Source organism: Pseudomonas sp. NPDC087029 (genome assembly GCF_044745345.1).
GTDB lineage: Bacteria > Pseudomonadota > Gammaproteobacteria > Pseudomonadales > Pseudomonadaceae > Aquipseudomonas > Aquipseudomonas faucium.
Genome location: NZ_JBIVAB010000016.1, coordinates 55537 through 111259, shown reverse-complemented (window position 1 = coordinate 111259; position 55723 = coordinate 55537). Strand labels below are relative to the sequence as shown.

Annotated in this window: 50 protein-coding genes, 4 pseudogenes and 2 riboswitches (1 of these 56 cut by a window edge); of the genes and pseudogenes, 33 read left to right on the top strand and 21 right to left on the bottom strand. The window is 64.9% G+C overall.

What is annotated here, in order from left to right; translation table 11 throughout:
- Positions 1-97 precede the first annotated feature (97 nt).
- The gene (locus ACIPG5_RS21735; protein WP_236235942.1) at positions 98-466 is read right to left on the bottom strand and encodes a hypothetical protein; all 369 of its coding nucleotides are present in this window, start codon (positions 464-466) and stop codon (positions 98-100) included.
- Positions 467-758: 292 nt separating this feature from the next.
- On the opposite strand from ACIPG5_RS21735, the gene ACIPG5_RS21730 reads away from it, so the two are divergent.
- The 3 genes from ACIPG5_RS21730 to ACIPG5_RS21720 are packed head-to-tail and all read left to right on the top strand — an operon-like array spanning position 759 to position 5709.
- A complete protein-coding gene (locus ACIPG5_RS21730; protein WP_401378061.1) occupies positions 759-1841 on the top strand; it encodes an HlyD family secretion protein in 1083 nt (360 codons plus the stop codon).
- Positions 1842-1844: 3 nt separating this feature from the next.
- Complete coding sequence (rbbA, locus tag ACIPG5_RS21725) at positions 1845-4583, top strand: ribosome-associated ATPase/putative transporter RbbA (RefSeq protein ID WP_401378058.1); 2739 nt, start codon at positions 1845-1847, stop codon at positions 4581-4583.
- 1 nt (position 4584) lies between these two features.
- Positions 4585-5709, top strand: coding sequence for an ABC transporter permease (locus tag ACIPG5_RS21720; protein ID WP_236193340.1), 1125 nt, complete (start codon positions 4585-4587; stop codon positions 5707-5709).
- A 228-nt stretch (positions 5710-5937) separates the two neighbouring features.
- Here the strand turns inward: ACIPG5_RS21720 and ACIPG5_RS21715 are convergent, their stop codons facing one another.
- Entirely contained in the window at positions 5938-6270 is a 333-nt protein-coding gene (locus ACIPG5_RS21715) for a DUF2834 domain-containing protein (RefSeq protein ID WP_401378055.1), read from the bottom strand.
- A gap of 108 nt (positions 6271-6378) precedes the next feature.
- Here ACIPG5_RS21715 and ACIPG5_RS21710 point away from each other — a divergent pair, with 108 nt between their 5' ends.
- Positions 6379-7212, top strand: a complete 834-nt coding sequence (locus tag ACIPG5_RS21710; protein ID WP_401378052.1) for a helix-turn-helix domain-containing protein — start codon at positions 6379-6381, stop codon at positions 7210-7212.
- 20 nt (positions 7213-7232) lie between these two features.
- Here the strand turns inward: ACIPG5_RS21710 and ACIPG5_RS21705 are convergent, their stop codons facing one another.
- Positions 7233-7937 (bottom strand): lipopolysaccharide kinase InaA family protein, encoded by a 705-nt coding sequence (locus ACIPG5_RS21705; protein ID WP_373876235.1) that lies wholly within the window; start codon positions 7935-7937, stop codon positions 7233-7235.
- Positions 7938-8074: 137 nt separating this feature from the next.
- On the bottom strand, positions 8075-8437 hold the full coding sequence (locus ACIPG5_RS21700; RefSeq protein WP_314614008.1) for a VOC family protein: 363 nt from the start codon (positions 8435-8437) through the stop codon (positions 8075-8077).
- A 394-nt stretch (positions 8438-8831) separates the two neighbouring features.
- Between ACIPG5_RS21700 and ACIPG5_RS21695 the strand changes: the two are divergent.
- The 3 genes and pseudogenes from ACIPG5_RS21695 to ACIPG5_RS21685 all read left to right on the top strand — a co-directional run.
- A pseudogene (locus ACIPG5_RS21695) lies at positions 8832-9026 on the top strand (site-specific integrase); the annotation flags it as partial.
- 50 nt (positions 9027-9076) lie between these two features.
- Positions 9077-10663 (top strand): ABC-F family ATPase, encoded by a 1587-nt coding sequence (locus ACIPG5_RS21690; RefSeq protein WP_236193337.1) that lies wholly within the window; start codon positions 9077-9079, stop codon positions 10661-10663.
- A gap of 203 nt (positions 10664-10866) precedes the next feature.
- A complete protein-coding gene (locus ACIPG5_RS21685; protein WP_401378048.1) occupies positions 10867-12060 on the top strand; it encodes an MFS transporter in 1194 nt (397 codons plus the stop codon).
- Here the strand turns inward: ACIPG5_RS21685 and ACIPG5_RS21680 are convergent.
- On the bottom strand, positions 12031-13080 hold the full coding sequence (locus ACIPG5_RS21680; protein WP_401378045.1) for an alpha/beta hydrolase family protein: 1050 nt from the start codon (positions 13078-13080) through the stop codon (positions 12031-12033). The two genes, ACIPG5_RS21685 and ACIPG5_RS21680, sit on opposite strands and share 30 nt — an antisense overlap.
- Positions 13081-13217: 137 nt before the next feature.
- On the bottom strand, positions 13218-13829 hold the full coding sequence (locus tag ACIPG5_RS21675; protein ID WP_401378042.1) for an FMN-dependent NADH-azoreductase: 612 nt from the start codon (positions 13827-13829) through the stop codon (positions 13218-13220).
- 131 nt (positions 13830-13960) lie between these two features.
- Here ACIPG5_RS21675 and ACIPG5_RS21670 point away from each other — a divergent pair, with 131 nt between their 5' ends.
- Together ACIPG5_RS21670 and ACIPG5_RS21665 are read left to right on the top strand one after the other, a co-directional pair.
- Positions 13961-14863, top strand: coding sequence for a LysR substrate-binding domain-containing protein (locus tag ACIPG5_RS21670; protein ID WP_286913471.1), 903 nt, complete (start codon positions 13961-13963; stop codon positions 14861-14863).
- Complete coding sequence (locus tag ACIPG5_RS21665; RefSeq protein WP_176518295.1) at positions 14856-15215, top strand: MmcQ/YjbR family DNA-binding protein; 360 nt, start codon at positions 14856-14858, stop codon at positions 15213-15215. The genes ACIPG5_RS21670 and ACIPG5_RS21665 overlap by 8 nt, the downstream gene beginning before the upstream one ends.
- A gap of 8 nt (positions 15216-15223) precedes the next feature.
- Here the strand turns inward: ACIPG5_RS21665 and ACIPG5_RS21660 are convergent, their stop codons facing one another.
- Positions 15224-15586: a DUF1294 domain-containing protein gene (locus ACIPG5_RS21660; RefSeq protein WP_371872009.1), complete on the bottom strand. Its 363-nt coding sequence runs from the start codon at positions 15584-15586 to the stop codon at positions 15224-15226.
- Positions 15586-16416 (bottom strand): undecaprenyl-diphosphate phosphatase, encoded by an 831-nt coding sequence (locus ACIPG5_RS21655; RefSeq protein ID WP_236193326.1) that lies wholly within the window; start codon positions 16414-16416, stop codon positions 15586-15588. Before ACIPG5_RS21655 ends, ACIPG5_RS21660 begins: the two co-directional genes overlap by 1 nt.
- A gap of 298 nt (positions 16417-16714) precedes the next feature.
- On the opposite strand from ACIPG5_RS21655, the pseudogene ACIPG5_RS21650 reads away from it, so the two are divergent.
- From ACIPG5_RS21650 to ACIPG5_RS21600, 11 genes and pseudogenes are all read left to right on the top strand, one after another.
- Positions 16715-17476 (top strand): annotated as a pseudogene (locus ACIPG5_RS21650) (cache domain-containing protein); the annotation flags it as partial.
- A 138-nt stretch (positions 17477-17614) separates the two neighbouring features.
- Positions 17615-18349, top strand: a complete 735-nt coding sequence (locus tag ACIPG5_RS21645; RefSeq protein ID WP_373876238.1) for a methyl-accepting chemotaxis protein — start codon at positions 17615-17617, stop codon at positions 18347-18349.
- Between the two features lie 99 nt (positions 18350-18448).
- Entirely contained in the window at positions 18449-19012 is a 564-nt protein-coding gene (gene pnuC / locus ACIPG5_RS21640) for a nicotinamide riboside transporter PnuC (RefSeq protein WP_401378038.1), read from the top strand.
- Positions 19009-19560, top strand: coding sequence for an AAA family ATPase (locus tag ACIPG5_RS21635; protein WP_236193321.1), 552 nt, complete (start codon positions 19009-19011; stop codon positions 19558-19560). Before pnuC ends, ACIPG5_RS21635 begins: the two co-directional genes overlap by 4 nt.
- Positions 19561-19855: 295 nt before the next feature.
- Positions 19856-20293 (top strand): hypothetical protein, encoded by a 438-nt coding sequence (locus ACIPG5_RS21630; protein ID WP_176518241.1) that lies wholly within the window; start codon positions 19856-19858, stop codon positions 20291-20293.
- Position 20294: 1 nt separating this feature from the next.
- Positions 20295-20873: an adhesin gene (locus ACIPG5_RS21625; protein ID WP_176518242.1), complete on the top strand. Its 579-nt coding sequence runs from the start codon at positions 20295-20297 to the stop codon at positions 20871-20873.
- Positions 20874-20926: 53 nt separating this feature from the next.
- Entirely contained in the window at positions 20927-22414 is a 1488-nt protein-coding gene (locus ACIPG5_RS21620) for a heme utilization protein (protein WP_236193319.1), read from the top strand.
- A 66-nt stretch (positions 22415-22480) separates the two neighbouring features.
- Positions 22481-23161 (top strand): C39 family peptidase, encoded by a 681-nt coding sequence (locus ACIPG5_RS21615; protein ID WP_176510826.1) that lies wholly within the window; start codon positions 22481-22483, stop codon positions 23159-23161.
- Between the two features lie 32 nt (positions 23162-23193).
- The gene (locus ACIPG5_RS21610) at positions 23194-23940 is read left to right on the top strand and encodes a hypothetical protein (RefSeq protein ID WP_176510825.1); all 747 of its coding nucleotides are present in this window, start codon (positions 23194-23196) and stop codon (positions 23938-23940) included.
- Positions 23941-23988: 48 nt separating this feature from the next.
- Entirely contained in the window at positions 23989-25269 is a 1281-nt protein-coding gene (locus ACIPG5_RS21605; protein WP_401378032.1) for a hypothetical protein, read from the top strand.
- A 137-nt stretch (positions 25270-25406) separates the two neighbouring features.
- Complete coding sequence (locus ACIPG5_RS21600; protein ID WP_401378029.1) at positions 25407-27608, top strand: LTA synthase family protein; 2202 nt, start codon at positions 25407-25409, stop codon at positions 27606-27608.
- Between the two features lie 24 nt (positions 27609-27632).
- On the opposite strand, the gene ACIPG5_RS21595 is transcribed toward ACIPG5_RS21600, so the two are convergent.
- Positions 27633-28958, bottom strand: a complete 1326-nt coding sequence (locus tag ACIPG5_RS21595; RefSeq protein ID WP_176510822.1) for a sigma-54 dependent transcriptional regulator — start codon at positions 28956-28958, stop codon at positions 27633-27635.
- A 341-nt stretch (positions 28959-29299) separates the two neighbouring features.
- On the opposite strand from ACIPG5_RS21595, the gene ACIPG5_RS21590 reads away from it, so the two are divergent.
- Positions 29300-29566: a hypothetical protein gene (locus ACIPG5_RS21590; protein ID WP_176510821.1), complete on the top strand. Its 267-nt coding sequence runs from the start codon at positions 29300-29302 to the stop codon at positions 29564-29566.
- A 116-nt stretch (positions 29567-29682) separates the two neighbouring features.
- Here the strand turns inward: ACIPG5_RS21590 and ACIPG5_RS21585 are convergent, their stop codons facing one another.
- From ACIPG5_RS21585 to cobW, 4 genes are read right to left on the bottom strand one after another with little or no spacing between them, the layout of a single operon-like run.
- A complete protein-coding gene (locus tag ACIPG5_RS21585; RefSeq protein WP_401378024.1) occupies positions 29683-30315 on the bottom strand; it encodes a VWA domain-containing protein in 633 nt (210 codons plus the stop codon).
- A gap of 35 nt (positions 30316-30350) precedes the next feature.
- Positions 30351-31352: an ATP-binding protein gene (locus ACIPG5_RS21580; RefSeq protein ID WP_176510819.1), complete on the bottom strand. Its 1002-nt coding sequence runs from the start codon at positions 31350-31352 to the stop codon at positions 30351-30353.
- Between the two features lies 1 nt (position 31353).
- Positions 31354-35115, bottom strand: a complete 3762-nt coding sequence (gene cobN, locus ACIPG5_RS21575; protein WP_401378021.1) for a cobaltochelatase subunit CobN — start codon at positions 35113-35115, stop codon at positions 31354-31356.
- 3 nt (positions 35116-35118) lie between these two features.
- Positions 35119-36186, bottom strand: a complete 1068-nt coding sequence (gene cobW / locus ACIPG5_RS21570) for a cobalamin biosynthesis protein CobW (protein WP_236235718.1) — start codon at positions 36184-36186, stop codon at positions 35119-35121.
- A 98-nt stretch (positions 36187-36284) separates the two neighbouring features.
- Positions 36285-36497: riboswitch (cobalamin riboswitch) on the bottom strand.
- A gap of 100 nt (positions 36498-36597) precedes the next feature.
- Positions 36598-36821: riboswitch (cobalamin riboswitch) on the top strand.
- 95 nt (positions 36822-36916) lie between these two features.
- On the opposite strand from cobW, the gene ACIPG5_RS21565 reads away from it, so the two are divergent.
- The 7 genes from ACIPG5_RS21565 to ACIPG5_RS21535 all read left to right on the top strand — a co-directional run bounded on the left by ACIPG5_RS21565 (position 36917) and on the right by ACIPG5_RS21535 (position 43431).
- Positions 36917-37102, top strand: coding sequence for a CbtB domain-containing protein (locus ACIPG5_RS21565; RefSeq protein ID WP_110638052.1), 186 nt, complete (start codon positions 36917-36919; stop codon positions 37100-37102).
- Between the two features lie 10 nt (positions 37103-37112).
- Positions 37113-37805, top strand: a complete 693-nt coding sequence (locus ACIPG5_RS21560) for a CbtA family protein (RefSeq protein WP_176510816.1) — start codon at positions 37113-37115, stop codon at positions 37803-37805.
- 17 nt (positions 37806-37822) lie between these two features.
- Complete coding sequence (locus tag ACIPG5_RS21555; RefSeq protein ID WP_176510827.1) at positions 37823-38215, top strand: cobalamin biosynthesis protein; 393 nt, start codon at positions 37823-37825, stop codon at positions 38213-38215.
- Between the two features lie 32 nt (positions 38216-38247).
- Positions 38248-39000, top strand: a complete 753-nt coding sequence (gene cobM, locus ACIPG5_RS21550; protein WP_401378017.1) for a precorrin-4 C(11)-methyltransferase — start codon at positions 38248-38250, stop codon at positions 38998-39000.
- 66 nt (positions 39001-39066) lie between these two features.
- Positions 39067-39309, top strand: coding sequence for a DUF1272 domain-containing protein (locus tag ACIPG5_RS21545; RefSeq protein WP_176510814.1), 243 nt, complete (start codon positions 39067-39069; stop codon positions 39307-39309).
- Between the two features lie 217 nt (positions 39310-39526).
- Positions 39527-40141: a response regulator transcription factor gene (locus ACIPG5_RS21540; protein WP_176510813.1), complete on the top strand. Its 615-nt coding sequence runs from the start codon at positions 39527-39529 to the stop codon at positions 40139-40141.
- 14 nt (positions 40142-40155) lie between these two features.
- The gene (locus ACIPG5_RS21535) at positions 40156-43431 is read left to right on the top strand and encodes a transporter substrate-binding domain-containing protein (RefSeq protein ID WP_401378013.1); all 3276 of its coding nucleotides are present in this window, start codon (positions 40156-40158) and stop codon (positions 43429-43431) included.
- Here ACIPG5_RS21535 and ACIPG5_RS21530 read toward each other — a convergent pair.
- The 3 genes and pseudogenes from ACIPG5_RS21530 to ACIPG5_RS21520 form a co-directional block, all read right to left on the bottom strand.
- A pseudogene (locus ACIPG5_RS21530) lies at positions 43406-43837 on the bottom strand (methyl-accepting chemotaxis protein); the annotation flags it as partial. The gene ACIPG5_RS21535 and the pseudogene ACIPG5_RS21530 sit on opposite strands and share 26 nt — an antisense overlap.
- A gap of 105 nt (positions 43838-43942) precedes the next feature.
- Positions 43943-44725: pseudogene (locus tag ACIPG5_RS21525) on the bottom strand (PAS domain-containing protein); the annotation flags it as partial.
- Positions 44726-44852: 127 nt separating this feature from the next.
- Entirely contained in the window at positions 44853-45872 is a 1020-nt protein-coding gene (locus ACIPG5_RS21520; protein ID WP_176510810.1) for a LacI family DNA-binding transcriptional regulator, read from the bottom strand.
- Positions 45873-46080: 208 nt separating this feature from the next.
- Here ACIPG5_RS21520 and ACIPG5_RS21515 point away from each other — a divergent pair, with 208 nt between their 5' ends.
- The 3 genes from ACIPG5_RS21515 (at position 46081) to ACIPG5_RS21505 (ending at position 48469) form a co-directional block, all read left to right on the top strand.
- Positions 46081-46620 (top strand): gluconokinase, encoded by a 540-nt coding sequence (locus ACIPG5_RS21515; RefSeq protein ID WP_176510809.1) that lies wholly within the window; start codon positions 46081-46083, stop codon positions 46618-46620.
- 112 nt (positions 46621-46732) lie between these two features.
- Complete coding sequence (locus ACIPG5_RS21510; protein WP_176510808.1) at positions 46733-48085, top strand: GntP family permease; 1353 nt, start codon at positions 46733-46735, stop codon at positions 48083-48085.
- Between the two features lie 84 nt (positions 48086-48169).
- Positions 48170-48469: a hypothetical protein gene (locus ACIPG5_RS21505; protein ID WP_176510807.1), complete on the top strand. Its 300-nt coding sequence runs from the start codon at positions 48170-48172 to the stop codon at positions 48467-48469.
- A gap of 113 nt (positions 48470-48582) precedes the next feature.
- Here ACIPG5_RS21505 and ACIPG5_RS21500 read toward each other — a convergent pair whose 3' ends face one another.
- The 4 genes from ACIPG5_RS21500 to ACIPG5_RS21485 form a co-directional block, all read right to left on the bottom strand.
- Positions 48583-50007: a sigma-54 dependent transcriptional regulator gene (locus ACIPG5_RS21500; RefSeq protein ID WP_176510806.1), complete on the bottom strand. Its 1425-nt coding sequence runs from the start codon at positions 50005-50007 to the stop codon at positions 48583-48585.
- The gene (locus tag ACIPG5_RS21495; RefSeq protein WP_401378007.1) at positions 49976-51475 is read right to left on the bottom strand and encodes a sensor histidine kinase; all 1500 of its coding nucleotides are present in this window, start codon (positions 51473-51475) and stop codon (positions 49976-49978) included. Before ACIPG5_RS21495 ends, ACIPG5_RS21500 begins: the two co-directional genes overlap by 32 nt.
- Before the next feature lie 269 nt (positions 51476-51744).
- Entirely contained in the window at positions 51745-53202 is a 1458-nt protein-coding gene (locus tag ACIPG5_RS21490; RefSeq protein ID WP_401378004.1) for a sensor histidine kinase, read from the bottom strand.
- Between the two features lie 79 nt (positions 53203-53281).
- On the bottom strand, positions 53282-53875 hold the full coding sequence (locus tag ACIPG5_RS21485) for a transglycosylase SLT domain-containing protein (RefSeq protein WP_401378001.1): 594 nt from the start codon (positions 53873-53875) through the stop codon (positions 53282-53284).
- Positions 53876-54065: 190 nt separating this feature from the next.
- Here ACIPG5_RS21485 and gspG point away from each other — a divergent pair, with 190 nt between their 5' ends.
- Positions 54066-54491 carry a type II secretion system major pseudopilin GspG gene (gene gspG, locus ACIPG5_RS21480; protein ID WP_176510802.1) on the top strand — a complete coding sequence of 142 codons (426 nt, stop codon included), beginning with the start codon at positions 54066-54068 and terminating at the stop codon, positions 54489-54491.
- An 11-nt stretch (positions 54492-54502) separates the two neighbouring features.
- Positions 54503-55693 carry a type II secretion system F family protein gene (locus tag ACIPG5_RS21475; protein ID WP_401377997.1) on the top strand — a complete coding sequence of 397 codons (1191 nt, stop codon included), beginning with the start codon at positions 54503-54505 and terminating at the stop codon, positions 55691-55693.
- Between the two features lies 1 nt (position 55694).
- Here ACIPG5_RS21475 and xerC read toward each other — a convergent pair whose 3' ends face one another.
- Positions 55695-55723: the 3' portion of a tyrosine recombinase XerC gene (gene xerC, locus ACIPG5_RS21470; RefSeq protein ID WP_176510800.1), read on the bottom strand. It continues 886 nt past the right edge of the window; 29 of the gene's 915 nt are visible here — the last part of the coding sequence; the start codon falls outside the window, past its right edge; its stop codon occupies positions 55695-55697.

Sequence of the window (55723 nt, the reverse complement as noted above, 5' to 3'; positions counted from 1 at the left end):
GGCAACTTGCGTAGAATTCGCGGCGCTGATGGATCAGCACCCATCGCAAAAAGCCCGCGCTCCAGGGTGCGGGCTTTTTGTTCTGTCTTACTTGCAATCAGGCTTTGGAACACATCAACGCGGCATCGAGCAACCTGCCATGGTCATACCAGGCATCGCGCTGATAAGCCGTGAAGTGACGCTGGGCGCCACTGCCCTGCACTTCCACCAGGCCATTGGCCTTGTTGGGGTCGGTGCTGTCCACATAGAGCTTGACCGAATCGCCGGTGCCCTCTTCGAAGGTGGCGGTATTGCTTTGCAGTTCTCCTTTTACACATCCCAAGTAGTCGGGTGCACTTCGTTGGGTGGTACCGGAGGTGTAATCGTGGCCGTCACGTACATCAGGGTTCTGTGCGCACCCCGCCATGAATACGGTGGCCAACGCCGATACCAGTATTGCGCCTGCGAATGAACTTGAACGCTTCACGCGACACACTCCTGCTGCCCCGTCGATCACGCAGTACAAACCCGCAACTGCATAAAGCCCCTGTTTTAATTCTCTATGCCGAACATGGTACGCCTGCTAACTATCGGGGCAATATGCTGGTTCGCTATATGGCTTTATCGCGGAACTGACTGAGTACTGCTCCCCACTCAAGCCTTGCCTCAAGTCAACATGCGCTTTGCGCAAACTGGCACGCTGTGCAGCATCGGGCGAAGTCGATACCGCCCCTCTCGCCCGTCACCGAACCCAACCTCGTAAACGCGTCGAGCTGCCCATGACCCTGCTATCCGCTTTGCCCAAGAATAAACTCCTCGTCGCCGCCATTGCCGCCGGCGCCCTGGCGCTGGGCTGGTGGGCCTGGCAGAACCTGGCGCACACAGGGCCCGGCGACGGCTTCGTCAGTGGCAACGGGCGTATCGAGGCCACCGAGATCGACGTGGCCACCAAGCTGCCCGGGCGTATCCAGGACATCCTGGTCAACGAAGGTGACTTCGTCAAAGCCGGCCAGGTGCTGGCCACCATGCAACTCGACACCCTCCAGGCGCAACGCGACGAAGCCGAAGCCACTCTGCACCAGGCCGAGCACGCGGTGGCCGCCGCCGAAGCCCAGGTTGCCCTGCGCGAAAGCGATGCTGCCGCAGCCGAGGCTCTGGTCGGCCAGCGCGATGCCGAACTGGACGCCGCCCAGCGCCGCCACGGCCGCACGCAAACCCTGGCCAAAGAAGGCGCTACCTCGCAGCAACAACTGGACGATGACCGCGCCAACCTGCGCGGTGCCCAGGCTGCCCTGGCTGCCGCCAAGGCCCAGGTCAGGGCCGCCAAGGCGGCAATCAAGGCCGCCGAAGCCCAGCGCATCGGTGCCCAGTCTGCCGTCGGCGCCGCCAGGGCCTCGTTGCACCGGGTCGAGGCCGATATCCGCGACAGCGAACTCAAGACCCCACGCAGCGGCCGCGTGCAGTTCCGCGTGGCCCAGCCCGGCGAGGTGCTTGCCGCCGGTGGCCGGGTATTGAACGTGATCGATCTGGCGGACGTGTACATGACCTTCTTCCTGCCCAACGAAGTCGCCGGCCAGGTGGCCCTGGGCAGTGAGGTGCGCATCGTCCTCGACGCGGCGCCGGACACGCCGCTGCCTGCCACCGTGTCGTTCGTCGCCAGCGCCGCGCAGTTCACGCCCAAGACCGTGGAAACCGCCTCCGAGCGGCAGAAGCTGATGTTCCGGGTCAAGGCCCAGCTCCCGCCACACCTGCTGCAACGCTACCTGGAATACGTCAAGACCGGCCTGCCCGGCGTGGCCTGGGTCAAGCTCGACACCCAGGCCCAGTGGCCGGCCTCGCTGAACTCGAAGCTCACGGAGTAAGCCATGCGCGTTTCGCCCCCTGGCCTGGTGGCTCAGGTCGAGCACGTCACCCTGCGCTATGGCGCTACCGTCGCGCTCGATGACCTGAGCCTGGACGTCCCAAGTGGGCGCATGATCGGCCTGATCGGCCCCGACGGCGTCGGCAAGTCGAGCCTGCTGTCGCTGCTGGCGGGCGCCCGGGTGATCCAGCAGGGCCACATCCAGGTGCTGCAAGGCGACATGGCCAGCAAACGCCACCGCGATGCCGTGTGCCCGCGCATCGCCTACATGCCCCAGGGCCTGGGCAAGAACCTCTACCCCACGCTTTCGGTGGAAGAGAACCTGCAGTTCTTCGCCCGCCTGTTCGGCCACGCTGCCGACGAACGCCGCCGGCGCATCGACGAGTTGACCCGCAGCACCGGCCTCTTGCCGTTTCTCGCCCGCCCCGCCGGCAAGCTGTCGGGCGGCATGAAGCAGAAGCTGGGCCTGTGTTGCGCCTTGATCCACGACCCCGATTTCCTGCTGCTCGACGAACCCACCACAGGCGTCGACCCGTTGGCCCGTGCGCAGTTCTGGGAGCTGATCGCGCGCATCCGCCTGGAGCGCCCGGGCATGAGCGTGATCGTCGCCACCGCCTACATGGACGAAGCCCAGCGTTTCGATTGGCTGGTAGCCATGGACGACGGCCGCATCCTCGCCACCGGCACGCCCGAGGCGCTGCTGGCGCGCACCCGTTGCCCATCGCTTGAAGAAGCCTTCATCGCGCTTTTGCCCGACGACAAGAAACGCGGCCATCAACCCGTGCTGATCCCACCGCTGCAGGCCGACGAAAACGATATCGCCATCGAGGCCCAGGGCCTGACCATGCGCTTTGGCGACTTCACGGCCGTCGACCAGGTGTCGTTTCGCATCCGCCGTGGCGAGATCTTCGGCTTCCTCGGCTCCAACGGCTGCGGCAAGTCCACCACCATGAAGATGCTCACCGGCCTGCTGCCGGCCAGCGAAGGCCGGGCCTGGCTGTTCGGCAAGGAGATCGACCCCAGGGACATCGACACCCGCAGCCGGGTGGGCTACATGTCCCAGGCGTTTTCCCTGTATGGCGAGCTGACCGTGCGCCAGAACCTGGTGCTGCATGCCCAGCTGTTCCACGTGCCGGACGCCGAGGTGCCGGGGCGCGTGGAGGAAATGGTCGAGCGCTTTGGCCTGGGCCAGGTGCTGGACCGCCTGCCGGCTGCCATCCCGCTGGGCATGCGCCAGCGCCTGTCGCTGGCCGTGGCCATGGTGCACAAGCCCGAACTGTTGATCCTCGACGAGCCCACCTCCGGCGTCGACCCGGTGGCCCGCGACAATTTCTGGAATTTGCTGGTGGCGCTGTCGCGGCGCGACAAGGTCACCATCTTCATCTCGACCCACTTCATGAACGAAGCCCAGCGCTGCGACCGCATGTCGATGATGCATGCTGGCAAGGTGCTGGACAGCGACACGCCCGCCAAGCTGGTGGAAAAGCGCGGCGCCAGCAGCCTTGAACAAGCCTTCATCGGCTACCTCATCGAAGCGAGCGGTGAAACTGCCGCCGAGCCACCCGGGCCTGCTGCCGACACCCCGGCCGCGCCTGCGCCGCAGCTCGCCAGGCAGCGCCGGTTCAGCCTGCAACGCCTGCTCAGCTACAGCTGGCGGGAAGCCCTGGAACTCAGGCGCGACCCCATCCGTGCCACCCTGGCCCTGGCCGGTTCGCTGCTGCTGATGTTCGTGATCGGCTTCGGCATCAACATGGAAGTGGAGAACCTCACTTACGCCGTGCTCGACCGCGACCAGACCACCTTCAGCCACAGCTACACCCTGAGCCTGGAAGGCTCGCGCTACTTCATCGAGCGCCCGCCCCTGACCAGCTACGAGGACCTGGACCAGCGCATGCGCCGCGGCGAGATCGCCCTGGCCATCGAGATCCCTTCAGGCTTCGGGCGCGACCTGGTGGCGGGGCGCAACGTGCAGATCGGCGCCTGGATCGATGGCTCGATGCCGCAACGCGCCGAAACCGTGCAGGGCTATGTGCAAGGCATCCACCAGCACTGGCTGCAGGAGCAGACGCGCCACCTGCGCGGGGCTGGCGCTGCGCGACTGGTCGATATCCAGAGCCGCTACCGCTACAACCCCGACATCGCCAGCCTGCCGGCCATGGTGCCGGCGGTCATCCCGCTGTTGCTGCTGATGCTGCCGGCCATGCTCACGGCGCTGTCGGTGGTGCGCGAGAAGGAGCTGGGCTCGATCCTCAACCTGTACGTCACGCCCATCACCCGTACCGAGTTTCTGCTGGGCAAGCAGTTGCCCTACGTGCTGCTGGCGATGGTCAACTTCTTGTGCATGAGCCTCCTGGCGGTCACCGCGTTCGGTGTGCCGGTCACCGGCAGCTACCTGACGCTGGTGGTGGCGATGTTCATCTTCTGCATCATCTCCACCGGCATGGGCCTGCTGGCGTCCACGGTCACCAGCAGCCAGATTGCAGCGATGTTCTTCGCCATGATCGGCACCATGCTGCCGGCCACCCAACTGGCCGGCCTGCTCAATCCGGTGTCGTCGATGGAGGGCATGGGCCGCCTTGTCGGCGAGGCGTACCCGGCCACGCACATGTTCAATATCAGCCGCGGCGTGTTCAGCAAGGGCTTGGGCTTCGAGGACCTGCGCGGCGCCATCGGCAACCTGCTGCTGGCGGTGCCGGTGATCCTCGGCGCCGCGGTGGCCTTGCTCAAGAAGCAGGAGCGATGACATGCGCAAACTGAAGAACATCCTGCGCCTGGGCCGCAAGGAGCTGTGGAGCCTGCTGCGCGACCCGGTGATGCTGATATTGGTGGTGTACGTGTTCAGCGTGTCGATCTACACCTCCGCCACCGCCGTGCCGGAAACCTTGCACAACGCCCCCATCGCCATCGTCGACGAAGACCACTCGCCGCTGTCCGCGCGCATTGCCACGGCGTTCTACCCGCCGGAGTTCAACATCCCGCGCATGATCGCCCTGGACGAAGTGGACCCCGGCATGAACAACGGCGACTTCACCTTCGTCCTCAACATCCCGCCCAACTTCCAGCGCGACCTGCTGGCCGGCCGTGACCCGCAGATACAGCTGAACATCGACGCCACGCGCATGAGCCAGGCGTTTACCGGCAACGGCTACATCCAGCAGGTGGTGATGGGCGAAGTCAGCGAGTTCGCCAGCCGCCACCGGGTCAGCAGCGCGCTGCCGGTGGAGCTGGTGCTGCGGGCGCGCTTCAACCCCACGCTGGAGAAGGCCTGGTTCGGCAGCATCGCCGAGATCATCAACTCGGTGGCCATGCTGTCGATCATCCTCACGGGCGCGGCGCTGATTCGCGAGCGTGAACACGGCACCATCGAGCACATCCTGGTGATGCCGGTGACGCCCGGGGAAATCATGGCTTCGAAAGTGCTGGCGATGGGGCTGGTGGTGCTGGTGGCCACCGCGCTGTCGCTCAATATCGTGGTGCGCGGGTTGCTCCACGTGCCCATCCAGGGCTCGATCGGGCTGTTCTTGTGCGGGGTGGCGCTGTGCCTGTTCGCCATGACCTCGATGGGTATCTACATGGCCACGCTGGCGCGCAGCATGCCGCAGTTCGGCTTGCTGCTAATGCTGACGCTGATGCCGATGAACATGCTCTCGGGCGGGCAAACGCCCAGAGAAAGCATGCCGGAGCTGGTGCAGCATGTGATGCTGGCGGCCCCCACCACCCATTTCGTCAGCCTCGGCCAGGCCATCCTGTTCCGTGGCGCGGGGCTGGAAACGGTGTGGAAGCCATTTCTGGCATTGCTGGTGATCGGCACGCTGCTGTTCGTGGCCTCGCTACGCCGCTTCCGGCGCACCCTCAGCCAGATGGCCTGAGCCGCGATCAGTAGCGCCGGTACTCGTGGCCACCGCGGTCATCGTAGTAGTGCCGGTGATGATCGCCATCATGCCAATACGGCCAGCAACCGCTGAGTAACACAACGGCCGACAAAATGGCGGCCCACGCTGCTTTACGTTTCATCTGAGTGTCTCCAGCCAGGCGAAACCTGGCCCTGCATAGATTTGACCCTGTGCAATCTCAAGGTTCATGCAGCCGTGCTCCACTCATCTGCAAGGCACCGGTCGTGCTTGGCGCTCCCGTCCAAACCCTCTGACCACGAGGTACAGCAGCGGCCCCACGGAAACGAACACCGCCGTCAGCAGCAGATAGGGAAGCAACGTCACCAGCGACTTGCCACGCGCACGGTTATCGTCGGCCATCCAGATACAGGCCAGCGCAGCCATCAGGTACAAGTCGATGACCAGTTGCGCGGTGTCTGGTTGGGAAATCAGCTCGAGCCCGAATGCCACCAGCGACTGCTCGGCGATCAGCATCGTCCAGGCGGTGTACAGCGAGAAGAGCACCAGCGCGCTCAATGCAATCAAACGAAGTGCCATGACCAGGTCCTAGGTAGGGTTCGCTGGCACGATAGTGATAGGGTTGCGCAGGCTCAATGACCTGTGAGGTCATGAAAGCCAAACCCCAAGGACGGCCAGAGGCGAAACATGCGTCATCACCTGCTCCACCATCAATGCCCGCCGCAAGCCCCACCGGCAGGCCAGCACCTGCGCTTGCTGCGCCGCCAGGCAGGGCTCAGCCAGCTCGACCTGGCGCTGATGGCCGGGGTTTCACAGCGCCACCTCAGCTGCATCGAGACCGGCCGCGCCAAGGCCAGCCCCAGTACCTTGCACGCCCTGCTCTCGGCCCTGGGCGCACCGCTGGATCACTGCAACGAAGTCTTCCTTGCCGCAGGCTTCGCACCTCGCTACAGCGCAACGCCGTTCGATGCTCCTGCCATGGAAATGGTGCACACCGCAATCGACCACATCCTGAAGGCAAACAATCCGGCGCCAGCCATCGTGATCGACAGCAACTGGGATGTCACGGCGGCCAATGTGAGCACGGGGCTGCTGCTGGCAATGGCAGGCGTGGCACAGCACGCGGCTTCAGGTTTCAATCTGCTGGAGACGCTGCTGCGCCCGGGCGGGCTTGGCGATCGCTTGGCCAACCCGCAGGATGTCCGCGCTGCGGCGTGGCAACGCGCTTCCCGGGAGGCGGTCGGCAACCCGCTGCTGGCGAAGCGCTTGCGCGGCCTGCCAGCGCCTGCCCTTGCCTTGCAGGCTCAGCCTGCCAACCCTGTGCTGCTGACCCGCGTTTACACGCCCGAGGGAGAGCTGAGCTTCATGTCAACGTTCACGACCTTTGGAATGCCCTTGGACATCACCGTGGAGTCGCTGCGCATCGAACATCTGATACCGGCCGATGAGTTGACCAGGCGCAGGATGATGCGGGCTTTCGAGCAATGCATGAGCGAAAAGCACCCTTGGCAGCAGGAATAGACGTCAAGGGTGCCGGGGCCTCAGCACGCGACCAGGAGCCGCTCTGCGTTCGGTCCAAACGCGTATCGATAGCCTCGGCAAAACGCTTCCCACTCTTGCCCTGACCATCCCGACCTGCGTTTGACTTGCCGCAAGTCATGGCGGGCGGCCCGTTTCGCGGTGAGTCGTTGCCTGGCCTTTTCAAGATCAAGCAATGCCACTTTTACGCTCGGCTCGCTGAAATCAACGAAGACATGTTTCAGATACAAGCAGCCATGTTGCCAACGGCCAACGTTCAACCTGGCGAGTGCTTGGCCATACGCTTCTAAAATCTCATGGTGGCGCCTGGACCCCAGTGTTTGGTCCAGCTTGTTGCGATAGAAGTCTTCCAGCGACAAATAGCCATCCAGCGCTGCCGTCACCATCACCGCATGCCACTCACCGCGCTGTTTACCGACATGGGCGTGCACAAGTGCTGGCGTCGATACGCCCAACAACGCAGCCGCACGAAGGGCCTTCGCTTCGCGGGCAACGGTTGGATAGCCCAACGGGTGCAGAAAACTTCGATAGACATGCCCAACTTGCTGCTTCTTGTAGAACGTCAGGCCCTCCAGCTCGACCCGGAGCACACCACTCTCCCCGCCTCGTCGAATGTTTGGGGGCTCCACCCACGCGCCAGGCGCATTCAGAATCGCCTCTACAGGCGGATGGCAGGAACTCAGACTTGTAGAATTATTATTAGTCATTGGCTACTCACTCATTTGCCAGCCTTGGCGTGGCGAGAGTTGGAATATAGCAGCCAGTTCGCAAGAAAATCGCCATCTTTGACGACTATTTCTGGATTCCACCACCTATCACTTTGCCACTATGGTGCGTGCCAGCGCTAACGTTCAGGAGCCTCGGCACTCCAAACGGCCAACTCGTATCCATCCGGGTCGATGAAGTGGAACCTTTGTCCTCCAGGGAAGGAAAATGTCTCTCGGCTGATACTGGCACCCGCTGAAATAAGTTTACGCTGCGACGCTTCCAGATCATCCGAGTACAGAATCACCAACGGGCCTCCAGGGCGAACGGGCTCCCCGGTCGTAAAACCACCAGTAAGCCGCCCATCGCTGAATTCGGTGTAGCTGGGGCCATAATCCACAAAGTTCCAGCCGAACGCCTTGCCATAGAAAGCCTTGCTGCGCTCGATGCTCGCTACGTTGAACTCGATGTTATCGATCTTGTTGTCTTTGCTCTGGCTCATCAGAACCTCCTTGTTGATGACTGCTATCTAATACAACTGGCATGACGCCATTCGACAAAACGCGAGACACCGCTCGCTTCAGCGTACCTTCGATGAACTTTCCGACAGTGCCCGAAAGCGCCTTAACGCTTTGCGCTCGACACAGGCATGAAACTGCTCACGAAAAAAACACAGGCTGGCCCCACCAGCCAACTGACGCTGGTTCCTGGGCTGATAGCCGGAACAACAAGCGTGACTGCGAACAGACCTATGCCTGCCCAAAGGCGCCTGCGTGGTGTGAGCCATTCGCGCATTGCATCCAGCCTTTTTTTCATCGCCACTGTCCTTGCCGGGTAGGCGGCGAAGCATATCACCCCCCATCACCGCTCAGCGCGGTCTGCCGGTGCGGAGGGAATTGAGGATCAGGCGTCGGCCCCCATACAACTGCCGTCACACCTATGCGACAATAGGCGCAATGTCCGGCCTCAACCCCGCATTCATCACCCAACAGCTGGGTCACAGCGTTCAGATGCTGCTGTCGACGTATGCCTGTTGGCTCAACTCAAGCTCCCACTGGAGCGAGCTGGAAAGCCCGCAGACTGGTATCTAATCGCTATCAGCTGAAAATCCAGCGTCGTAAGTTACTGATAGGTAAGCCCTTTGATCTCCACCGCCAACATCACCATGCAGTTCGGCTCCAAGCCGCTGTTCGAAAACGTTTCGGTCAAATTCAACAACGGCAACCGCTACGGCCTGATCGGCGCCAACGGTTGTGGCAAGTCGACCTTCATGAAGATCCTCGGCGGCGACCTGGAGCCGTCCGGTGGCCAGGTCATGCTCGAGCCCAACACCCGCCTGGGCAAGCTGCGCCAGGACCAGTTCGCCTATGAGGAATTCACCGTGATCGACACGGTGATCATGGGCCACGGCCAGCTGTGGAAGGTCAAGGCCGAGCGCGACCGCATCTACTCGCTGCCGGAAATGACCGAAGAAGACGGCATGGCCGTCGCCGAGCTGGAAACCGAATTCGCCGAAATGGACGGCTACACCGCCGAATCGCGCGCCGGCGAGCTGCTGCTGGGCCTGGGTATTCCGCTGGAACAGCACTTCGGCCCGATGAGCGAAGTGGCGCCAGGCTGGAAACTGCGCGTGCTGCTGGCCCAGGCATTGTTCTCGGACCCCGACGTGCTGCTGCTCGACGAACCGACCAACCACCTGGATATCAACACCATCCGCTGGCTGGAAACGATCCTCACGGCGCGCAACAGCACCATGATCATCATTTCCCACGACCGCCACTTCCTCAACAGCGTCTGCACCCACATGGCCGACCTGGACTACGGCGAGCTGCGCCTGTTCCCGGGCAACTACGACGAGTACATGACCGCCGCGACCCAGTCGCGCGAGCAGCTGCTGTCGGACAACGCCAAGAAAAAAGCCCAGATCGCCGAGCTGCAGACCTTCGTCAGCCGCTTCTCGGCCAACGCCTCCAAGGCCAAGCAGGCCACCTCGCGCGCCAAGCAGATCGACAAGATCCAGCTGGCCGAGGTCAAGCCGTCGAGCCGCGTCAGCCCGTTCATCCGCTTCGAGCAGACCAAGAAGCTGCACCGCCAGGCCGTGGTGGTCGAGAAGATGGCCAAGGCCTTCGACGACAAGGTCCTGTTCAAGAACTTCGACATCACCGTCGAAGCCGGCGAGCGCGTGGCGATCATCGGCCCCAACGGTATCGGCAAGACCACCCTGCTGCGCACCCTGGTGGGCGAGATGACGCCGGATGCAGGCTCGGTGAAATGGACCGACAGCGCCGAGGTGGGCTACTACGCCCAGGACCACGCCCACGACTTCGAAGACGACATGAGCCTGTTCGACTGGATGGGCCAGTGGACCAGCGGTGAACAGGTGATCCGCGGCACCCTCGGGCGCATGCTGTTCTCCAACGACGAGATCCTCAAGTCGGTGAAGGTGATTTCCGGTGGTGAGCAAGGCCGCATGCTGTTCGGCAAGCTGATCCTGCAAAAGCCCAACGTGCTGGTGATGGACGAACCGACCAACCACCTGGACATGGAATCGATCGAAGCGCTGAACCTGGCGCTGGAGAACTACCCGGGCACCCTGCTGTTCGTCAGCCACGACCGTGAGTTCGTGTCGTCGCTGGCCACGCGCATCATCGAGCTGTCGCCCGATGGCGTGGTGGACTTCAGCGGTACCTATGACGATTACCTGCGCAGCCAGGGCGTCGTGGTCTGACACAGCTGAGGCTGTGATGGCCTCATCGCCGGCAAGCCGGCTCCCACAGGAACAGCAGTGTGCTGCACCATCCCTGTGGGAGCCGGCTTGCCGGCGATGGCTGCAGCACAAATGCCGATGAATAATTAGTTAGCCTGCTTTCATTTCCTTCGCGCAGCGGCCATGATGAGGCCACGCCCAACCGCCCGCCCGCGAACGAGCCCATGACCGCGCAACAACCCGCCCCCGCCGCCAGTACCGCCAGCATCACCCTGCAGATCCTGTCGATCGTCTTCTACACCTTCATTGCCTTCCTCTGCATCGGCCTGCCGATTGCCGTGCTGCCCGGCTACGTGCATGACCAGCTTGGCTTCGGCGCTGTGGTCGCCGGCATCACCATCGGCCTGCAATACCTCGCCACCCTGCTCAGCCGGCCCTTCGCCGGGCGTGTGGCGGACACCCTGGGCGGCAAGAAGGCGATTCGCTTCGGCCTGCTGGGCATCGCCGGCTGTGGCGTGTTGACGTTGTTTTCCGCCTGGACCTTGAGTACGCCGCTGCTGAGCCTGGCCCTGCTTTTAGGCGGGCGCCTGCTGCTGGGGCTGGCCCAGGGCCTGATCGGCGTCGCCACCTTGAGCTGGGGCATCAGCCAGGTGGGGCCGGAACACACCGCCCGGGTGATCTCCTGGAACGGCATCGCCTCCTACGGGGCCATCGCCATCGGTGCGCCGGTGGGCGTGCTGGCCGTCGATGGCCTGGACTTCAGCGTGCTCGGCCCGGCGTTGCTGGTGCTGGCCGTGCTGGCGCTGGCGTTGCTGCGCAAGCGCCCGGATGTCGTGGTGATGCGCGGTGAGCGCTTGGCGTTCTGGTCGGCGTTCGGGCGCGTGGCCCCTTGCGGCCTGGGGCTGACCCTGGCGTCGATCGGCTACGGCACCCTGACCACCTTCGTCACCCTGTATTACCTGGAACGCGGCTGGGTTGGCGCGGCCTGGTGCCTGAGTGCCTTCGGCCTGTGCTTCATCATTTCGCGGCTGCTGTTCGTCAACGCCGTCAACCGTTTCGGCGGCTACAACGTGGCGGTCGTGTGCATGGCCACCGAAGTGCTGGGCCTGAGCCTGTTGTGGCTGGCGCCCGCACCGGCCTGGGCGTTGCTTGGCGCCGGGCTTACCGGTTTCGGGCTGTCGCTGGTGTACCCGGCGCTGGGCGTCGAGGCGATCAAGCAAGTGCCCAGCAGCAGCCGTGGCGCCGGGCTGGGCGCCTATGCGGTGTTCTTCGACATGGCACTCGCGGTGGCCGGGCCGGTGATGGGCGCGGTGGCCCTGCACCTGGGCTACGCCTCGATCTTCTGCGTCGCGGCCTTGCTGGCCCTGGCCGGGGTTGGCCTGACGCTGCTACTGGCGCGGCGGGCTGGTGGCAGCTGAGCGCTCGGCATGCTCCGGGGCGCCCAGCGCCTGGCTGAAGAATGAGGCGGTTTCCAGCTTCAGGGAATGATGGATATGGCGCCGATCGACCCCTTCGGCGTCCTTGCACAAGACCGGCATGCGCGCATGCTGCTCTTCATCGCAGCGGGCCATGAACACGAAGTGCCCGGCCCCGGCGAGCAGGCGGTAGTCGGGGGTGACCGGCAACTTGCGCGCCAGCGCCTCGGCATTGCGGTCCACTGCCAGCAACTGGTCGCTATCGCCGGTGTAGATCAGCGCCGGCACCTTGACGTTGGCCAGGGCATGGCGGCCGAACATCAGGCTCAACGGCGCCATCAGCATCACTGCGCCCACCCGCGGGTCGGCCTGGGGCTCCAGTTCGCTGCGGTCGGCAATCAGCACGCCGTGGGTCTTGCAGGCGTCGGCATCGTTGGGGCGCTCCAGGCAATACTGGCGCAGGCGGTCCAGGTCGGGCCGAGCACCAGACAGGATCAGCGCCGTTTCACCCCCTGCCGAGTAGCCGATCACCCCCACCTTGCCGTCGTTCAAATAGGGCGCCAACAGCGCGTCCTCACGGGCAGCCGTGATCGCGGCGCTGATCTGCAAGGGCCGGCCATACAAGTTGCTAAGGGTGCCTAGGCGGCTATGGTCGCTGGCGTTGTCGCCAGGGTGCACCACCGCCACCACCACGAAACCCTGGCGCGCCAGGGAGGTTGCCAGGTAGTGCAAGGCCAGGGGGCTGCCAGTGTTGCCATGGGAAAGCACCAGCAACGGGAACTGGCCAAGGGCAACCGGGGCTTCTTCGGCCACCTCGACGGGGTAACCATCGATGCGCAGGGTGCGCGGCGTGCCGTGGGCGGGGTAGAACGCCAACGCTTGCATCGGCTGTGCATCGACCGGGTCGGCCAGGGTCATGTGGTGCAGGCCGGCCACCCAGGGGGAGGCCAAGGGGGCACCCTGGGCATCGAGCAACAGGCCAGCGCACAGAAACAGTGCCAGCAAGCAACGGGGAATGTTCATCGGCCGGCCATCCGCGCAGGGCGAGGGGATTACCTGATGATAGGACGCGTTGACCGGGCGGCAGATGAAATCTGGATGAAACAAATAACAACACCCGCCTGCTCATCGAACAGGCGGGTGCGCTGTGGCTGGCCGGATCAGGCTGCGGCGAACAGCTCGTTGGCAATCTGCGCCTGGGCAGCATCGATCGCCTTGCTGCGGTGTTCCGGGCCATAGGCCAGGCCATGGGCGCGGACGATTTCCAGGTCGGTGATGCCGATGAAGCCGAGGAACACCTTGAGGAAGTCTTCGTGGCCGGCACCGGTCGGCTGGCCGGCGTGCAGGCCACCGGCAGTGGACACCAGCACCACTTTCTTGTCACCGCACAGCCCTTCTGGGCCGGCTTCGGTGTAGCGGAAGGTCTTGCCGGCAACCGCGACGCGGTCGATCCAGGCCTTGAGCTGGGTCGGCACGGCGAAGTTGTACATCGGCGCGCCAATCACCACGGCGTCGGCAGCCAGGAACTCTTCCAGGGTTTCGGCGCTGAGCTTGGCTTCGAAGGCCTGGGCGGCGTCACGCACGTCTTCCGGGGTGCCGGCAGCGACCAGGGTGGCCGCCGAGAAGTGGGCGATGGCGTCGGCGGCCAGGTCGCGGTAGACCACTTCGATGCTCGGGTCAGCGGCTTTCCAGGCTTGAACCACTTCGCGGCTGAGCTGGCGGGAGGCGGAATTGTCGCCCAGGATGCTCGAATCGATATGCAACAGTTTCATGGGACTCTCCTGTGAATGAAGACCGCGGCGGTGGGCGATCACGATGGAGAGAATCCTACCTAAGCGACCAATAGCTGATAAGCCGGTAAAAATGCGTTAGTTTGTCCCACAGGTAGAACAGTGAGACAGCCATGCAAGACCTCAACGACCTCTTCTATTTCGCCCGCGTGGTCGAAGCCGGCGGTTTCGCCGCTGCCGGGCGCCAGCTGGGGATCCCCAAATCGCGCTTGTCGCGGCGCATCGCCGAGCTGGAAGAACGCCTCGGCACGCGCCTTTTGCAACGCACCACGCGGCAGTTGAAGCTGACCACGGTCGGTGAACGCTACCTGCACCATTGCCAGGCGATGCTGATGGAAGCGGAGGCGGCCGACGAGGTGGTGGCCAGCCTGAGCAGCGAGCCGCGCGGCCGCTTGCGGGTGTCGTGCCCGGTGGCGCTGGCGCATGCCTTCCTGCCCGATGTGATCAGCCGCTTCCTGCAGCAGTACCCGCAGGTACAACTGGATATGGTGCTGCTCAACCGCCGCGTCGACCTGATTTCCGAAGGCATCGACGTGGCCCTGCGCGTGCGCGACCTGGGCGATGAGGACCCGGCGCTGGTCACCCGCCGCCTGCGCCAGGCGCAGATGCAACTGGTGGCCGCGCCGGGCTTTGCCGACCATGTGCGCGACCCGGCCGAGCTGGCCAGCCTGCCGGTGCTCGGCGCCGCCGAGGCCGACCGGCTGGTGCACCTGCGCTTGCACGGGCCCAATGGCCGGGAGCAGGAAATTGCCCTGGAACCGCGCCTGGCCATCGACGACTTCGTGGTGCGCAACGCCGCCGTGCGCGCCGGGCTTGGTTTCACCGCCTTGCCCAGCATGTTCTGCGAAGAAGAGCTGGCCCGCGGCGAGCTGGTGCGGCTGCTGCCGGAATGGTCGCTGCCGGGGGGCTACCTGCAAGCGGTGTACCCCCATCGGCGAGGCGTGTTGCCGGCGGTGCGGGTATGGATCGACCACCTCGCCGCCTCGTTCGAGGCCTGTGGAGAGCGTTATGTCTAGGCAGAAGATGACCGAGGAGCAGGTGGCGGCGTTTTGCCTGAGCCTGCCGGGGGCACGGGAAGACTACAAATGGGGCGGCATCCGCGTGTTCTCGGTGGCCGGCAACAAGATGTTCGCGGTCATCGGGCTGGCGGGTGAAGGGCTGTCGTTCAAGGTGGGCAACGAGCTGTTTCTGGGCTATTGCGACCGCCCTGGGGTGCGCCCTGCGCCTTACCTGGCGCGGGCGCACTGGGTCATCATGCAGCCGCCCTACCCCATGGGCCGTGAAGAGCTGTGCGACTTGCTGCAGCGCTCGCACCAGCTGGTGGTGCGGCGCCTGCCCAAGCGCCTGCAGGTGGGCTTGCTGATCTAGGCCGGGCCCTACGACAGCAGGTGGTTGCCCAGAAACAGCCAGTCGGCCCAGAACACCTGGTGCAGCAGCACGATGCCCCAGAACACGGCCTGATACGACAGCTTGCGCGTCTTGTGCCGGAACAACTGCTGGGCCACCAATGCCCCCGGCCAGCCGCCGAGCAGTTCACTGGCATGCAGCACCTTTTCCGGCGTGCGCCAGCCGGCATTGCGCGCCTGCTGCTTGTCTTGCCAGTACAACAGCAAGGCCACCAGGCTGGCCGCCGGGTACAGCCCCAGCGGCAGCCACGACTGCCCGATCCAGGCCATCTGCAACGCACCCGCCAAGGGCAGCAGGCACAGCACAGCCAGCACCAGCAGCTTGAGGCGCATCAGCCGGCAGCCGTCGACCAGTTGACCCAACCGAACTGCCAGGTCGCCAGGATCAGCAGGCCGAACACGATGCGGTACCAGGCGAACGCCGCATAGCTGTGGTTGGCGATGAACTTGAGCAGCGCGCGCACCGCAATCATCGCGAAGATGAACGAGGTGACGAAGCCTACGGCGAACACCGGCAGGTCGGCGGGCTGGAACAGGTCGCGGTACTTGTAGCCCGAATACACCGCGGCGCCGACCATGGTCGGCATCGCCAGGAAGAACGAAAACTCCGTGGCCGCCTTGCGCGACAGGCCGAACAGCAGGCCGCCGATGATGGTCGAGCCCGAACGCGAAGTGCCCGGGATCATCGCCAGGCACTGGACGAAACCGATTTTCAGCGCGTGCGTCCAGCGCATGTCATCGACGTGGTCCACTTGCACCCGGTGCGCACGGCGCTCGGCCCAGAGCATGATGACGCCACCGATGACCAACGCGGTGGCCACGGTGATCGGGTTGAACAGGTAGTGGTGGATCAGGTCGGCGAACAGCACCCCCAGCACCACCGCCGGCAGGAACGCCAGCAGCAGGTTGGCCGTGAAGCGTCGCGCTTTCGGCTGGCTGGGCAGGCCGATCACCACGTCGAGAATCTTGCGCCGAAACTCCCACACCACCGCCAGGATCGCTGCCAGCTGGATGATGATGTTGAACGCCATGGCCCGCTCACCGCCAAAACCGATCAGGTCGGCGACGATGATCTGGTGCCCGGTACTGGAGATCGGCAGAAACTCCGTCAAGCCTTCGACTACGCCTAAGATGATTGCCTGAAAGGCAGTCCAAAAATCCATTGTTCCCCCGTTGAAGCGCTGCTGCTTGCAGGCCCCTAGTTCTTGATTTGCTTGTATATGCCGTTCGCGGCGCGGATCTTTTACAGCGACTGTTGGAGTTACGCCAGTGGAAAAGTTCACCCAGGCTAAAGGTTTCATCCTGCGCGGCCGACAGCCTAGCAGAGCGGCCTGGCGATGGCTCGCCCGGCAGGCCGAGGTGCTATAAATAAATGGCACTTAGCCATTAGTCGGATACTGCACTGACGGCCAAGCGTGCTTGGATGCACTGAATAACAAGAACAATGCGGGAGTGCCGTTCATGAAGACCTTGAGGTCGATGTCGATCAGTCGCCGCCTGTGGCTGATTCTGCTGGTTGCGGTAGGCATGTTGCTGGTTCTGGGCCTGCTGATGCTGCGCCAGATCCACGGCGACCTGTACCAGGCCAAGGCGGAAAAGACCCGCCATGTGGTGCAGACCGCCGCCAGCGTACTGGCCTACTACCAGGGGCTGGAGGCCGCCGGTACGCTCAGCCGCGAGGCCGCCCAGCAGCAGGCGCTGCAGGTTGTGCGCGCGCTGCGCTATGACCAGGGCGACTATTTCTGGATCAACGACCTGGGGCCGAAGATGATCATGCATCCGACCAACCCCAAGCTCGACGGCCAGGACCTGTCCGCGATCCGCGACCCGGACGGCTTTGCGGTGTTCAACGAAATGGCCGCCCTCGCCCGCAGCCAGGGCGCCGGGCCGGTCAACTACCGCTGGCCCAAGCCCGGTGCCAGCGAACCGGTGGCCAAGACGTCGTACATTCAGCTGTTCCAGCCATGGGGCTGGGTCATCGGCTCCGGCGTCTATGTCGATGACGTGCAGGCCGAATTCGCCCGGCAACTGCGTGACGCTTCCCTGGTCGGCCTGGGCATCGCCCTGCTGATGGCCCTGGTGGTCATGCTGATCGCCCGCAGCATCGCCCGCCCGCTACAGGAGGCGGTGCAGGCGATGGGCAATATCGCCAGCGGCGAGAGCGACCTGACGCGCCGCCTGGACACCCATGGCCGCGACGAAATCACCCAGCTGGGCGAACACTTCAACCGCTTCAACGGCAAGCTTCAGGGGGTGGTTGGCCAGTTGCAGGAAACCGCCCACGCCCTGGCCCACTCCGCCGGGCATGTCGGCGACAACGCCGGCGCCGCGCAGCAGCACAGTGCCCAGCAATCGCTGCAGATGGACCAGGTGGCGACTGCCGTCAACGAAGTCACCTACGCCGTCCAGGACGTGGCCAAGACCGCCGAGCAGGCCGCAGGCGAAATGCATGCCGCGCAACAGCAGGTGGAAAATGGCCAGCAGGCCATCCAGGGCAGCCTGCAGCAGATCGACCGCCTGTCGCTGACCATCGACCAGGCAGTGCAGGTGATCCGCGACCTGGCCGGGCACAGCACGCGGATCGGCGGCGTGCTGGACGTGATCCGCGCCATTGCCGAGCAGACCAACCTGCTCGCCCTCAACGCCGCCATCGAAGCCGCACGCGCCGGCGAACAGGGCCGCGGCTTTGCCGTGGTGGCCGACGAGGTGCGCCTGCTGGCCCAGCGCACGGCGCAGTCGACGGCCGAGATCCATACCATGATCGAGCACCTGCAGAAGCAGTCCGATGCCGCGGTCAAAGCCATCGACACCAGCAGCGAGGCGTCGCGCCAGACCGTCGAACAGGCCCGCGAGGCCGGTGCCAGCCTCAGCGCCATCAACCAGGCGCTGCACAGCCTCACCGCCCTCAATGCCTCGATTGCCAGCGCCACCCTGCAGCAGTCGCATGTGGTCGAGGAAATCAACCGCAACGTGCTCGACACCGCCGGGCTGTCGCAGCAGACCGCCGATGCGGCGCGCCAGTCGAGCGATGCCGGGCTGGCCCTGGGGCAGTTGAGCGAAGGCCTGGAGCAGATGCTTCGGCAATTCAAGGTGTGACCCCGTGCGGGGCGGTGCAGCCAGCCCACACGCTGCGCTACACCTGCCCTCGCCCACAGGCTACAATCGCGCCCCTTCCAAAGCAGCCAAGGATCGCCGATGTCCGGCCTCGAACTCATCGCCGCCGTGCTCGGCGTCACCGCCGTGTGGCTTACCGTCAAGCAGAACGCCTGGTGCTGGCCGATCGGCCTGGTGATGGTGCTTATATATGGCTGGCTGTTCTTCGATGTGAAGTTGTACTCGGGCATGCTCCTGCAAGTGGCCTACGCCGCGCTGCAACTGTATGGCTGGTGGCAGTGGAAGCGACCGGGCCGGGTCGAAGATGCCCGCCAGGTCTCGCGCCTGCCGGTGCCGGCAGTGGCCGCCGGGCTGGCAGGCGGCCTGCTGCTGAGCGTGGCCCTGGGCGCGGCCATGGCCCAGTGGACCGATGCTGCCCTGCCCTGGCTGGACGCCACGCTGACCGGTTTCAGCCTGGTCGCGCAACTGTGGATGGCGCAAAAGCGCGTGCAGTGCTGGCCACTGTGGTTCGTGGTCGACGTGGCCTACGTCGGCCAGTACCTGCACCAAGCGCTGTACTTCACCGCAGGTTTCTTCGCCGTGCTGACCTTGATTGCCGTGCGCGGCTGGCTGGAGTGGCGCCGCGACCCGGCGCTGCAGGCATGAAGGTCCTGGTGCTGTGTGGCCCCGAGTCCAGCGGCAAGAGCTGGCTCAGCGGCGAAATCCAGGCGCATTTCGGCGGCGTGGTGGTGGGCGAGTACGTGCGCCACTTCATCGACCGCGAAGGCCGCGACACCTGCTACGCCGATATCACCCCCATCGCCCAGGGCCAGCTGGCCTGGGAGGACCAGGCACGCCAGCAGGCGCCTGAACTGCTGATCCTCGACACCCACCTGCTCAGCAACATGCTCTGGAGCCGGGCGCTGTTCCAGGATTGCCCGGCGTGGCTGGAGCAGGCCCTGCTGACTCGCCGCTATGACCTGCACCTGCTGCTCAGCCCGCAAGGCGTGGGCTGGGTGGCCGACGGCCAGCGCAGCCAGCCGGACCTTGCCGACCGGCAACGCTTTTTCGCCGACAGTTTGGCCTGGCTGCAGCAGCATCGGCAGCCGCTGCAGGTAATAGAAGGTGACTGGCCGCAACGCAGCGCGGCGGCATTGCGCGCCGTGCAGGGCCTGTTGCAAGGTAAATCCCCGGTTTGCCCCACCGAGTGTTAACCCCCTGACACACCCAGGCGGGCGTTGAACCCCGTGTTTGCGGACTTCTTCCCCCAGGGCTGGGGAAGTGTCACGCAGCTGTTACAACGCCTGGAAGTGCCTTTCGCGCAACAGCCATAGCGGCAAATGGCCCCGGTTGGCCAAAATCTGTCTCAACGCTGATACAGGATTCTCCCAGCGCCGCCAGCAAGTTCATGCAACCCACTGATTCACCGGCAATATCCAAAAGCGGCACGCCTTCTGCTCTCCTCCTCGCAACGCCGATTCAGGCCAGCGCTGAAGAAGGATTGCCGTCATGGGAAAACTGGACAATGGCATCTGCCGCCTGTTGCTGGTCGGTTGTGCATTGGGCGCGGGCTTCAGCGTTCCGGTGCAGGCCGACAACGGCATCATCGTGATCACCCGCGATGTGCAGCCACGCATCGCCACCCGTGCGCCGCTGGCGCCCGACCCCTACCCCACCACCGCCAACGCCAACCCGTCCGCGCAAGTGCTCAGGCAAACCAACGAGCTCAGTGATGGCGACTTCGCCAACATCACCAGCGGCACCGGCATTTCCTCGCTGATCACCCAGCAGACCAACAACGTCGGCGGCAGCATCGGCACCCAGACCCAGCTGCCCAACCTGGCGGCCGGCCGTGGGTCAGGCTCCGGCAACGGCATTTCCAACATGGTCAACTCAAGCGTGCAGCGTGGCCTGGCGCCCCTGCAGATGCTGACCGGAGGCAAATGAGATGAGGCAGACGCTGTTTATCCTGGCCACCCTGTGCAGTGCCTCGGCCTTCGCCCAGTCGCCCGTTCCCGTGATCAACAGCGCCGACATCGACAGCTCCGGCGCGCAGTACCAAGGCAACTTCAGCGTCAACCAGGCGGCCGGCGACCTGCAGCAACAGGCCAACGCCCGCGCCATCGCCACCGGCACCCATGCCGCAGCGACCACGCAGATCCGCCAGCGCCAGCTGTCGATCATCGACCCCAACATGGGCGCCACCGCCAGCATCCAGGGCAATGCCTTCAGCCATGGCAACGGTGCCCTGGGCGTGAACCAGAGCGCCGGGGCCAGCACCCAGCAGGCCAACGCCCTGCGCATCAGCATCAGTACACAACCGCAAAGCATCGATGACAGCGTCCTGTTGCAGCAGAACGTGGCGCTGATCAAAAGCTCCGATCCGACTGATACCTCTCCCGGCTATCGCCATGTCACCACCGGTGACCAGGCATTCACCGGTAGCCGCGGGGTCATTCAGCTGAATCAGAGCGCCGGGGTGGGCAACCAGATGGCAAACACCCTGAGCGTACGGGTCCCGAACTGACCCGAAGGTGTAAGTAAGCACAACACTTAACCTAAAGAAGACGGAGAAACACCATGAAACCCTCGATGGCAATCAAGCCTCTGGTTTTCGCAATTGCTGCGGTCATGGCTGTTGCTGCACAAGCGGATCAGAACGACCGGCGTGGCCACGGCCACAACAATAACCACACACCACCGGCAAAGCAGATCTACACCACCGCCACTGCCAAGGCGACTGATACTCAGCGCAGCACTGGCAACAAGATCCTCAACGAAGGCACCGTCAACGAAGCTGAAATGAGCAGCTCCGGCACCGGCGCGAGCGGCAACGTGGGCGTCAACGTGGCGGCCGGTAACGGCAACCAGCAGGACAACGCCGCGGCCATTGCCAACACCGCGTCCGACAACGCCGCAATCGACAACAGCTTCGTCTTCGGCAACTCCGAAGCCACTGCAAGCGTCCGTCAAACCAGCAACAACAACATCGTCAAGAACTGGTCGACCCAGAGCTCTGCGGTCATGAGTGGTTCGGCTGACGGCAGCAGCGGCAACGTTGGCATCAACGTGGCCGGTGGCGACCTGAACCAACAGAAAAACACCATGGCCATTGCCAACAACAGTGCCGCCATTGGCAACTCCACTGCCACCGCCAGCGCCAATCAGAACGGGCCTGGCCTGACCGTGGAAAACCGCGCCGATCGTACCTACTCGCTCGATACCCTGAGCTTCACCACCACCTCGAGCGGTTCGTCCTCGCGTAGCGGCTCGTTCGATGCGAGCGTCGACAAGAGCTCGAGTTCGAGCTTCAGCGTGTCTGGCAACCAAAGCAGCAGTGCCAGCGGTTCGAAGAGCAGCAGCTCCAGCGGGTCTAGCAGCATGACCGCCAGCGGCTCGAACAGCAGCAGCGCCAGCGGCAGCAACAATAGCAGCGCCAATGGTTCGAACAACTGGGCTGCCAACGGTACGGCGAGCACTGACCACAGCTCCTCGTCGAGTGCTTCGGTGAACGCTTCGCTCGATGCCAGCGCCTCGGGCAGTGCGTCTTCGTCGCAAACCTTCGGCAACTTCACACGTTCGCGCAGCGGCGACTTCGACGCCTCGCTCAATGCATCGCTCGATGCATCGATCGACAAGTCGCACCAGTCGTCCAGCAACTCGTCGTTCGACACGGCCTTCAACTCGTCCTACGACAAGGCCAACGCCTCCTCGTATGACCACAGCCGCGACTCTTCCTATGACAAGGCCCGTGATACTTCCTACGAGAAGGCTCACGATTCGGCATGGGAAAAAGCCAACGCTTCGGCCTTCGAGAAGTCTGGCGACAAAGCCTCGCAATCTTCGGACAGCATCTCGAAGAGCTACAACGAGGCCAACTCGTATGACCTGAGCAACACCGTGTCCTTCCAAGTGCTGACCCCGACCGGCTGGGCCAACCCTGTCACCAACACCGCAACCCTCAGTGGTTCGGTCAATGGCGGCAGTGGCAACCTGGGCGTGAACGTGGCATCCGGTGTGGGCAACCAGCAAAGCAACTCGCTGGCCATCTCCAACACCTCGATGTAACTGCTGTGGCCTGGAGGCCCCCTTCGGGGGGCCTTCTTTCAACCAAACCCGTTGGGGGCATCGAACATGCGCATTATCGCCTTGGCGTTCTTGCTGTGCATGGCCAGTGTGAGCGAAGCAGCCCAAATGCCGTTGTCCGTCCTGCCGGGCGGCGCGGTGATCTACAAGCCCGTGCAAAGCATCCGCGAGCGCAAGTTCGCTGACCTTGTGCAACAGAAAACCGACTTCAGTTGCGGCGCCGCGTCGCTGGCGACCATCCTGCGCCAGGCCTACTGGCTGGACGTGGACGAACAACACGTGATCGAGGGCATGCTGGCCAACGCCGACCAGGACCTGGTGCGTACCCAGGGCTTCTCGATGCTCGACATGAAGCGCTACGTGGAAAGCCTGGGCATGCGCGCCCGCGGCTACCGGGTAGCCGCCGACACCTTGCACAGCATCCGCATCCCGGTGGTGGTGCTGATGGATATCCGCGGCTACAAGCATTTCGTGGTGATGCAGAAGGTCGACCAGGGCTGGGTCTACATCGGCGACCCGGTGCTGGGCCACAAACGCTTCAAGCTCGATGATTTCGTCAAGGGCTGGAACGGCATCATCTTCGCCGTGATCGGCCAAGGGTACGACAAGTCCAACATCTTGCTCGACCCGCCCCTGCCACTGAGCGCCAAGAATCGCATCAACAACTTCACCCCGGTGAAGGATGCAGAGTTGATGGACTTCGGCTTCATCCAAAGCGACTTCTTCTAATGACAAGGGGCAAGACGCCCCGGGAGCATCCCATGAAGACTTCATGCTGGCTCGCAGTCCTTTGCCTGGCTGCCAGCCTGCCGACCCAGGCACAGACGTTCAAGCCCATCGAACTGAAGGATCAGGAGCTGGCCAACCTGCGGGGTCGCTACGTATTGCCCGGGCGCATCGTCAGCTTCGGCGTGGTCATGACCAGCACCTGGCAGAACGCCAATGGTGAAGTGATCGGCGCCACCTCCTCGATGCAGATCCAGCATTCGACCCTGCAGCCGCAGTTCTATGTGTCGATGATCAATGAGAAAGGTGCCGGCACCTCGCACAACCAGGCCCCGGGCACCGGCACCATCACCGGTGGCAGCGGCCTGAACAGCACCGAGGGGGTGACCCAGGTGGTGCGCGCCGCAGGCGACTACAACGCGGCCTACAACGATGTCGGCATCAATGTCACCAAGGGCAACGAGGCGCCGGCCACGCCGCCGCAAGGCCAGGCCCTGGCAGCCGGCCAGACCCTGACCGGCGCCAACGGCGCAGGCTCCTTGAGCGTTTCGGCCAACGGCACCGGGGTTCAGCTGGGCATCGTCGCCAACAACAACCAGGGCAGCAGCCTGCAGCGGCTGGCCCAGGGTGGGCTGATGCAGAACACCACCCTGCTCGGCGCGGGCAACCAGGTGCGCAACCTGACCGAGCTGAATGTGGTGCTGCGCGACAACCCCTCGGCCGCAGCGCCGATGAACGCCAATCTTGATCAGCTCAAAGGTCTTCGCAACGGCGGATACTGATCTACGCTCAGTCTCATCGAACAAGTAGTCAGAAGGGACGGCTAATCCATGCATCGTTTGTTTACGTTGAGAGCTATCGTTTGTTTGAGTACCTTGGCCCCGGCCACTTTGCTTCAAGCAGCAACCGACCCCCAGGTCGAAGCACTGAAACAAGAACTGATCGCGCTCAAAGAGCGCTACGAAGCCCAACAGAATGCATTGATGGTGCTGGAACAACGCCTTCGCCAGGTCGAGGAAGCCCCGGCGGCACCTGCGCCCAAGCGCTTGACCAAGTCGCCGGCCGAAGGCGTCAAGGGGGCGCAAACCGTGGCCTCCGGGGCGCCTGGCGCGAGTGGCAGCTCCTATGGCCAGTCGCTCAAGGACGATTCGGAACCGGCGCAAAGCGTGTCCAACCTGTATGACGAGGCCAGCGGCTTCTTCGGCGGCGGCAAGTTCAGCGTCGAAACCGGTGTGACCTACACCCACTACGACACCCGCGCCCTGACCCTCAACGGTTTCCTGGCGCTCGATTCGATCTTCCTGGGCAACATCAACATCGACCGCATCAAGGCCGACAACTGGACGCTGGACCTGACCGCACGCTACAACGTCGACCAACGCTGGCAATTCGATATAAACGTGCCCATCGTCTATCGCGAATCGACCTATTCCTCGGGCGGTGCCGGCGGTGCTGCCGGGGTGAGCTCCGACGGCACCGTCACCCGCGACCCGATGATCGGCGACGTCAACGTCGGCGTGGCCTACAAGTTCATCGACGAGTCGGAAAACTGGCCCGATGCCGTCGCCACCCTGCGGGTCAAGGCGCCTACCGGCAAGGACCCTTATGGCATCAAGCTGATCCAGGACCCGGGCAACGACAACCTGGCCATTCCTGAAGACCTGCCGACCGGTAACGGCGTCTGGGCCATCACCCCGGGCATCTCGCTGGTCAAGACCTTCGACCCGGCGGTGCTGTTCGGCAGCCTGTCGTACACCTACAACATGCAGGATTCGTTCAGCGACATCAGCCCCACGGTCAACACCAAGGTGCCGGGCGATGTGAAACTGGGCGACTCCTGGCAGATCGGCGGCGGTATCGCCTTTGCCCTGAACGAGAAGATGAGCATGTCGTTCTCGGTCACCGACCAGTTTGCCCGCAAGAGCAAGATCAAGCCTGACGGCGGTGACTGGCAGTCGATCACCAACAGCGACTACAACGCGGCCAACTTCAACATCGGCCTGACGTTTGCCGCCAGCAACAACCTCACCATCGTCCCCAACCTGGCCATCGGCCTGACCGACGATGCCCCGGACTTCTCCTTCAGCCTGAAATTCCCCTACTACTTCTGACTTGCCATGGCGCAACCCGGCCCCCGCGCGGGCCGGGTTTTGGTAACCAACCTTGTAGCCGACCGCTTTCCTGACAGCGTGCTGTTATCATCGCCCACTGCGATATGACATCTTGAAGTCAATTAAGGAAAGTTTTCGTGAAGAACCTGCTTGGCCACCCGCACTCCCGGCTCGTCGCCCTGGCGACCCTGGTGCTGGTGATTCCACTGACTGCGCGCGCCCTGCTGGGCTGGTCCAACCCGCTTGGCTACCTGTCGGACCTGGCCTTGGGCAGCCTGCTGCTCGTGCTGCTGCACCGTCGCCCCGCGTGGCTGGCCCTGCCCGTGCTGCTGGCCTGGGCGGCGCTGTGGGTGGCCTCGGCCGAGCTGGTGAGCGCTGTCGGGCGGCTACCGAACAGTGGTGACCTGGCGTACCTGATCGACCCCCAGTTCATGGAAAACTCCACCGGCGGCGGCCTTGCCCATGGCTGGCTGCCCTGGCTCATGGCCGGGGGGCTGCTGGCCTGCTGTCTCAGCGCCTGGAGCACCCGCGCGCAGCGGGCTGCCGCGCTGCCGCGCTGGGCCTTGTGCATCCCGGTGCTGCTGTTCGGCCTGCACTGGGGCAGCCAACAGCTTGCCCCTTCGGACGCCGACCAGTGGCGCCAGTACAACCTCTCCCACCAGCTGCTGTCGGCAGGCGTCAACGACCTGCAACGCCGCGCCCTTGCCTGGGGCGGCCAGGAACAACCGATCACCCCCTTGCCCAGTGCCGGCCTGACCCAGGCCGACCTGCATGGCCAGAAGCTGCTGGCTGGCCCCGGCAGCGCCCGCAACCTGCTGGTGATCACCCTCGAAGGCATCCCCGGTGCCTACCTGCGGCCCAACCGCCAGGCCCTGCACAGCCGCTTCGACGAAGAGCTCATGCCCAACCTCAGCCGCTGGGCCGAGCGGGGCATGAACACGCCGGACTACGTGCTGCACACCCACCAGACCATTCGCGGCCTGTACGCCATGCTCTGCGGCGACTACGACAAGCTCGCCAACGGTACGCCCAAAGGCATGGAGCTGCTGACCCAGCAGCAACGCAACCTGGCCTGCCTGCCGTCGCAGTTGCGCCAGGCCGGCTTCAGCACCCACTACCTGCAAGGCGCGGGCCTGCGCTTCATGGCCAAGGACCGGATCATGCCGCACATCGGCTTCGACTCGGTGCACGGCCTGGAGTGGTTCAGCAATGAGAACTACCTGGAATTCCCATGGGGCAAGGACGACCGGGCTTTCTTCGAAGGCGCCCTGGACTACGTCGGTCAATTGCGCCAGCAAGACCGCCCATGGATGCTCACCCTGCTGACCGTGGGCACCCACCAGCCGTATTCGGCGCCGGCGGATTACCTGGCGCGTTACGACACGGCCAAACAGGCAGCAGTAGCCTACCTGGACGATGCTGTGGGGGCGTTTCTCGACAACCTCGAGCGCCAAGGGGTGCTCAAGGACACCCTGGTGGTGGTGACTTCGGACGAATCCCACGGCATCGACGGGGTGCGCCTGGCCTCATCGTGGGGCTTCAACCTGCTCCTGGCCCCGGAGCAGGCGCAACTGCCCCACCTCAAGCAAGGCACCTACGGGCACATCGACCTGACCACGTCGCTGCTCGACTACTTTGCCCTGCCAATCCCGGTCGCCCTGGGCGGGCGCTCGTTGCTGCGCGATTACGACAGCGGGCGAGAGATGATTTCCTACACCAATGGCATGCTGCGCTACCACGATGGCCAAGGCGTGTTCACCGAGTGCGACTTCCAGCAACGCTGCCGCCGCTATGCCAGCCAGGGCTTCATTGCCGACCAGGCCCGCTACCTCGGCCCGGCAGAGCGCCAGGCCGGCCCACAGCTCAACGCCCTGGCCGGGGTGCTCGACCAGTCTCTGCTGCAAACCCCACTCAACCTGCGCTACCAGTTCGGCGGCCCTTCGGCCATCCCGCTGCAGGCACGCATTCACGATGACTGGGCCGACAACCTGATCGGCGCGCAGTACCTGGAAATGCCAGAAGGCTCGCACACGCGGGTGCGGGTCAAGGTCCGCGCCCTCGACCGCCAGCATGTGGCCTATATCCAGCTCAAGGCCAAGGAGCTGGAGCAGGACGTGCCGCTGGGCCTGCCCGAAGAGATTCGGGTCACGGCCGATGAGCCGCTGGAGATGGAGTTCGGCTTCGACAACCCAACCCTGCGCAAGGCATTTTCCTTCCACTTGCTGGGGTATGGCGGTGGCGAGGTCGAGGTCAGCGACTTCAGCGTCATCACGGCGCTGCCAGGTGAAGAAGAGACGATCGAGGAACTGTCGGACGGGCATATCGCCCAGTCGAGCTGATCGATCGGCCGCCTGGGGCCAGGTTCAGCGAATCTGGTGTTTGTGCAGCAGCCGATAGAATGTCGGCCGCGACACCCCCAGCACCTTCGCGGCAATGCTCAGGTTGTTGCTGTGCCTGTCGAGCACATCGCACAGCGCCTGGCGTTCCGCGCGGTGCTTGTAGTCTTCCAGGGTACCCAGCGGGTGCTCCTCCTGCTCCAGCACGTGCAACCCCAGGTCCTGGGCTTCGATCTGCCGCCCTTCGGCCAGCACCAGCCCCCGGCGTACCCGGTTGGCCAGTTCGCGGACGTTGCCCGGCCAGTTGTGCCGCCCCATGGCGGCCAGGGCGTGGTCGCTGAAGGTACGCGGCCGGCGGCCGGTCTCCAGGCTGTAGAAGTGGGAAAAATGGTTGGCCAGCATCGACAGGTCACCATGCCGGTCACGCAAGGGCGCTGTCACCACCTGCAAGACGTTTAGCCGGTAATACAGGTCTTCGCGAAAACGCCCTTGCTCGATGGCTTTTTCCAGGTCCACGTGGGTGGCGGCCAGCACCCTCACATCCACGGGAATCGGCTGGCTGCCACCGACCCTCTCGATGTGCTTTTCCTGCAGGAAACGCAGCAAGTTGGCCTGCAACTCCAGCGGTAGGTCGCCAATTTCGTCGAGAAATAGCGTACCGCCATGGGCCGCCTCGATGCGCCCTGCCTTGCGCTGATGGGCGCCGGTGAAGGCGCCCTTTTCGTGCCCGAACAACTCGGACTGAATCAGGTGTTCGGGTATCGCCCCGCAGTTGATGGCGATGAACGGCATCTCGCAACGTTGTGACTGGCGGTGCAAGGTACGCGCCACCAGCTCCTTGCCAGTGCCGCTCTCGCCACGGATCAGCACCGGCGATTCGGTGGGCGCCAGTTTGCCGAGCAATTTGCGCAGCTCCAGGATCGGCCGGCTGTCACCCAGCAGTTCATCCTCCAGGCCATTGATCGGCACACTGCCCTTGCCGCGCAGGCGCGCCATGCCAAAGGCCCGCCCCAGGGTCACCAGCACGCGGGACACGTCGAATGGCAGGGTATGGAAATCGAAGAACCACTCGCAGACGAAATCGCCGACGTTCTGCATGCGCAGCTGGTCGGCATCGAGCACCGCAATCCATTCGGTATTGCTGCGCTTGATCATGTCCTTGACCGCGTCGGGGTGGCGCAGGTGCGAGGCCTGCAGGCGCAACAGCCCAAGGTCGCAGCGGTGCTCCAGGGCCAGGTCCAGGCTACAGCTGTGGACATCCCAGCCCCCACTCTCCAAGCCTGGTAACAAACGGTGACAATCATCGCACGGGTCGACGATGAGCAAGCGACGAAGGGCGGCGGATTCGTGCATGACCGTTCCTTGGCGCCAATTTGTGGTTTTTTACGTGAAAACAGTAAGTTGCGGCGCCGTTTTAACAGTAGCAACGAACTTGACGGTGCCCACTACCGTCTGTCTGCCCGATGCTGCAGGCGTGAAGCACGTTCGGAATTTTTCAATTTAATTGACGTCACACGCGGCGCCGGAAAATAAAAACGGTTCAAATCAAAAAAAATTATCAACGCGGTGTGACTCCACCCCTAACTTGGAGCATCAGTACGAATAACCCCGCACTGCAGATCGCGATACGCTGAAGCGACGTAGCAGTAACGCGGACCTTCATTACGCTGTTGGGAACATAGAGAGACCGAACCATGAATGCCCCGCTCCGTGTCAACGAAGCCCTGCTGATTGCCGACCACGCTTTCGAACCCTTCCAGTGCGTAGCCTGGGATGCGCCCAACGGTACGGGCGAGCTGAGCCTGGCGGTGATCGACCGGACCAGCACCCGCATCGGCAGCAAGCAAGTGTCGTCGTCTACCTATTCGGACCCGGCGCAATGGGCCAGCCTGATCGAGGAAGTGCGCGCCGAACTGTGCCAGAAAGGCTATGACCTGCAACCCTGGTCGATGCCCAAGTAATCGCCACGGTGCACCGGCAAGTGCGTGCCAGGCACGCACTTGTACAACTTCCAGCCTGCCGTCGAGGCAACTTTTTTAATGCGACATAGTGTCGCGCCACGCCCGCCTTTTACAACTCACCTTATTAACTTGAACTGTTCCAGATGCTGGTAATCGGCCTGCAGTTGTTCAGCTAACTGCTGTGCACGCCCCAAGCGAACTGGCGCCAATTCCATGTCTACCAATAAGGTGGCGCAAGGCATCGGGTGCAGCTCCCCTAAGCGTTGCAGGCGACCATCGGTAAAGATCAGGCAATGCTGAAGCTCCTGCGGATGGGCTTTGCGCCTGGCATTCAACCACCGGCGCGCCTGGTCGAGCGCCTCGATCAACGGCGTTCCCCCGCCCGCCCCCAGCGCTTGCAGCCAAGGCTGCAGCGCGGCTGATGCCTTGAGCCCATGCCGCTGCCACTGCGGCGCACCACCACTGGCGGTGAGCAGCGCCAGCCGGGCGCGCTGGCGATAGGCCTGGTCGAACAACTCGGCCAGCAAGCCTTTGCTCTGCGCCAATGCCTGATGGCGCCGGGTCGAGGCAGACGCGTCGACGATCACCAGCCACAATTGCGCGGCCTGGCCCTGGCGCTGCTGCCAGCACAGGTCCTGGCGCTGGCGAGGGCGCCCTTTCAGCAGCGTCGGCAACCAGGCCACGCGGCCCTTGCCCGACAGCTGGGCACGGCCACGGCTGGCGCCGCTCAGTTTGCCGACACGGGGCATGGCATCCGCCACCTTGTTGCCCGGTGGGCGGATGCTCAGGGCTTTTTTGCCCAGTTCGGCACCTCGCGCCGAGCACCGCTGCTGACCGGCTCTGCCGGCAGCGCGCCCCAATCGCCCTGCCCGCCTTGCTGCTGCGTTTCGCCGCGGGCGCTGGCAGGTGGCGTGGAATGGGCGGTGGGTTCTGGCAGCTGGCGGCGCCGGTGGCGCAGGGCGAACTCGGCCACCGCCTCCACATCGCCTTGCTCGATCGCCTCGCCGCCGCGCCAGGCGCAATGCGCACGCGCCGCACGCAGCCAGACCAGGTCGGCACGCAGGCCGTCGACACCGGCGGCATAGCAACGCTCGGTGATCCACGCCAGTGCCTGATCGTCGAGGGCAATCGCCGCCAGCGCCTGGCGCGCCGCCTGGCAGCGCTCGCGCAATTGCGCCTGGGCCGCAGCCCATTGCGCGCAGAACGCCTGTGGGTCGCTGTCGAACGCCAGGCGGCGACGAATGATCTGCTGACGCGCTTCAGGGGCCGGCAACCCTTCGAGCAGCACATTCAAGCCGAAACGGTCGAGCAATTGCGGGCGCAGCTCGCCTTCCTCGGGGTTCATGGTGCCGATCAGGACGAAACGGGCACTGTGCTGGTGCGAAATGCCATCGCGCTCGATGCGGTTGGTACCGCTGGCGGCCACGTCGAGCAGCAGGTCCACCAGGGTATCGGGCAGCAGGTTCACTTCATCGACATACAGCACGCCACCATCGGCCTGCGCCAGCACACCGGGGGAGAACTGCGCCTTGCCCTGCCCCAGCGCGGCGTCCAGGTCCAGCGTGCCGACCAGGCGCTCCTCACTGGCGCCCAGCGGCAAGGTCACGAAAGGCCCCTCGCCGAGCAGGTCCGCCAGGCCGCGGGCCAAGGTGCTCTTGGCCATGCCGCGTGGCCCCTCGATCAGCACGCCGCCGATCTTCGGGTCGATGGCCGTCAGGCACAGCGCCAGCTTGAGCGCGTCGGCGCCGACCACCGCAGCCAAGGGAAATTGCACGGGTTCACTCATTTCAAGCCTGTTCCTCGCCATCGAGCAGTTGTTCCTCGAGCGCTTCGCGATAGTCGCCCGGCTGCTCCCAGAGCCCGCGTTGCTGGGCCTCCAGCAACCGCTCGGTGAGGTCGCGCAGCGCCTCGGGGTTGTGCTCGCGCATGAAGTCGCGGGTCGCCGGGTCGAGCACGTAGGCATCGGCCAGCGACTGGTAATGATGATCGTCGATCAGGTGCGTGGTGGCGTCGAAGGCGAACAGGTTGTCGACCGTTGCCGCCAACTCGAACGCGCCCTTGTAGCCATGGCGCTTGGCCCCGTCGATCCACTTGGGGTTCAGCGCCCGGGCACGAATCACCCGGTTCAGCTCTTCCTTGAGGGTGCGGATGCGCGGGCGGTCGACCTGGCTGTGGTCGCCGTGGTAACTGGCCACCGGCGCACCGGCCAAGGTTTCGGACGCCGCCAGCATGCCGCCCTGGAACTGGTAGTAATCGTTGGAATCGAGCAGGTCGTGCTCATGGTTGTCCTGGTTCTGCAGCACCGCCTGGACCTGGCCCAGGCGCCGGGCGAACTGTGCGCGCGCCGGGGTGCCGTCGTCGCTGCCGCCATAGGCATAGCCACCATGGTTGAGGTAGACCTCGGCCAGGTCGTCGCGGCTGTGCCACAGGCGGCCGTCGATAGCGTTCTGCACACCGGCGCCGTAGGCACCGGGCTTGGCGCCGAACACCCGCCAGCCGGCCTCGCGTGCCGCCTGCTCGGGCGCCACGCCAGATGCCTGCAAAGTTTCGCGCTCCTGACGCACGCGGGCGGCCAGGGGGTTGAGGTCGCCAGGCTCGTCCAGCGCCGCCACCGCTTGCACCGCCGCATCGAACAGGCGGATCAGGTTGCCGAAGGCGTCGCGGAAAAAGCCCGAGACGCGCAAAGTCACGTCCACCCGCGGGCGGTCGAGCAGGCTCAGCGGCAGGATCTCGAAGTCATCGACGCGCTGGCTACCAGTGGCCCATACCGGCCGCACCCCCATCAGCGCCATGGCCTGGGCGATGTCGTCGCCGCCGGTGCGCATGGTCGCCGTGCCCCACACCGACAGCCCGAGCTGGCGCAGGTGGTCGCCGTGGTCCTGCAGGTGCCGCTCGAGAATCAGGTTCGCCGAGGCGAAGCCCAGGCGCCAGGCCGTGGTGGTGGGCAGGTTGCGCACATCCACGGTGTAGAAATTGCGCCCCGTGGGCAGCACATCGAGGCGGCCACGGCTGGGCGCGCCGCTGGGCCCGGCCGGCACGAAACGCCCCGCCAGGGCCGCCAGCAAGCCGTTGATCTCAGCCGGGCCGCAGGCGTCCAGGCTCGGCGCTACCTGCTCGCACAAGGCGCGCAGCACCGCCTGCACCGGCTGCCAGCACGGCTCGTCGGGCAGCTGCAGGGTTGCGCCCAGGGCCTGCTCGATCAGCTGCAACGCCAGCAGCTCCAGGCGCTCGCGGGTATCCCCGCAGGTGCGCCATGGCTCGTCGCTGATGGCCTGCAAGGCTGCCGGCCGTGGGCCGGGCCAGGGCTGGCCGAGGTCGCAGTCGAGTGGATCGAAGCCCAGCGCCAACGCCTTGGCCAGTGCGCGCAGCAGGCTGGCATTGCCCTCGCGGCCATCACCGCGTTCCACCCGCAGCAACGCCAGCAAGGTATCGACCCGCAGCCGCGCCTGGGGCGACTGGCCGAACACATGCAGGCCATCGCGAATCTGCGATTCCTTCAGGTCGCACAGGTAGGTGTCCAGCCGTGGCAGCCACACCGCGGCGTCGTCCAGCTGGCCTTCCAGCTGCAGCTCGCGGTCGATGTGGTTGGCCTTGACCAGTTCGAGGATATCGCGCTGCAGCTCGCGGGCACGCCGTGGGTCGAGCAGCTGCGCTTCGTAGAACTCGTCGGCCAGCTGCTCCAGGTGGCGCAGTGGGCCATAGGTTTCGGCACGGGTCAGCGGTGGCATCAGGTGATCGATGATCACTGCCTGGGTGCGGCGCTTGGCCTGGGCGCCCTCGCCCGGGTCATTGACGATGAACGGGTAGATGTTCGGCAGCGGGCCGAGCAAGGCGTCCGGCCAGCACGCGGCGGACAGGCCGACGCCCTTGCCGGGCAGCCACTCGAGGTTGCCGTGCTTGCCGACGTGGATCAGCGCATCGGCGGCATAGGCATGGCGCAGCCAGAAATAAAACGCCAGGTAGCCATGGGGCGGCACCAGGTCCGGGTCGTGGTACACGGCGCTGGGGTCGACCTGGTAGCCCCGGGCCGGCTGGATACCGACGAAGGTCAGGCCATAGCGCAAGCCGGCCACCATCAGCCGGCCACTGCGGTACATCGGGTCCTGCTCGGGCGGGCCCCAGCGTTCGAGCACGGCCTGGCGGTTGGCGGCCGGCAGGCGCTCGAAGGCTTCTTTATAGTCGGCCAGGCTCAAGCTCTGCGCGCACGGGCGCTGGTCGAGGTGATCGAGGTCGTTGGTCACACCGCCAAGCAGTTGGTGAATCAGCTGGGTGCCGCTGTGCGGCAGCTCGCCCAGCGGGTAGCCCTCGGCTTTCATGGCCTTGAGTATGTTCAGCGCGGCCGCCGGAGTGTCGAGGCCCACGCCATTGCCGATGCGCCCGTCGCGCGTCGGGTAGTTGGCCAGCACCAGCGCCACGCGCTTCTGCCCATTGGGCAGGCGCGCCAGCTCCACCCAGCGTCGCGCCAGTTCGGCGACGAAGTCCATGCGCTCGGGGTGGGCCCGGTAGCAGACCACATCGGACTGGCTGCGCTCGCTGCGCCAGGCCATGTCCTTGAAGCTGACCGGCCGGGTGATGATGCGCCCGTCCAGCTCCGGCAAGGCAATGTGCATGGCCAGGTCGCGGGCACCCAGGCCCTGCTCGCTGGCCTCCCAGGCTGGCTGGTTGTCTTGCGCGCAGATCGCCTGCAGCACCGCGATGTCCCGGCGAAACGGGCGCAGGTTGGGGCGCTCCGGGCTGGACATGGCGAACCCGGTGGTATTGATCAGAACCTCGGCGCCCACTTCGTCCAGCCACTGCTCCACCTGCTCCAGGCAGGGGCTTTCCTTGAGGCTGGCGACCGCAATCGGCAGCGGGTTGAGCCCGGCCGCCTGCAGGCGCTGGCAGAACACATCGATGAAGGCGGTGTTGGCGGCCTGCAGGTGCGAGCGGTAGAACAACAGCGGCGCCACCGGGTAGTCGGGGTGCCACTGGCTGTACCAGGCATCGGGCGTGGCGCTCGCCTGGCTGGGGTGATACACCGAGGTGCGCGGCAAGGGTTGCGGCTCGTCCCAGGTGTAGTCACGCCCAAGCCATTGGCTGGCCAGGCAGTTGAACAGGTTGAGGGCATTGGCCTTGCCGCCCTGGCGCAGGTAGTGCCAGAGGCGCTGGGCTGCGTCGCCGGTTACCGTGCCCAGGTCGGTCAGCTCCGGGTCCGGGCGGTCATCGCCCGGCACCAGGATCAACTGCACGCCATGGGCAGCCAGTACCACCAACTGCTCGACGCCATAGCGCCAATAGCCGACGCCGCCGTGCAACGACACCAGGATGACCTTGGCGTGGCGCAGCACCTCGTCTACATAAAGGTCGACCGAGGCATGGTTCTGCACCTGCATCGGGTTGGCCAGGCGCAGGCTGGGGAAATCATCGGGCAGTTGCTCGGCGGTTTCGGCGAGCAATGCCAGATGCGAGTCGCCGCTGCAGAGGATCACCAGCTCGGCGGGTGTCTGGCCAAGGTCGGCAATGCTGTCGTCCGGCACGAAGCCGCCGGGCTGGGTCCGCAGCAGGTGCATGGGTCAGGCGCCCAGGGCCTGGCGCAGGCGCGCTTCCAGTTGCACGGCATCGAGGTCCTGGCCGATCAGCACCAGGCGCGTGATGCGCGGCTCGTCGGCACGCCAGGCGCGGTCGAAGTGCTTGTCGAAACGGGTACCCACGCCCTGCACCAGCAGGCGCATCGGTTTACCGGGGATGGCGGCAAAGCCCTTGGCACGCAGGATGCCGAACTCCACCACCAGTTGCGTCAGGGCGTCGAGCAGCAGGCTTTCGTCAGCTTCGGGCAGGTCGATGGAGATGGAGTCGAAGGCGTCGTGGTCATGGTCGTCGTGATCGTCGCCGTCATGGTGTGAATCGTGGTGCGTGCGGCGGCCGTCGATGTGCTCCTCGGACTCGGCGCCCAGACCCAGCAACACGTCCAGTGGCAGGCGGCCGCTGCTGGCCTCGATCACCTTGACCGCAGGCGGCAGCTCTTCGGCCACTTCGGCGCGCACCTTGGCCAGGCCTTCGGCATCGATCAGGTCGGCCTTGTTCAGCACCACCAGGTCAGCGCTGGCCAACTGGTCGGCGAACAGCTCGTGCAGTGGCGATTCGTGGTCCAGGTTGGGGTCGAGCTTGCGCTGCGCGTCGACCTGGTCCGGGTAGGCGGCAAAGGTGCCGGCAGCCACGGCCGGGCTGTCGACCACGGTGATCACCGCATCGACGGTGCAGGCAGTACGGATTTCCGGCCACTGGAAGGCTTGGACCAAAGGCTTGGGCAAGGCCAGGCCGCTGGTTTCGATGAGGATGTGGTCGAGGTCGCCACGGCGGGCCACCAGCTCGCGCATGACCGGGAAGAATTCCTCCTGCACCGTGCAGCACAGGCAGCCGTTGGCCAACTCGTAGACGCGGCCGCTGGCCTCTTCTTCACTGCAGCCGATGCTGCATTGCTTGAGAATCTCGCCGTCGATGCCGAGTTCGCCGAACTCGTTGACGATGACCGCGATGCGCCGGCCCTGGGCATTGTCGAGCATGTGCCGCAGCAAGGTGGTCTTGCCCGAGCCGAGGAAGCCGGTGACGATGGTGACGGGGAGCTTGGCCAGTGTTTTCATGTCGCGTTGCCCTTGGCAAATGGCGCGGGCATGCGGGACGAAAGCCACGGGCCAGGCCGGCCGGGCTCGTTCGCCACCGGATCACCCCGCCCGGTTGAAAGTCGAAAACGTGTCGAGGCAGGTCTCCTGGCTTGCACCGTCGCGGCCCGTTCGATGAACGGGGCCGGGTAGGACGACGCCTTCCCGCGCTGGGGCGCAGTGGCTGTGTCGTTCCGTTGCCGGTGCTTACAGTTGCGGGGGCAGCCGCGGCTTGAACCGCGTTCCCGTCTTAGCTTCGGCATGGCCGAAGAACCTCGAAGCGGCAAGGCTACGCGGGGGGTGGCGGGTGGTCAACTGATGCGGTGGTTTTGTCGCCTCTCGCGCCGCCGTAATAACTTGCAACCAATTGACGGAAACCCTGCCCCGTGGTCTCCTAACGCCTTGCGTTCAGGTGCCCCCTTGGGGGTGAAACGGGAAACCGGTGCGTCGCAGGCCCTGCAACAGGGCCGGACCAGGCCGGTGCTGCCCCCGCAACGGTAAGCGAGCGAAGCGTCTAGACCACTGTGCCACGTCGTAGGGCATGGGAAGGTGATGCTTTAAAGGAGCCCTGCTCCTCCTCGCAAGCCCGGAGACCGGCCTGGCGTCACATGAACACCCCGCGGTGGGCGGGCGCTGTCGCATTCCCTCGGGCGCCTCGCGCCTGGGGCTGCCGCGCTTGCCCGTTGAGCTCAAAACAACAGAGGAACGCGTCATGCCCATCACCAGCGCCAAGCACAGCATCGCCACCCCCGTCACCCTCAGCCAGCGCGTCGTCATCGCCGTAGGGGCCAGCCTGCTGGGCCTGTGCCTGGTCTACTTCGCCGGTTTCTCGCACATCGAGGCGGTGCACAATGCCGCCCACGACACCCGCCACAGCGCCGCATTCCCTTGCCACTGAGGCCCGCCCGATGATCAAGCGCATTGCCCGCACCGCCGGGTTCAGCGGCCTGCTCGCAGCCTTGCTGCTGACCCTGCTGCAAAGCTTCTGGGTCGCCCCGCTGATTCTCCAGGCAGAAACCTACGAGACCGCCGCCCCTGCCGCCGAGCACCACAGCCATGACGGCGAAGCCGTCGCGGCCCACGAACACAGCGCCGAGGCCTGGTCGCCGGAAGATGGCTGGCAGCGCATCCTCTCGACCACCGGCGGCAACCTGGTGGTGGCTGTGGGCTTCGCCTTGATCCTGGCCGCCCTGTACAGCCTGCGCGAACCCAACCGGGTGAGCACCGGCGCGCTGTGGGGCCTGGCCGGCTTCGCGGTGTTCTGCCTGGCACCCACCCTGGGCCTGCCGCCCGAGTTGCCTGGCACCGCGGCCGCCGACCTGGGCCAGCGCCAGAGCTGGTGGATCGGCACCGCAGCCGCCACTGCGCTGGGGCTGGCGTTGCTGGTGTTCGCCCGGCACTGGCTGCTCAAGGTCGCCGGCGCGGTGCTGCTGGTAGTGCCGCACGTCATCGGCGCGCCGCAGCCTGAAGTTCACCAGAGCCTGGCGCCCGAGGCCCTGGAAACCCAGTTCAAGATCGCCTCGTGGCTGACCAATGCCGCGTTCTGGGTGGCCCTGGGCCTGCTCAGCGCCTGGCTGTATCGCCGCGCCCAGCACGCCTGATGGCCGCTGAAGCAGCCCTGCCGGCGCTGTACGCCGGCTTCGGCTGCCGCCGCGGCTGTTCGCTGGACCACCTCGACACGCTGCTGCGCCAGAGCCTGGCTGCCCACGGCCAGGCCCTGGGCACGCTGCGCGGCATTGCCACGATCAGCCTCAAGGCCGATGAGCCGGGGCTTGAGCAGTTGGCCCTGCGCCTCGGCTTGCCCCTGGTGGTGTTCACTGCCAGCCAGTTGCAGGCTTTCGAACCGTTGCTCACCCACCGTTCGGCCTCTGCCTACGCCCACAGCGGCTGCTGGGGCGTTGCCGAAAGTGCGGCCCTGGCCCTGGCCAGTCGCGAGCACGGCAGCGCCAGGCTCAGGGTAATGCGGCAATCTTCAGGCGCCGCTACCGTCGCCCTGGCCTGCGGCGGATAATCGCTTCAACCATTTACCTGCAAGGAATTTCCATGACGGTCTACTTCATCGGCGCCGGCCCCGGCGACCCGGAGCTGATCACGGTCAAGGGCCAGCGCCTGATCCGTCAGTGCCCGGTGATCATCTATGCCGGCTCGCTGGTGCCGCCGGCGGTGCTCGAAGGCCACCAGGCCGAGACGCTCATCAACAGCGCCGAGCTGCACCTGGAACAGATCATCGAGGCCATCCGCGCAGCCCATGAACGGGGCCAGGACGTGGCGCGCGTGCACAGTGGCGACCCCAGCCTGTACGGCGCCATCGGCGAGCAGATTCGCCACTTGCGCGAGCTGGGCATCGACTACCAGATCATCCCCGGGGTCACGGCCACCGCGGCCAGCGCCGCTTTGCTGGGCTGCGAGCTGACCCTGCCGGAGGTGGCGCAGACCGTCATCCTGACCCGCTATGGCGACAGCTCGCCGATGCCGGCAGGCGAGCAGTTGGCCGACCTGGCCCGCCACGGCGCGACCCTGGCCATTCACCTGGGGGTCAAGCACCTGCCACGCATCGTCGAAGAGTTGCGCCCCCACTACGGCGCCGATTGCCCGATTGCCGTGGTCCACCGCGCCACCTGGCCGGACCAGGACTGGGTGCGCGCAACCTTGGCCGATATCGTCGAGAAGGTCGCGGCAAAAGGGTTTCGTCGCACAGCGCTGATCCTTGTCGGCCACGTGCTGGGCGATGCACCGTTTGCCGAATCGGCCTTGTACCGCGCCGGCCACGCGCACCTGTACCGCCCCGGCGGCTGAGCATTGCCAACGGCGCACCTGGCAGCGCAGACTCCGGGATCGTTCCCGCCCACCGGAGTCACGCCCATGCTGGAGCTGCGCCCCAACTGCGAATGCTGCGATGTCGACCTGCCCGGCGACAGCCTTGAAGCATTCATCTGTTCGTTCGAATGCACCTTCTGCCGAAGCTGCAGCGAATCTCGCCTGCATAGCCGCTGCCCGAACTGCTCCGGCCAACTGCTGCCGCGCCCGGCGCGGGTCGGCCTGGCATTGAGCAACAACCCGGCATCGACGCTACGCATACGCAAACCTCACCCCGCCTGCCAATAACCCCCCCTCCAGCACAGGCATCGTCGCCTTCGCGCGATGCCTGGCGCGCTTTTTTGTAGGATTTTTCCACAATAACCGCTCGGTTGTTCAACAGATCTATACTCGCCATTACCAAGCATCCGGAATGGCCGTATCGTGCTGCGCTGCAGAAAGAACTTGCAGGCATATTCCTGATTAAGCACAGGAAATGGTCCACATTCCGACAGGAGTTAACTTCATGACAACCGTGTTGATCGTTGACGACCACCCCATCGTCAGGCTGTCCATGCGCCTGCTGCTGGAGCGCGAGCGCTTCCGCGTCGTTGGCGAAGTAGGCAACGGCAGCGAAGTGGCGCAGGTAGCGCGCGAACTGCGTCCCGATGTGGTGGTACTGGACATCGGCCTGCCCGGCCTTGATGGCATGGAGGTCATCAAGCGCCTTCAGCAGCTGGAACCCGTACCCAAGATCATGGTGCTGACCGGGCAGGCCACCGACCTCTACGTGCGCCGCTGCCTGGACGCTGGCATTGGCGCATTCGTGACCAAGGATGAAGACCACGAAGCATTGATCTTCGCCCTCAAGGCACTGATCAAGGGCTACTCCACGTTTCCCCAGATGTCGGTCAACAGCAACACCCTCGACAGCGAACCCAGGCGCCTGGAAAGCCTGTCCAACCGCGAGATGGAAGTGTTGCGCCGCCTCGCCCGGGGCGAGAACAACAAGCACATAGGCGGCAGCATGAACCTCAGCGCCAAGACCATCAGCACCTACCGGGGCCGCATCATGGAGAAGCTCAAGACCGAATCGCTGGTGGAAATGGTCGACCTGGCCAAACGCAACCACGTCAACTGAGCGCCCCTCTCGCGATGAAGCGCTACTCCACCGGCGTGCTTTTGGCACTGTGCCTGACGTGCTGCCCCCAGCAGGCACTCGCCGATGCCGAGCCGCGCCAGTTGCTGGCGCGCGCCACCAGCGTCACCCAGCCACTGCAACTGGACAGCCAGGACCGCCAGTGGCTGCAGCAGCGCAAGGCCCTGCGGCTGGGCAGCTCCCGCCCCGACTACCCACCCTTCGAAATCAACATCAGCCCGTCCGACTACGAAGGCCTGAGCGCCGATTTTGCAGGGCTGATCGGTGAGCAGCTGGGCATCCCGGTACAGGTCATGCGCTTTGCCAGCCGCCACGAGGCGATCGCCGCCCTGCGCGAGGGCAAGATCGACCTGCTGGGCAGCTCCAACGGGTTCGAGGCTGCCGATGCCCAGTTGAGCCTGAGCGAGCCTTACGCCGACGACCTGCCAGTAATCGTCACCCGTGAAGACCGCAGCCTCAGGGACAACCCGAGCCTGGCCGGCATGCGCCTGGCGATGGTCGACCACTACTTGCCCGGCGAGACGGTCCGCAACCTCTACCCCAATGCCCAGCTGAGCCTCTATCGCTCGACCCTGGCCGGCCTGGCGGCGGTCGAGCTGGGTGAAGCCGACGCCTACCTGGGCGACGCCATCAGCACCGACTACCTGATCGGCAAGAGCTATCAAGGCACGGTGAAAATCGACAGTTTCTGCCAGGCCAAGCCCGGCACCTTCTCCTTTGCCCTGGCCAACGACAACCCACGCCTGCGCCGCCTGATCGATGCGGCCCTGGACAGGATCACCGAAAGCGAACGGCTGAACATCCTGCGGCGCTGGACCAGTGGCAACACCAGCCTCTTGCTGGAGCGCCACCTCTCGGCCCTGAGCGATGAAGAAAAGGCCTGGATCCAGCGCCACCCGACGGTCAGCGTGCTGGTCGACCCGGCCCTGGCGCCGCTGACCTTCAACGATGCCCAGCAGCGAACCAGTGGCATCACCGTCGACCTGCTCAAGCAGATCACCCATCGCACCGGCCTGCAGTTCACCCTGATCGAGCGCAACAGCGTGCAGGCCATGGTCGAGCAGGTGGCGCGCGGCGAAGCGCAGATGATCGGCGCGCTGGGCTATGGCGTCGATCGCGCCAGCCAGTTGCGCTACACCCGGCCCTACCTGGTCAGCCCCAGGGTGCTGGTCGCGCGCAACCAGGCAGCCTGGCCACTGCAGAGCCGCGACCTGGATGGCAAGCGCATCGCCCTGCTGCGCGGCTCGCCCTTGCGCGCCGAGGTACTGCGCCAGTACCCCAATGCCACGGTGATCGAAGCCAAAAACCCGCTGGCCCTGATGGAATCGGTGGCCACCGGCGAAGCCGACGTGGCCTACAGCAGTCACATCAATGCCACCTACTACATCAACCATGTGTTCAAGGACCAGCTGCGCATCGCCAGCGTGCTGGGCGACGACCCGGCGGCCGCCGCGTTCGCCGTAGCCCCCGGCCAGCCCCAGCTGCAGGCCATCCTCGACAAGACCTTGCTGAGCATCCCCCCCGAAGAGCTGGACCAGTTGGTCAACCGCTGGCGTACCAGCTCGCTGGTCAGTGACGGCCCCTGGCGCAATTACCGTACCTTGGCACTGCAGGTACTGGTGCTCTCGGCCCTGCTGCTGGCCGGGGTGGTGTTCTGGAACAGCTACCTGCGCAAGTTGATCCACCAGCGCACCGAAGCCCAGCATGCCCTGCAGGCCCAGCTGGGCCTGAGCCGCGGCCTGCTCGAACAACTGCGCCAGGCCAAGGACGACGCGGAACAGGCCAGCCACACCAAAAGCACCTTCCTGGCCACCATGAGCCACGAAATACGCACCCCCATGAACGCGGTGATCGGCTTGCTCGAGCTGGCCCTGGAAGACAGCCGGGTCAGCCGCTGCGACCCGCAGACGCTGCAGACCGCGCACGATTCCGCCGTCGGCCTGCTGGGCCTGATCGGCGACATACTGGACATCTCGCGCATCGAATCCGGCCACATGACCTTGCAGCCCGTGCCCACCGACCTGGTCGAGCTGGTACGCGGCACCTTGCGGGTGTTCGAAGGCAATGCACGGAGCAAGGGCCTGCACCTGCACAGCGAACTGCCGCAAGGGCCGGCCTGGGTCATGGCCGACCCGCTGCGCCTCAAGCAGATCCTCTCCAACCTTCTGAGCAACGCCATCAAATTCACCGATCGCGGTGAAGTGCATACCCGCCTGCAACTGCAGCCAGGCGCCACGGCCGATGACGTGCAGGTGGCGTTGTGCGTGCGCGACACCGGCATCGGCATCGGCGCTGCTGACCAAACCCGCCTGTTCAGCGCCTTTGCCCAGGCCGAAGGCCCGCGTGCCCACCAGGGCGCCGGCCTGGGCCTGGTGATCAGCCGCACCCTGGCCGAGCTGATGGGCGGCGAGTTGCAGCTGCAGAGCGTGCAAGGCGTGGGCACCCTGGTGGACGTCAAGTTGCAGTTGCCCGGCTGTGCGGCGCCCCTGCCCGCCGAGCCTGGCAGCGCGCACCAGGAACACGCAAGCAGGCCGCTGAACATCCTGGTGGTGGATGACTACCCGGCCAACCTGCTGTTGCTGGAAAAGCAGCTCGATACCCTGGGCCATCGGGTCACGCTGGCCGAGCATGGCGAAGCGGCGCTGGCGCTGTGGCAACAATCGTCATTCGACCTGGTCATCACCGATTGCAGCATGCCGGTGATGGACGGCCATGAGCTGGCCCGGCGCATCCGCCAGCTGGAGCAGGCCCGCGGCACGCCTGGCTGCTGGATTCTCGGCGTCACCGCCAACGCCCAGGCCGAAGAGCGTGAACGCTGCCTGGCCAGCGGCATGGACGATTGCCTGTTCAAACCGATTGGCCTGAGCGCGCTGAAAATGCACCTGCCCCAGGCCCGCAGCAATGCAGCCGCGCCCGCCGAACGGGCCAGCGGGTTTGCGCTGAACGAATTGCACCACCTGACCCAGAATGACCCGCAGCTGATCCGCCACCTGCTCGAGCAGCTCACGCAAACCGCCGCAGAAGACCTGGCCACCCTGCGGGCCCTGGGCCCTACACCGCAGGACGACGCCCTGGGGCGCATCACTCACCGCATCAAAGGCGGCGCCAAGATGCTCAAGGTGCGCGGCGTGGTGAGCGACTGCGAAGCGATCGAGCGCGCCCAGGCGCAGGGTTTGCCAACCGAGGCGCTGCAGGCGCAACTGGAAGCCAGCCTGACGACCCTGCAGCGCGAACTTGCCGACACCCTCAGTGCAGTTGCAGCGTCGAGCTGATCTGGCTGATGGCATCGACCACGTGGCGTGAGCCCTGCTGAATTTCCATGATCACGGTGCCGGCCTCGTTGGCCAGTTCCACACCGCGCCCGGTCCGGGTCAGGCTCGATTGCATGCTGGCCACCGCCGTCAGCGACAGGTCATGGTTCTGGCGCACCACATCGACGATTTCCAGGGTCGCCTTGCTGGTGCGCGCCGCCAGGCTGCGCACCTCATCGGCCACCACGGCAAAGCCGCGGCCGTGCTCACCGGCACGGGCGGCCTCGATGGCGGCGTTCAAGGCCAGCAGGTTGGTCTGGTCGGCGATGCCGCGAATGGTCAGCACGATCTGCCCGATCACATCCGACTGCTTGCTCACCGCATCGATGCTGCGCGCGGCATCGTTGAGCTCCTGGGAAATCTGCTCGATCACCTGCACGGTCTGCTGGACGACTTCGGTGCCTTTGCGCGCGCAGGCGTCGGTCTGCACCGAACTGGCATGGGCCGCGTCCGCCGCGCTCTGCTGGGTACTGACCTGGGCGGTGATGTCGCTGGCGAACTTGACCACCTTGTACAAGCGGCCCTTGCTGTCGAAGATCGGGTTGTAGGAGGCCTCCAGGTACACCGTCTGGCCCTGCTTGTTGACCCGCTCGAAGCGATGGGAATGGTATTCGCCACGGTTGAGCGACGCCCAGAACTCGCGGTACTGGGCCGATTCACGCTCGTGCGGGTGACAGAACAGCCCGTGATGGCGGCCGGTGACCTCGTCCATGCGATAGCCCATGGTCGTGAGGAAATTGTCGTTGGCCGTTATCACCCGCCCCTGCGGGGTGAACTCGACCACCGCCATGGAGCGGCCGATGGCCTTGAGCAGGCTCTCGCTTTCATGTTCGTCCTTGACCCGCTGGCTGATGTCGGACGCCACCTTGATCACGCTGGTGACCTGCTGGCGCTCATCGACCACCGGCATGTAGCTGGCTTCGAGCCAGACCTCGCGCCCGGCCTTGTCGACCCGCTCGAAGGTACCGCTGATCGCCCGCCCCTCGCCCAGCTCGCGCCACAGCTGCTGGTACTCGGCGCTCTTGGCATAGGCCGGATCGCAGAACACCCGGTGGTGCTTGCCGCGCAATTCCTCGGCGCTGTACCCCATGGCCTGGCAGAACTGGGCATTGGCATCGAGGATGGTGCCGTCAGGCGTGAACTCGATGATCGCCATGTTTCGGCTGATCGCCGCGAGCTTGGCCTGGCTCTCTGCCAGCGCCTGGCGAATGCGTTGAATCTCGATCAAATCGGATTTGCGATGGAAATCGAACATGGCGCCGGGGTCCTATGTACGCAGGGTTTCCTGAGCATAGATCGGCGCAAGCGGCATGCAAGCACACTGCTATCACTTAGTGAATAGTCAATCTGTCATAAAGGCTGGCATGCCCGCGCCAGGCGGCTCAGGAGCTTTCCCGCACCATCAGTTCAAAGCCTAGATCCTGCTGCTCGGCCGCAACTCGCCTGCCATCGAGCAAGGCCAGCAACGCCTGCGCCGCGCTCCGACCAACGGCAGCGCGCGGCGTGCGAATCGAGGTCAGCCGCGGCACCATGTGCGCCGATGCCGGCAGGTCGTTGAAGCCGACCATCGCCACCTGGCGCGGCACCTCGATACCTTGGCGCAGCGCCTGCAGCACCGCGCCCTGGGCCAGGTCGTCGTTGCAGAAGAAAATGCCGTCCACATCCGGCGCCTGTGCCAGCAACTGGCTGAACAGCTCGCTGCCGAGCGCGATCGACGAAGGCTGTGGCGCCAGGATTTCCAGCTCGGTTGCCTGCATGCCAGCCTCGGCCAAGGCCTGGCGGAAGCCCTCGGCACGCTGCATCACCCGTGGGTCGAGCTGCGCCGCGATGAACGCCAGGCGCCGCCGGCCGCGCTCGATCAGGTGGCGGGCGGCGGCGCGGCCGGCCTGCTGCTGGGAAAAGCCCACCGACAGCGCCCCGGGCGCGCCGCCCAGCTCCATCATGTGCACGCAGGGCACGCCACTGGCGGCCAGCATCTGGCGCGAGGCATCGCTGCGGTCGAAGCCGGTCAGCAGCATGCCGCAGGGCTGATAGGCCAGGTAGTTGCGGATCAGGTTTTCTTCTTCGTCGATATCGTAGTGATAGTTGCCGATCAGCACTTCCAGCCCACGCGGGCGCATGACCTCGTGGATGGCCTCCAGGGTGTCGATGAACAGCTGGTTGGACAGCGACGGGATCAGCACCACCACCGACTGGCTGCGCGCCGAGGCCAACGCCCGGGCAGCCGGGTTGGCGACGTAGCCCAGGCTCGCCGCAGCGGCAATGACCTTTTCCACCAGCGCCGGGGCCACCGTGCTGACGCCGCGCAAGGCGCGTGAAGCGGTAATCGGGGAAACCCCGGAGAGCCTGGCGACTTCTGCCAGCGTGGGACGACCGGTGGTGCGAGAGCCTGTACGGGACATGGATGTTGTAATTTTACTACTTGCCAAGGGAGGGGAACGGCCACTAAGGTAGCGCTGTCTCAGGACGCAGGCAATGTAATCTTTGGGAGTGGCCACTACACGCACTCTGCCAAGCGTCCATACTGCGTAAGGACAAAATCAATAACACCGGGGGGTGGCGTTTCGTCTATGCCGAGACAGCGCTACCTCACCCCGCAGGAGGTACTGAATGAATGCTCCCCTGTCCGCCATCGTGGTGATGGGTGTGGCCGGCTGCGGCAAAAGCAGCATCGGCGCCGCCATCGCTGCCAGAAGCGGCGGCCGCCTGATCGAAGGCGACGCGTTTCACCCTGCCGAGAACATCCGCAAGATGAGCGCCGGCATCCCCCTGGACGACAACGACCGCGCCGGCTGGCTGGTGCGCCTTGGCCAGGAGCTGCAAGCCACGGTCAGCGCCGGTGAGCGGCCCATCCTCACCTGTTCCGCGCTCAAGCGCCGCTACCGCGACACCCTGCGCGAGGCGATGCCGGCGCTGGGCTTCGTGTTTCTCGAGCTCACCCCGGCAGAGGCGGAAAAGCGCGTGCTCGCCCGCCCCGGCCACTTCATGCCGGCGAGCCTCATCGAAAGCCAGTTCGCTGCGCTTGAGCCGCCCCACGACGAAGCCCTGACCCTGCCGCTGGATGCCACGCAGCCAGTTGCCGCCCTGGCCGAGATCGTCGACGCCTGGCTAAAGCCCTGCGGTGAGCGGACCCTGGCGCGGACCGCCTGAACCGGCGGTTTTTCCGGCTCACCTGAGACAGCGCTGTCTCGACGCCTGAAGGCGGCGAAAGTTCAATCAAGCAACGCCAAAAAAACAACGATAAGACCGAGGCATAACCACCATGTTCGGACTGGCTACAGATACCTACCTGCTGCTCGACGCGCTGGTAACCATCGTCGGGCTGATTCTGCTGATCACCCATTTCAAAGTGCACCCCTTCGTCGCCCTGACCCTGGCCGCAGGCTTTCTTGGCCTGACCTCCGGCATGCCGGTGGCCAAGGTCATGAAATCGTTCCAAGACGGGTTCGGCGGGGTGCTCGGCTTCGTCGGCATCGTCCTGGCCCTGGGCACCATGCTCGGCAAGCTGATGGCCGACTCCGGCGGCGCCGACCAGATCGCCCAGACGCTGATCCGCGCCTTCGGCAAGAAGAACGTGCACTGGGCGATGATGTTCGCCGCCTTTCTGGTCGGCATCCCGCTGTTCTTCGAAATCGGCTTCGTGCTGCTGGTGCCGCTGGTGTTCATCGTGGCGCGGCGCTCGGGGGTGTCGCTGATCAAGATCGGCATCCCGCTGCTGGCCGGCCTCTCCGTGGTCCACGGCCTGGTGCCGCCGCACCCGGGCCCGCTGCTGGCGATCGGCATCTTCCACGCCGACATCGGCAAGACCATCTTCTATGGCCTGCTGATCGCGCTGCCCACGGCCATCATCGCCGGCCCGCTGTTCGGCAGCTTCATTGCCCGCTACATCCCCGGCAACCCGTCACAGGAGCTGATGGACCAAATCGCCAAGGAGTCCGACCAGAACAACCTGCCCAGCTTCTCCATCACCCTGATCACCGTGCTGCTGCCGGTAGCGCTGATGCTGCTCAAGACCTTCGCCGACGTGGTGCTGCCGGCCGAGCACATCGTGCGCCAGTGGATGGACCTGATCGGCCACCCCATCACCGCCTTGCTGGCCGCGCTGTTGCTGGCCTTCTACACCTTCGGTTCGGCGCGTGGCTTCAGCCGCCAGCAGATCATGAAGATGCTCGACCAGAGCCTGGCGCCGACCGCGGCCATTGTGCTGATCGTCGGTGCCGGTGGTGGCTTCAAGCAGATGCTGGTGGATACCGGCGTGGGTAATGTGATCGGGCAGATGGCGGTGCAGGCACAAATTTCACCGATCATGCTGGCCTGGCTGGTGGCGGCGGTGATCCGCATCGCCACAGGTTCCGCGACCGTGGCGACCATTACCGGTGCCGGCATCGTCGCCCCGGTGATCGACCTGGTGCCTGGGGTCAACCGCGAATTGCTGGTACTGGCCACCGGTGCCGGCTCGCTGATCCTCTCCCACGTCAACGACGCAGGCTTCTGGCTGGTCAAGCAGTACTTCAACATGACCGTGGCAGAAACCTTCAAGACCTGGAGCATGATGGAGACGATCCTGTCGATCGTCGGCATCATCTTCATCATGTTGCTGTCGACGGTGGTGTGACCGCTGATCGGGGTGATGGCACCTTGGCGCGCCGGGTAGGGCCGAACAGAAGTACACGCCCTACCCTCGCAAAGGAGCCTGCCCATGACCCGCACCAGCTTGTTGCTCGCTGCCCTGCTCGCCTCGCCGTTGGCCCTGGCGGTCGGCACCGGCCCGACCTACCCCGATGACCCGCACAACCCGGCGCCGCAGCCGGGTGTCGACAGCACCCTCAACCCGATCGAAAAACCCATGCCGCGGGACACTGACCCGCGTATCCAGGGCAATGATCCAGAAAGCCCGCCTGCCAAGCAGAATGACAACCGCGACCTGCCGGGGATGGATGGCAGTGGCTCGGAAGGCACCGGTGGGCGAAGTGGTGGTGGCGAGGGAAGTCAGCGCTGAAATGGGCAAGGGGCTGCCGTGCAGCCCATCGCCGGCAAGCCGGCTTGTATGGTGATACTCGAAGGGGTGGTGGGAGCCGGCTTGCCGGCGATTGGGGCGCAAGGCGCCCCGCCTCACCACTGGCGCTTGTCGGGCCGGGTAAGCCCGAGCTTCTCGATCCGATAACGCAGCATGTCGCGCGATAACCCGAGCATCCGCGCCGACTTGGTCACATTCCAGTCAGTACGGTCCAGGGTCTTGCACACCAGGTCCCGCTCCATGTCCGGCAGGCTCGTGCCCGGCTCCGGCTCATGGCGCGGCACTTCGTGTAGCGCGGGCGCAGGTGGCGTGAAGGGTTCATCGACCAAGGTCATGCACAGGTTGAGCTGGTGCGCGTGGATCAACTCGCCAGGTGCCAGCAACACGGTCTGCTCCAGCATGTTGCGCAACTCGCGCACATTCCCCGGCCAGCTGTACCCCAGCATCAGGTTTTCGGCCTCGGCGCTGAAGCGCAGGTTCGGCTTGCCATAGCGGCGCCCGTGGTGGGCCAGGAAATGCCGCGCCAGCAACAGCACATCCTGCCCGCGGGCATGCAGCCGCGGCACCTTCAAGGCGATGATGCGCAAGCGGAAGAACAGGTCGCGGCGAAACTTGCCCTGCTGCACCATCTGCTCCAGGTTGCAGTTGGTGGCGCTGATGACCCGCAAGTCGACCTTGCGCTCCTTCACCGCGCCGATGCGCCGGATGCTGCGATCCTCCAGCAGCTTGAGCAGCTTGGCCTGCAGCAGCAGGTCCATCTCGCCGATCTCGTCGAGAAACAGCGTGCCGCCATCCGCTGCCTCGACCAGGCCCACGCGGCGCTCCTTGGCGTCGGTGAAGGCGCCCTTCTCATGGCCGAACAGCTCGGCCTCCAGCAGGTTGGCAGGAATGGAGGCACAGTTGAACTCGATGAACGGCCCCTTGCTGCGCGAGCCGTCGAAGTGCAAGGCGCGGGCGACCAGCTCCTTGCCCGTGCCGGTGTCGCCCTCCACCAATACCGGCGGCAGGTCGTCGCTGGCCATGCGCCGTTCGGCGTCGAGCACCTGGCGCAGGGTGTGCTTGAGGGTGTGCATCACCGGCGACTCGCCGATCAGCGCCCCCAGCCCGGATTTCTGCGCCTCGCGCTCCTGGTAGAACGACAAGGTGCGCTCCATGCGGTCGGCCGCCAAGGCCTTGTCCAGGGTCAGCTTGAGCTCGGCCAGCACCACCGGCTTGGTCAAGTAGTGAAAGGCACCCTCCTTCATGGCCAGCACGGCGTCTTCGATGTTGCCGTAGCCGGTCATCATGATCACCTTGAGCTGCGGCACCTGGGCTACCAGTGTGCGCAACAGGTCATGCCCGCTCATGCCGGGCAGCGAGTTGTCGGTCAGCACCGCATCGGGCTGGGCTCGCTTGATCTGCTCCAACGCAAGCTCTGCGTTGTCGCACAGGGTCACCTCGTAGCCTTTGAGGCTCAGGTAGGTACGAATGTTCTCACCGAGGATTTCATCATCCTCGACTACCAGGATGCTCTGCTCCATGGTCCCCTCCCGCTGCGCTATTGAAAGTAAGGCTGACGCGGGTTCCTTCCTCTTCGCGGCTGGTCAGGCTGACCGTACCGCCAAAGCGTTCCATGATTCGCTTGACCAATGCCAGGCCAACGCCAAGGCCGCCCTGCTTGGTGGTGAAAAACGGCTTGAACACCATGCGTTCCTGCTGCTGGGTCATGCCCTTGCCGGTGTCGCTGAGCGACAGTTGCACGCGCAGGCCTTCCAGCACGCTGACCTGGGCACGCAGCTCACCGCCCTTGGGCATGGCTTCCAGGGCGTTGGCGAACAGGCTGTTGAGGATCTGCGTCAGCTGCAAAGGCTGGCTGGCCACCCATTGCGCCTGCGGGCCTTCGAAGCAGAAGCGCACACCATTGCGCTGAATCTGATGGGCGAAGGCCAGGTGGGTGTCCTCGATGGCAGCCACCAGGTCCACCGCTTCGGGGTGCTCGCTGGTCGGGCGCAACGACACCAGAAGCTCGCGCACCCAGCGCGACATGCGGTCGACCTGGCTGATGACGTCGTGCAGGTTCTTCTGCGCCTGCGGGTTGGCGATTTGCTCGGCCAGCTCGGCACTGGAGCGGATGTTGGCCAAGGGATTGCGCAGGCTGTGGGCCACCGCCGAAGACATCTCGCCCAGGGCCACGTAGGTTTCGCTGGCCACCAGGCGCGCTTGCTGGTGCTGCAGCATCTGTGCGGCGCGGCGCACGATCCAGAACAGGCCGAAGTAGATCAGCGCCCCGCCCAGCAGGGTCGAGGCCCAGATCAGCACGTAGCCGCGCTGGATGCGCCGGATCAGGTCCTGGGGCTCCTTGTAGATTTCGACCATGGCCAGCACCTGCTCGCCCTGGCTGTCGAACAAGGGAATGTAGTTTTCGATGAACAGGTACTGCGGGTCGCGCTCGAACCTTTGCTCTTCCCGGCCGTCTTCGGCCTTGTGGTAGCTCGCCGAGACCGCCTTGCGCGAGCGGAAGGCCCGTTCCAGGTCACCGTCTTCGCCGATGCGCTTGCCGACCAGCGCATCGTTGGTCGACCAGACGATGGTGCGATCGCGAGCGTAGACATTGGCCAGCAAGGTGTCGGGCAAATGCGCTACATGATCGAGAAACTCCACCCGGGTCGACGCGGCCAGCGCCGGGGTGACCTGCAGGTGCTGCAAGTCCAGGCGCGGGTCGAGCAGTTCACCCAGGGTGGTGCCCGGGGGCAGCAGTGAGTGACGCACCTCGGCCTGGGCCATGGCCTGGATGAACTGGGCAGTGAGCATCGCATCGCGCTCGACACTGTCGCGCACCACGAAACGCGTGGACACATAGCCCAGGCTACCGGCCACGGTGGTAATGATCAGCAGGCTGATCACCGAGAACCAGCGCAGCAGGTTGAACTCCTGAAGCGGCACGGCCAGGCCTGCGCCGGGCAGCCTGGCCGTCTTGGGGAAAACTGGGTCTTCCAGCGTCTGCTGCATCGCTTAGTTCCCGCTCAGGGCTTGCGTTCAGAAGACCACCATCGCCTTCCATCAGGGCAGCCACCGCTGCTCGATCGTCGCATCTATCGCTCAGCTAGCAAAAAGCCAGCCAGCGAATTTAATAATCAAGATATCTATATTTATCAATGACTTGCTTAACATTAAAAAGGTGATTTCGAGATTTAACCCCCACAAGTGGGGCATTTGTACCCAAATTGCTATTAAGCCTTATTAATCAAACGCTTAGCATCAACTTATGAGATTCAAGATTAGCTTGGAGCTTTTCGAAAACTCAGTGAAACCCGCGTCCCATGGCCCTCGCTGCTGCTCAGCCTTACCGAGCCGCCGTAGCACTCCATGATGCGCTTCACCAATACCAGCCCCACACCCAACCCACCTGGCTTGGTACTGAAGAACGGCCTGAACGCCATGCGCCGCTGCGCCTCGCTCATGCCCTTGCCGCTATCGGACAGGCGCAGGGTCAGGCCGCGCCGGTCCTGCTTGACCACCTCGACGCGCAAGCGGCCGCCCTGCTCCATCGACTCCAGGGCATTGGCGATCAGGCTGCTGAAGACCTGCCCGAGCAAGGCCGGCTGGCCCAGCACCTTCACTGCCGGCAGCGGTTGCAGGTCCAGGGCAACGCCGCTGCGCGCCAACTGCACGGCAAAGGTTTGCAGGCTCTCGTGCAGGGCCTGCGGCAGGTCGACCGGCACCGGCTGATCGTTGAGTGGCCGCAGCGAATGCAGCAGCTGGCGTATCCAGTGCGACATGCGATCGACCTGGCTGATGATGTCGTTGACGTTGCGCTGCACCGGGCCCTCATCGAACGCCTGCGCAAGTTCGGCACTGGAGCGGATGCTGGCCAGCGGGTTGCGCAGGCTGTGCGCCACCGCCGACGAGACCTCGCCCAGGGCCACGTAGGTTTCGTTGCTGATCAGGCGCTTCTGCTGCCCCGCCATGATCCGCGCGGCGCGGCGCATGATGGCGTACAGGCCGACATAGACCAGGCCGGCACCCAAGGCGATGGCCAACCATATGCGTAGCAGCCCATGTTCGATGCGCACGATCAGGTCGTGGGGCTCCTTGTAGATCTCCACCATGGCAGTGACGCTGCTGCCCTCGGCATCGAACAAGGGGATGTAGTTTTCGATGAACAGCTGCTCGGGTGGGGTCACGAACTTCTGCTCGGCGCGGGCCTGCTCGAAGTCGTGGTAGCTGGCGGAGACGCGCATCTTGTATTCGAACGCACGGTCCAGGTCTTCGTCGCTCTCGATGAGCTTGCCGATCAAAGCCGGGTTGCTCGACCAGATCACCGTGCGGTCGGGGGCATAGATATTGGCCAGCAGCATGTCGGGCAGGTGGGCGATATGGTCGAGAAACTCGCCCCGGGCCTTGCGCCTGGCTTGTGGGTCGACGTCAGGCAGGGCCGCGTGATCGGTGCGCGGGTCGAGCAGTTCGCCCATGGTACGCACATTGGGGATCGACACGTGGCGCACTTCAGCGTCGGCGATCGAAGTGATGAACTGGGCGGTCAGCAACGCATCGCGCTCGACGCTTTCATTGATGATGAAGCGGCTGGAGATCAACCCCAGCCCTGCCGCCACCGGGACGATGATCCCCAGGCTCACCCAGCCATACCAGCGCAGCAGGTTGAACGGCCTGCGCGCGGCAGGCGCCTCGGCGCAACCAGGTGCCTGGGGCATGTCGGAACGCGTCGCGATGTCCATGCTGGGCTCCACTGCCGGGCACCTGTACAGAGGTTATAGCCCAGAGTTGGGCAAGCCATCGCCGGGAATGGCCGTGCGGTCACAGCGGCGCATCGTCGGCCAGGCCCTGCAGCTTGCGGTACTCGCGCAGCACGCTGGGCACGTAGCGCCGGGTTTCGGCGAACGGCGGCACCGCGCCCCGGCGCAGCACCGCATCAGGGCCTGCGTTGTAGGCCGCCACGGCCAGGGTGATGTCGTTGTCGAACAGCGTCAGCATGCGCTTGAGGTAGCGCGCGCCGCCCTGCACATTGTCCTCGGGGTCGAGGGCATCCTGCACCCCCATCTCTCGCGCGGTATCCGGCATCAGTTGCATCAGGCCGACCGCACCCGCCGCCGAACGGGCCTTGGGGTTGTAACCCGATTCGGCCTTGATCAACGCGTGCAGCAACGCCTGCGGCACGTTGTGCGTGCGCGCTGCGGCGGCCACCAGTTCGGCATAGGGCCGCCCGGTGACCAGCTGCGCATTGGCCGGGCCGGCCTGGGCGAGCGGTTCGCTGATCACCCGCGCATAGTGGCGTCCTGGCCGGTGAACGTTGCTCAGCACATAGCCACCCTTGGCATCGACGCTGATGTACACATCGGCCTGGGTGGCGCCTGCCGCCAGCCACAGTAGGCCCAGGATCATTGCACGCATGTCGGTCGCCTCCCCGCCGTGCCCCCGATGTGGGGGAAATACCCCGGAAAACCCGGGCTCTGGTGCTGCGACGCAAGCACTGTGCCGCTTGCCATGGCGCATGGCGCAAGGGCCCGAGGCAGACGTGCACGGCAGTTGCATGCAGCAGCGAAACCCCGCAAAAGCATGTCCCATGCAGGAGGGCTTCACCATGCAGCGCACACCCAATCGCCATCGCGGCTTCACCCTGCTCGAACTGCTGGTGGTGCTGGTGGTGCTCGGCTTGCTGGCCGGCATCGTCGCGCCCAAGTACTTCAGCCAGCTCGGCCGCTCGGAAGCCAAGGTGGCCCGGGCGCAGATCGAAGGGCTGGGCAAGGCCCTGGACCTGTATCGCCTGGAGGTCGGCCACTACCCCAACAGTGAGCAAGGGCTGCAGGCGCTGGTTGCCGCCCCCAGCGGCGAGGCACGCTGGTCGGGGCCCTACCTGCAAAAAGCGGTACCCCAGGACCCGTGGGGCCGCGCCTACATCTACCGCCAGCCTGGCGAGAGCGGCGGCGAGTACGACTTGTTGTCGATGGGCAAGGATGGCCAGCCCGGCGGCGATGGCGAAAACGCTGAAATCACCAGTTGGCAGTAAGGAGCAAGGCCATGCGCTACAGCCTCAAGGCCCTGGGAAGACAGGGGGTGGTGCAACTGCAGATCGATGCCGATGACCAAGAGCAGGCCCGCCGCCAGGCCGAAGACAAGGGCCTGCGGGTGGTCAGCGTGCGCGGCCAGGGCAATGCCTTGCGTGGGCTGGCCTGGCGCCGCGAGGCGGCCTTCGACCTGGTGCTGTTCAGCCAGGAATTGACCACCCTGCTGCACGCCGGCCTGCCCTTGATCGATGCGCTGGAGAGCCTGGCCGAAAAGGCCGTCGGCGCACGGGTGCGCAAGGTGCTGGCGCAGCTGGTGCGCCAGCTGTACGAAGGGCGCTCGTTGTCCCAGGCGCTGGCCCTGCAACCGCAGGTGTTCCCGCCACTGTACGTGGCCCTGGTGCAGTCCAGCGAACGCACCGGTGCCCTTGGCGACGCCCTGCACCGCTACATCGGTTATCGCCAGCGCCTGGACCTGGTGCGCCAGAAGCTGGTCGGCGCCTCGGTCTACCCGCTGCTGCTGTTGCTGGTGGGCGGTGGCGTGGTGCTGTTTCTGCTTGGCTATGTGGTGCCGCGCTTTAGCCTGGTGTTCGAGGGCATGGGCAGTGAACTGCCATGGCTGTCACGCGTGCTGATGCAGGTCGGCCTGTTTCTGCACGCCCAGCAACTGCCCCTTGCGCTAGCGACCGTGGCCGGCGTCGGCGCCCTGGTGCTGCTGCGCCGTCAACCGTGGGTGCGGCGCTGGGGCTCACGCCAGTTGCGGCGCCTGCCGGCCTTGCACGCGCGGCTGCTGATGTACGAGCTGGCGCGTTTCTACCGCTCACTGGGCATCTTGCTGCAGGGCGGCATCCCCATCCTGACGGCCATGGGCATGGTGCAAGGGCTGCTCGGCAGCGCCGCCGCGCAGGGCCTGGCGCAGGCCAGCCAACGCGTGGGCGAAGGGTTGGCGCTGTCCGAGGCGCTGCAAGCCGGGCAACTGGTGACGCCGGTATCGCTGCGTTTGCTGCGCGCTGGCGAGCAGTCCGGCAACCTTGGCGAAATGCTCGAGCGCTGCGCGGACTTTCATGACCAGGAAATCGGCCGCTGGGTGGAATGGTTCGTGAAACTGTTCGAGCCTTTGCTGATGACCTTCATCGGCTTGCTGATCGGCCTGATCGTGATCTTGATGTACATGCCGATCTTCGAGTTGGCTTCCAGCATCCATTGACTCAGTAGTCGAACCGATCCACCGCCCGCC

Coding starts and splice junctions, on each gene's coding strand:
- ACIPG5_RS21730 (WP_401378061.1), top strand. CDS start 759: ATGACCCTGCTATCCGCTTTGCCCAAGAATAAACTCCTCGTCGCCGCC.
- rbbA (WP_401378058.1), top strand. CDS start 1,845: ATGCGCGTTTCGCCCCCTGGCCTGGTGGCTCAGGTCGAGCACGTCACC.
- ACIPG5_RS21720 (WP_236193340.1), top strand. CDS start 4,585: ATGCGCAAACTGAAGAACATCCTGCGCCTGGGCCGCAAGGAGCTGTGG.
- ACIPG5_RS21715 (WP_401378055.1), bottom strand. CDS start 6,270: ATGGCACTTCGTTTGATTGCATTGAGCGCGCTGGTGCTCTTCTCGCTG.
- ACIPG5_RS21710 (WP_401378052.1), top strand. CDS start 6,379: ATGCGTCATCACCTGCTCCACCATCAATGCCCGCCGCAAGCCCCACCG.
- ACIPG5_RS21705 (WP_373876235.1), bottom strand. CDS start 7,937: ATGACTAATAATAATTCTACAAGTCTGAGTTCCTGCCATCCGCCTGTA.
- ACIPG5_RS21700 (WP_314614008.1), bottom strand. CDS start 8,437: ATGAGCCAGAGCAAAGACAACAAGATCGATAACATCGAGTTCAACGTA.
- ACIPG5_RS21685 (WP_401378048.1), top strand. CDS start 10,867: ATGACCGCGCAACAACCCGCCCCCGCCGCCAGTACCGCCAGCATCACC.
- ACIPG5_RS21680 (WP_401378045.1), bottom strand. CDS start 13,080: ATGAACATTCCCCGTTGCTTGCTGGCACTGTTTCTGTGCGCTGGCCTG.
- ACIPG5_RS21675 (WP_401378042.1), bottom strand. CDS start 13,829: ATGAAACTGTTGCATATCGATTCGAGCATCCTGGGCGACAATTCCGCC.
- ACIPG5_RS21670 (WP_286913471.1), top strand. CDS start 13,961: ATGCAAGACCTCAACGACCTCTTCTATTTCGCCCGCGTGGTCGAAGCC.
- ACIPG5_RS21665 (WP_176518295.1), top strand. CDS start 14,856: ATGTCTAGGCAGAAGATGACCGAGGAGCAGGTGGCGGCGTTTTGCCTG.
- ACIPG5_RS21660 (WP_371872009.1), bottom strand. CDS start 15,586: ATGCGCCTCAAGCTGCTGGTGCTGGCTGTGCTGTGCCTGCTGCCCTTG.
- ACIPG5_RS21655 (WP_236193326.1), bottom strand. CDS start 16,416: ATGGATTTTTGGACTGCCTTTCAGGCAATCATCTTAGGCGTAGTCGAA.
- ACIPG5_RS21645 (WP_373876238.1), top strand. CDS start 17,615: ATGGACCAGGTGGCGACTGCCGTCAACGAAGTCACCTACGCCGTCCAG.
- pnuC (WP_401378038.1), top strand. CDS start 18,449: ATGTCCGGCCTCGAACTCATCGCCGCCGTGCTCGGCGTCACCGCCGTG.
- ACIPG5_RS21635 (WP_236193321.1), top strand. CDS start 19,009: ATGAAGGTCCTGGTGCTGTGTGGCCCCGAGTCCAGCGGCAAGAGCTGG.
- ACIPG5_RS21630 (WP_176518241.1), top strand. CDS start 19,856: ATGGGAAAACTGGACAATGGCATCTGCCGCCTGTTGCTGGTCGGTTGT.
- ACIPG5_RS21625 (WP_176518242.1), top strand. CDS start 20,295: ATGAGGCAGACGCTGTTTATCCTGGCCACCCTGTGCAGTGCCTCGGCC.
- ACIPG5_RS21620 (WP_236193319.1), top strand. CDS start 20,927: ATGAAACCCTCGATGGCAATCAAGCCTCTGGTTTTCGCAATTGCTGCG.
- ACIPG5_RS21615 (WP_176510826.1), top strand. CDS start 22,481: ATGCGCATTATCGCCTTGGCGTTCTTGCTGTGCATGGCCAGTGTGAGC.
- ACIPG5_RS21610 (WP_176510825.1), top strand. CDS start 23,194: ATGAAGACTTCATGCTGGCTCGCAGTCCTTTGCCTGGCTGCCAGCCTG.
- ACIPG5_RS21605 (WP_401378032.1), top strand. CDS start 23,989: ATGCATCGTTTGTTTACGTTGAGAGCTATCGTTTGTTTGAGTACCTTG.
- ACIPG5_RS21595 (WP_176510822.1), bottom strand. CDS start 28,958: ATGCACGAATCCGCCGCCCTTCGTCGCTTGCTCATCGTCGACCCGTGC.
- ACIPG5_RS21590 (WP_176510821.1), top strand. CDS start 29,300: ATGAATGCCCCGCTCCGTGTCAACGAAGCCCTGCTGATTGCCGACCAC.
- ACIPG5_RS21585 (WP_401378024.1), bottom strand. CDS start 30,315: ATGCCCCGTGTCGGCAAACTGAGCGGCGCCAGCCGTGGCCGTGCCCAG.
- ACIPG5_RS21580 (WP_176510819.1), bottom strand. CDS start 31,352: ATGAGTGAACCCGTGCAATTTCCCTTGGCTGCGGTGGTCGGCGCCGAC.
- cobN (WP_401378021.1), bottom strand. CDS start 35,115: ATGCACCTGCTGCGGACCCAGCCCGGCGGCTTCGTGCCGGACGACAGC.
- cobW (WP_236235718.1), bottom strand. CDS start 36,186: ATGAAAACACTGGCCAAGCTCCCCGTCACCATCGTCACCGGCTTCCTC.
- ACIPG5_RS21565 (WP_110638052.1), top strand. CDS start 36,917: ATGCCCATCACCAGCGCCAAGCACAGCATCGCCACCCCCGTCACCCTC.
- ACIPG5_RS21560 (WP_176510816.1), top strand. CDS start 37,113: ATGATCAAGCGCATTGCCCGCACCGCCGGGTTCAGCGGCCTGCTCGCA.
- cobM (WP_401378017.1), top strand. CDS start 38,248: ATGACGGTCTACTTCATCGGCGCCGGCCCCGGCGACCCGGAGCTGATC.
- ACIPG5_RS21545 (WP_176510814.1), top strand. CDS start 39,067: ATGCTGGAGCTGCGCCCCAACTGCGAATGCTGCGATGTCGACCTGCCC.
- ACIPG5_RS21540 (WP_176510813.1), top strand. CDS start 39,527: ATGACAACCGTGTTGATCGTTGACGACCACCCCATCGTCAGGCTGTCC.
- ACIPG5_RS21535 (WP_401378013.1), top strand. CDS start 40,156: ATGAAGCGCTACTCCACCGGCGTGCTTTTGGCACTGTGCCTGACGTGC.
- ACIPG5_RS21520 (WP_176510810.1), bottom strand. CDS start 45,872: ATGTCCCGTACAGGCTCTCGCACCACCGGTCGTCCCACGCTGGCAGAA.
- ACIPG5_RS21515 (WP_176510809.1), top strand. CDS start 46,081: ATGAATGCTCCCCTGTCCGCCATCGTGGTGATGGGTGTGGCCGGCTGC.
- ACIPG5_RS21510 (WP_176510808.1), top strand. CDS start 46,733: ATGTTCGGACTGGCTACAGATACCTACCTGCTGCTCGACGCGCTGGTA.
- ACIPG5_RS21505 (WP_176510807.1), top strand. CDS start 48,170: ATGACCCGCACCAGCTTGTTGCTCGCTGCCCTGCTCGCCTCGCCGTTG.
- ACIPG5_RS21500 (WP_176510806.1), bottom strand. CDS start 50,007: ATGGAGCAGAGCATCCTGGTAGTCGAGGATGATGAAATCCTCGGTGAG.
- ACIPG5_RS21495 (WP_401378007.1), bottom strand. CDS start 51,475: ATGCAGCAGACGCTGGAAGACCCAGTTTTCCCCAAGACGGCCAGGCTG.
- ACIPG5_RS21490 (WP_401378004.1), bottom strand. CDS start 53,202: ATGGACATCGCGACGCGTTCCGACATGCCCCAGGCACCTGGTTGCGCC.
- ACIPG5_RS21485 (WP_401378001.1), bottom strand. CDS start 53,875: ATGCGTGCAATGATCCTGGGCCTACTGTGGCTGGCGGCAGGCGCCACC.
- gspG (WP_176510802.1), top strand. CDS start 54,066: ATGCAGCGCACACCCAATCGCCATCGCGGCTTCACCCTGCTCGAACTG.
- ACIPG5_RS21475 (WP_401377997.1), top strand. CDS start 54,503: ATGCGCTACAGCCTCAAGGCCCTGGGAAGACAGGGGGTGGTGCAACTG.